At 70.4% G+C, this 55,614-nt stretch carries 58 protein-coding genes and 1 pseudogene (1 of these 59 only partly in view); 35 read left to right on the top strand and 24 right to left on the bottom strand.

The window, feature by feature from the left end; genetic code table 11:
• Both CG723_RS24515 and CG723_RS24510 read right to left on the bottom strand, forming a co-directional pair.
• A protein-coding gene (locus CG723_RS24515) for a hypothetical protein (protein WP_100595625.1) crosses the window boundary here: on the bottom strand, nt 1–297 show its 5' portion. The gene continues 597 nt to the left of window position 1, outside the view; only the first 297 of its 894 coding nucleotides appear in the window; its start codon is at nt 295–297; its stop codon lies off the left edge, out of view.
• Entirely contained in the window at nt 297–1,070 is a 774-nt protein-coding gene (locus CG723_RS24510) for a hypothetical protein (RefSeq protein ID WP_234374496.1), read from the bottom strand. Before CG723_RS24510 ends, CG723_RS24515 begins: the two co-directional genes overlap by 1 nt.
• 112 nt (nt 1,071–1,182) lie before the next feature.
• Here CG723_RS24510 and CG723_RS24505 point away from each other — a divergent pair, with 112 nt between their 5' ends.
• Nucleotides 1,183–1,545, top strand: a complete 363-nt coding sequence (locus tag CG723_RS24505; protein WP_100595624.1) for a DsrE family protein — start codon at nt 1,183–1,185, stop codon at nt 1,543–1,545.
• A 25-nt stretch (nt 1,546–1,570) separates the two neighbouring features.
• Nucleotides 1,571–1,837 carry a DUF3099 domain-containing protein gene (locus CG723_RS24500; protein WP_100595623.1) on the top strand — a complete coding sequence of 89 codons (267 nt, stop codon included), beginning with the start codon at nt 1,571–1,573 and terminating at the stop codon, nt 1,835–1,837.
• 147 nt (nt 1,838–1,984) lie between these two features.
• On the opposite strand, the gene CG723_RS24495 is transcribed toward CG723_RS24500, so the two are convergent.
• The 11 genes from CG723_RS24495 to CG723_RS24450 form a co-directional block, all read right to left on the bottom strand.
• Nucleotides 1,985–2,395 carry a hypothetical protein gene (locus tag CG723_RS24495; protein ID WP_234374495.1) on the bottom strand — a complete coding sequence of 137 codons (411 nt, stop codon included), beginning with the start codon at nt 2,393–2,395 and terminating at the stop codon, nt 1,985–1,987.
• Between the two features lie 65 nt (nt 2,396–2,460).
• Nucleotides 2,461–2,931 carry a protease inhibitor I42 family protein gene (locus CG723_RS24490; protein WP_107489209.1) on the bottom strand — a complete coding sequence of 157 codons (471 nt, stop codon included), beginning with the start codon at nt 2,929–2,931 and terminating at the stop codon, nt 2,461–2,463.
• 13 nt (nt 2,932–2,944) lie between these two features.
• Nucleotides 2,945–4,516, bottom strand: a complete 1,572-nt coding sequence (locus CG723_RS24485) for a peptidoglycan-binding protein (protein WP_199841881.1) — start codon at nt 4,514–4,516, stop codon at nt 2,945–2,947.
• A gap of 15 nt (nt 4,517–4,531) precedes the next feature.
• Nucleotides 4,532–4,915: a hypothetical protein gene (locus tag CG723_RS24480; RefSeq protein WP_100595621.1), complete on the bottom strand. Its 384-nt coding sequence runs from the start codon at nt 4,913–4,915 to the stop codon at nt 4,532–4,534.
• Between the two features lie 230 nt (nt 4,916–5,145).
• Nucleotides 5,146–5,433 (bottom strand): DUF1416 domain-containing protein, encoded by a 288-nt coding sequence (locus tag CG723_RS24475; RefSeq protein ID WP_100595620.1) that lies wholly within the window; start codon nt 5,431–5,433, stop codon nt 5,146–5,148.
• A 49-nt stretch (nt 5,434–5,482) separates the two neighbouring features.
• Entirely contained in the window at nt 5,483–6,322 is an 840-nt protein-coding gene (locus CG723_RS24470; protein ID WP_100595619.1) for a sulfurtransferase, read from the bottom strand.
• A 146-nt stretch (nt 6,323–6,468) separates the two neighbouring features.
• Nucleotides 6,469–6,549: a putative leader peptide gene (locus CG723_RS49295; RefSeq protein ID WP_351257108.1), complete on the bottom strand. Its 81-nt coding sequence runs from the start codon at nt 6,547–6,549 to the stop codon at nt 6,469–6,471.
• A gap of 191 nt (nt 6,550–6,740) precedes the next feature.
• Entirely contained in the window at nt 6,741–7,469 is a 729-nt protein-coding gene (locus CG723_RS24465; RefSeq protein WP_100595618.1) for an LmeA family phospholipid-binding protein, read from the bottom strand.
• Between the two features lie 126 nt (nt 7,470–7,595).
• The gene (locus CG723_RS24460) at nt 7,596–8,888 is read right to left on the bottom strand and encodes a hypothetical protein (RefSeq protein WP_100595617.1); all 1,293 of its coding nucleotides are present in this window, start codon (nt 8,886–8,888) and stop codon (nt 7,596–7,598) included.
• Nucleotides 8,889–8,893: 5 nt separating this feature from the next.
• Nucleotides 8,894–9,148 carry a MoaD/ThiS family protein gene (locus CG723_RS24455; protein WP_100595616.1) on the bottom strand — a complete coding sequence of 85 codons (255 nt, stop codon included), beginning with the start codon at nt 9,146–9,148 and terminating at the stop codon, nt 8,894–8,896.
• A 36-nt stretch (nt 9,149–9,184) separates the two neighbouring features.
• The gene (locus CG723_RS24450; RefSeq protein WP_100595615.1) at nt 9,185–10,018 is read right to left on the bottom strand and encodes an alpha/beta hydrolase; all 834 of its coding nucleotides are present in this window, start codon (nt 10,016–10,018) and stop codon (nt 9,185–9,187) included.
• A 259-nt stretch (nt 10,019–10,277) separates the two neighbouring features.
• Here CG723_RS24450 and CG723_RS24445 point away from each other — a divergent pair, with 259 nt between their 5' ends.
• Complete coding sequence (locus CG723_RS24445; protein WP_234374494.1) at nt 10,278–11,141, top strand: winged helix-turn-helix transcriptional regulator; 864 nt, start codon at nt 10,278–10,280, stop codon at nt 11,139–11,141.
• Between the two features lie 23 nt (nt 11,142–11,164).
• Nucleotides 11,165–12,187, top strand: a complete 1,023-nt coding sequence (locus CG723_RS24440; RefSeq protein ID WP_100595614.1) for a LacI family DNA-binding transcriptional regulator — start codon at nt 11,165–11,167, stop codon at nt 12,185–12,187.
• Nucleotides 12,188–12,262: 75 nt separating this feature from the next.
• On the opposite strand, the gene CG723_RS24435 is transcribed toward CG723_RS24440, so the two are convergent.
• Nucleotides 12,263–14,017, bottom strand: a complete 1,755-nt coding sequence (locus CG723_RS24435) for a trypsin-like serine protease (protein ID WP_100595613.1) — start codon at nt 14,015–14,017, stop codon at nt 12,263–12,265.
• A gap of 339 nt (nt 14,018–14,356) precedes the next feature.
• Between CG723_RS24435 and CG723_RS24430 the strand changes: the two genes are divergently transcribed.
• From CG723_RS24430 to CG723_RS24420, 3 genes are all read left to right on the top strand, one after another.
• The gene (locus tag CG723_RS24430; RefSeq protein WP_100595612.1) at nt 14,357–15,448 is read left to right on the top strand and encodes a S1C family serine protease; all 1,092 of its coding nucleotides are present in this window, start codon (nt 14,357–14,359) and stop codon (nt 15,446–15,448) included.
• A gap of 99 nt (nt 15,449–15,547) precedes the next feature.
• Nucleotides 15,548–16,282, top strand: a complete 735-nt coding sequence (locus tag CG723_RS24425) for a response regulator transcription factor (protein WP_100595611.1) — start codon at nt 15,548–15,550, stop codon at nt 16,280–16,282.
• Nucleotides 16,279–17,745, top strand: coding sequence for a HAMP domain-containing sensor histidine kinase (locus CG723_RS24420; RefSeq protein WP_100595610.1), 1,467 nt, complete (start codon nt 16,279–16,281; stop codon nt 17,743–17,745). Before CG723_RS24425 ends, CG723_RS24420 begins: the two co-directional genes overlap by 4 nt.
• A 5-nt stretch (nt 17,746–17,750) precedes the next feature.
• Here the strand turns inward: CG723_RS24420 and CG723_RS24415 are convergent, their stop codons facing one another.
• Entirely contained in the window at nt 17,751–19,034 is a 1,284-nt protein-coding gene (locus tag CG723_RS24415) for an LmeA family phospholipid-binding protein (RefSeq protein ID WP_234374493.1), read from the bottom strand.
• Between the two features lie 127 nt (nt 19,035–19,161).
• Entirely contained in the window at nt 19,162–20,973 is a 1,812-nt protein-coding gene (locus CG723_RS24410; RefSeq protein ID WP_100595608.1) for a bifunctional metallophosphatase/5'-nucleotidase, read from the bottom strand.
• A 172-nt stretch (nt 20,974–21,145) separates the two neighbouring features.
• On the opposite strand from CG723_RS24410, the gene mshD reads away from it, so the two are divergent.
• The 12 genes from mshD to pstB all read left to right on the top strand — a co-directional run bounded on the left by mshD (nt 21,146) and on the right by pstB (nt 33,795).
• Nucleotides 21,146–22,078 (top strand): mycothiol synthase, encoded by a 933-nt coding sequence (gene mshD, locus CG723_RS24405; protein WP_100595607.1) that lies wholly within the window; start codon nt 21,146–21,148, stop codon nt 22,076–22,078.
• Nucleotides 22,079–22,213: 135 nt separating this feature from the next.
• Entirely contained in the window at nt 22,214–22,603 is a 390-nt protein-coding gene (locus tag CG723_RS24400) for a GntR family transcriptional regulator (RefSeq protein ID WP_100595774.1), read from the top strand.
• Nucleotides 22,600–23,520 carry an ABC transporter ATP-binding protein gene (locus CG723_RS24395; RefSeq protein ID WP_100595606.1) on the top strand — a complete coding sequence of 307 codons (921 nt, stop codon included), beginning with the start codon at nt 22,600–22,602 and terminating at the stop codon, nt 23,518–23,520. The genes CG723_RS24400 and CG723_RS24395 overlap by 4 nt, the downstream gene beginning before the upstream one ends.
• Nucleotides 23,517–24,530 (top strand): hypothetical protein, encoded by a 1,014-nt coding sequence (locus CG723_RS24390; protein ID WP_100595605.1) that lies wholly within the window; start codon nt 23,517–23,519, stop codon nt 24,528–24,530. The genes CG723_RS24395 and CG723_RS24390 overlap by 4 nt, the downstream gene beginning before the upstream one ends.
• Nucleotides 24,527–25,474 (top strand): ABC transporter permease, encoded by a 948-nt coding sequence (locus CG723_RS24385; RefSeq protein WP_100595604.1) that lies wholly within the window; start codon nt 24,527–24,529, stop codon nt 25,472–25,474. The genes CG723_RS24390 and CG723_RS24385 overlap by 4 nt, the downstream gene beginning before the upstream one ends.
• A 112-nt stretch (nt 25,475–25,586) precedes the next feature.
• Entirely contained in the window at nt 25,587–27,959 is a 2,373-nt protein-coding gene (locus CG723_RS24380; protein ID WP_199841880.1) for an RNA degradosome polyphosphate kinase, read from the top strand.
• Nucleotides 27,940–29,001: a CHAD domain-containing protein gene (locus CG723_RS24375; RefSeq protein WP_100595603.1), complete on the top strand. Its 1,062-nt coding sequence runs from the start codon at nt 27,940–27,942 to the stop codon at nt 28,999–29,001. The genes CG723_RS24380 and CG723_RS24375 overlap by 20 nt, the downstream gene beginning before the upstream one ends.
• On the top strand, nt 28,998–29,456 hold the full coding sequence (locus CG723_RS24370) for an NUDIX hydrolase (protein WP_100595602.1): 459 nt from the start codon (nt 28,998–29,000) through the stop codon (nt 29,454–29,456). The genes CG723_RS24375 and CG723_RS24370 overlap by 4 nt, the downstream gene beginning before the upstream one ends.
• Before the next feature lie 238 nt (nt 29,457–29,694).
• Complete coding sequence (gene pstS / locus CG723_RS24365; protein ID WP_100595601.1) at nt 29,695–30,825, top strand: phosphate ABC transporter substrate-binding protein PstS; 1,131 nt, start codon at nt 29,695–29,697, stop codon at nt 30,823–30,825.
• A 99-nt stretch (nt 30,826–30,924) separates the two neighbouring features.
• Complete coding sequence (gene pstC, locus CG723_RS24360; protein ID WP_100595600.1) at nt 30,925–31,926, top strand: phosphate ABC transporter permease subunit PstC; 1,002 nt, start codon at nt 30,925–30,927, stop codon at nt 31,924–31,926.
• Entirely contained in the window at nt 31,923–32,993 is a 1,071-nt protein-coding gene (gene pstA, locus CG723_RS24355) for a phosphate ABC transporter permease PstA (protein ID WP_100595599.1), read from the top strand. Before pstC ends, pstA begins: the two co-directional genes overlap by 4 nt.
• 25 nt (nt 32,994–33,018) lie before the next feature.
• The gene (gene pstB / locus CG723_RS24350; protein ID WP_100595598.1) at nt 33,019–33,795 is read left to right on the top strand and encodes a phosphate ABC transporter ATP-binding protein PstB; all 777 of its coding nucleotides are present in this window, start codon (nt 33,019–33,021) and stop codon (nt 33,793–33,795) included.
• 106 nt (nt 33,796–33,901) lie between these two features.
• On the opposite strand, the gene CG723_RS24345 is transcribed toward pstB, so the two are convergent.
• Nucleotides 33,902–34,900 carry an inorganic phosphate transporter gene (locus tag CG723_RS24345; RefSeq protein WP_100595597.1) on the bottom strand — a complete coding sequence of 333 codons (999 nt, stop codon included), beginning with the start codon at nt 34,898–34,900 and terminating at the stop codon, nt 33,902–33,904.
• Between the two features lie 9 nt (nt 34,901–34,909).
• Nucleotides 34,910–35,530, bottom strand: a complete 621-nt coding sequence (locus CG723_RS24340; RefSeq protein WP_100595596.1) for a DUF47 domain-containing protein — start codon at nt 35,528–35,530, stop codon at nt 34,910–34,912.
• Nucleotides 35,531–35,718: 188 nt separating this feature from the next.
• Here CG723_RS24340 and CG723_RS24335 point away from each other — a divergent pair, with 188 nt between their 5' ends.
• Nucleotides 35,719–36,069, top strand: a complete 351-nt coding sequence (locus CG723_RS24335) for a metal-sensitive transcriptional regulator (protein WP_100595595.1) — start codon at nt 35,719–35,721, stop codon at nt 36,067–36,069.
• A 93-nt stretch (nt 36,070–36,162) separates the two neighbouring features.
• Here the strand turns inward: CG723_RS24335 and CG723_RS24330 are convergent, their stop codons facing one another.
• Both CG723_RS24330 and CG723_RS24325 read right to left on the bottom strand, forming a co-directional pair.
• A complete protein-coding gene (locus CG723_RS24330; RefSeq protein WP_100595594.1) occupies nt 36,163–36,354 on the bottom strand; it encodes a hypothetical protein in 192 nt (63 codons plus the stop codon).
• A 97-nt stretch (nt 36,355–36,451) separates the two neighbouring features.
• Nucleotides 36,452–37,330, bottom strand: a complete 879-nt coding sequence (locus CG723_RS24325; protein ID WP_100595593.1) for a hypothetical protein — start codon at nt 37,328–37,330, stop codon at nt 36,452–36,454.
• A gap of 100 nt (nt 37,331–37,430) precedes the next feature.
• Here CG723_RS24325 and CG723_RS47005 point away from each other — a divergent pair, with 100 nt between their 5' ends.
• Both CG723_RS47005 and CG723_RS24320 read left to right on the top strand, forming a co-directional pair.
• On the top strand, nt 37,431–37,592 hold the full coding sequence (locus tag CG723_RS47005; RefSeq protein ID WP_199841879.1) for a hypothetical protein: 162 nt from the start codon (nt 37,431–37,433) through the stop codon (nt 37,590–37,592).
• Between the two features lie 72 nt (nt 37,593–37,664).
• Nucleotides 37,665–39,233 (top strand): FAD-binding oxidoreductase, encoded by a 1,569-nt coding sequence (locus CG723_RS24320; protein WP_100595592.1) that lies wholly within the window; start codon nt 37,665–37,667, stop codon nt 39,231–39,233.
• A 467-nt stretch (nt 39,234–39,700) separates the two neighbouring features.
• On the opposite strand, the gene CG723_RS24315 is transcribed toward CG723_RS24320, so the two are convergent.
• The 3 genes from CG723_RS24315 to CG723_RS24305 all read right to left on the bottom strand — a co-directional run bounded on the left by CG723_RS24315 (nt 39,701) and on the right by CG723_RS24305 (nt 42,176).
• On the bottom strand, nt 39,701–40,420 hold the full coding sequence (locus CG723_RS24315; protein ID WP_100595591.1) for a phosphatase PAP2 family protein: 720 nt from the start codon (nt 40,418–40,420) through the stop codon (nt 39,701–39,703).
• A 235-nt stretch (nt 40,421–40,655) separates the two neighbouring features.
• Complete coding sequence (locus CG723_RS24310) at nt 40,656–41,678, bottom strand: C40 family peptidase (RefSeq protein WP_100595772.1); 1,023 nt, start codon at nt 41,676–41,678, stop codon at nt 40,656–40,658.
• A gap of 36 nt (nt 41,679–41,714) precedes the next feature.
• Nucleotides 41,715–42,176, bottom strand: coding sequence for an ATP-binding protein (locus CG723_RS24305; RefSeq protein ID WP_100595590.1), 462 nt, complete (start codon nt 42,174–42,176; stop codon nt 41,715–41,717).
• 92 nt (nt 42,177–42,268) lie between these two features.
• Here CG723_RS24305 and CG723_RS24300 point away from each other — a divergent pair.
• The 9 genes and pseudogenes from CG723_RS24300 (at nt 42,269) to CG723_RS24260 (ending at nt 51,143) form a co-directional block, all read left to right on the top strand.
• A pseudogene (locus tag CG723_RS24300) lies at nt 42,269–43,114 on the top strand (helix-turn-helix domain-containing protein).
• 11 nt (nt 43,115–43,125) lie between these two features.
• Nucleotides 43,126–43,311, top strand: coding sequence for a DUF397 domain-containing protein (locus CG723_RS24295; RefSeq protein ID WP_100595771.1), 186 nt, complete (start codon nt 43,126–43,128; stop codon nt 43,309–43,311).
• On the top strand, nt 43,304–43,528 hold the full coding sequence (locus CG723_RS24290; protein WP_100595589.1) for a DUF397 domain-containing protein: 225 nt from the start codon (nt 43,304–43,306) through the stop codon (nt 43,526–43,528). Before CG723_RS24295 ends, CG723_RS24290 begins: the two co-directional genes overlap by 8 nt.
• A 374-nt stretch (nt 43,529–43,902) precedes the next feature.
• On the top strand, nt 43,903–44,211 hold the full coding sequence (locus tag CG723_RS24285) for a hypothetical protein (RefSeq protein WP_100595588.1): 309 nt from the start codon (nt 43,903–43,905) through the stop codon (nt 44,209–44,211).
• Nucleotides 44,212–44,354: 143 nt separating this feature from the next.
• Entirely contained in the window at nt 44,355–45,164 is an 810-nt protein-coding gene (locus CG723_RS24280) for a hypothetical protein (protein ID WP_100595587.1), read from the top strand.
• Nucleotides 45,154–46,500, top strand: a complete 1,347-nt coding sequence (locus CG723_RS24275) for a hypothetical protein (RefSeq protein ID WP_100595586.1) — start codon at nt 45,154–45,156, stop codon at nt 46,498–46,500. The genes CG723_RS24280 and CG723_RS24275 overlap by 11 nt, the downstream gene beginning before the upstream one ends.
• Entirely contained in the window at nt 46,497–48,056 is a 1,560-nt protein-coding gene (locus tag CG723_RS24270) for an SCO6880 family protein (protein ID WP_100595585.1), read from the top strand. The genes CG723_RS24275 and CG723_RS24270 overlap by 4 nt, the downstream gene beginning before the upstream one ends.
• A 15-nt stretch (nt 48,057–48,071) precedes the next feature.
• On the top strand, nt 48,072–49,502 hold the full coding sequence (locus CG723_RS24265; protein WP_100595584.1) for an ATP-binding protein: 1,431 nt from the start codon (nt 48,072–48,074) through the stop codon (nt 49,500–49,502).
• 75 nt (nt 49,503–49,577) lie between these two features.
• Nucleotides 49,578–51,143 carry a type IV secretory system conjugative DNA transfer family protein gene (locus tag CG723_RS24260; RefSeq protein ID WP_234374491.1) on the top strand — a complete coding sequence of 522 codons (1,566 nt, stop codon included), beginning with the start codon at nt 49,578–49,580 and terminating at the stop codon, nt 51,141–51,143.
• On the opposite strand, the gene CG723_RS24255 is transcribed toward CG723_RS24260, so the two are convergent.
• Complete coding sequence (locus CG723_RS24255; protein WP_100595583.1) at nt 51,140–51,712, bottom strand: GNAT family N-acetyltransferase; 573 nt, start codon at nt 51,710–51,712, stop codon at nt 51,140–51,142. The genes CG723_RS24260 and CG723_RS24255 overlap by 4 nt on opposite strands.
• A gap of 104 nt (nt 51,713–51,816) precedes the next feature.
• Between CG723_RS24255 and CG723_RS24250 the strand changes: the two genes are divergently transcribed.
• The 4 genes from CG723_RS24250 to CG723_RS24235 are packed head-to-tail and all read left to right on the top strand — an operon-like array spanning nt 51,817 to nt 55,475.
• Nucleotides 51,817–52,746: an ABC transporter ATP-binding protein gene (locus CG723_RS24250; protein WP_100595582.1), complete on the top strand. Its 930-nt coding sequence runs from the start codon at nt 51,817–51,819 to the stop codon at nt 52,744–52,746.
• Complete coding sequence (locus CG723_RS24245; protein ID WP_100595581.1) at nt 52,743–53,516, top strand: ABC transporter permease; 774 nt, start codon at nt 52,743–52,745, stop codon at nt 53,514–53,516. Before CG723_RS24250 ends, CG723_RS24245 begins: the two co-directional genes overlap by 4 nt.
• A 37-nt stretch (nt 53,517–53,553) precedes the next feature.
• Nucleotides 53,554–54,816 (top strand): sensor histidine kinase, encoded by a 1,263-nt coding sequence (locus tag CG723_RS24240; protein ID WP_234374490.1) that lies wholly within the window; start codon nt 53,554–53,556, stop codon nt 54,814–54,816.
• A complete protein-coding gene (locus CG723_RS24235) occupies nt 54,813–55,475 on the top strand; it encodes a response regulator (RefSeq protein ID WP_100595580.1) in 663 nt (220 codons plus the stop codon). Before CG723_RS24240 ends, CG723_RS24235 begins: the two co-directional genes overlap by 4 nt.
• Nucleotides 55,476–55,614 lie beyond the last annotated feature (139 nt).

The raw sequence follows: 55,614 nt of genomic DNA, 5'->3' as shown, positions 1-55,614 counted from the left end.
ATCCGGGAACTTGTAGCGGGCGGCCCCGGCGTCCCGGTCGGCGCCCTCGACCCGGACCACGGTGTAGCCGACACCACCGGCGACCACACCGAGCAGCAGCACGGGCACGGCGACGCGCGTGAGGAGGCGACGGCGCCGGTCTCCGGGTGGGCGGGTGCCGGGCGTGACGGCCTCGGGAAGGGTTGTCCCGTCGGCCGGCACGGCCCCGGGAGAGATTGCCCCGTCGGCCGGCACGGCCCCGGGAGAGATTGCCCCGTCGGCCGGCGCGGCCCCGGGCGTGGTGTCAGCGTCGCTCATCACAGGCGCTCCCACTGCTGTCGGGCCACCTGCATGGCCCGCTTCTTGCTGATCGGGCGGGGGCCCACCAACGAGACCTCCATGAGGATGTCGCCCCGGGACGCGTACGCCTCGGCGGTGTACAGCGGCATGTAGCCGGCTTCCCGCTCGGGCTGCGCGTGGACATAGACCTGGCCCGTGCCCGAACCGGGAATGGCGCGGCCGACCGTGGACGGGTGACGACCCTCGGCCCAGCCCTGCTCGTTCAGGGCGTCCTCGGCGGACGCCACGGTCGCTTCGTCGCGGTACTGCCTCAGGCGGACGCTGACCATCGTTCCGTCCTCCCGCCACCTGTCCAGCGCCGCACGCCGGAAATCCGCCTCAACCAGGTGGGTGAAGACGGTGTCGGGCTTCGTGTACATCTCCGCCATCTCCAGGACGCTCTGCCAGCGGTCCGACGTGGGCGCATTTGGCAGGTCCGTGGCCCCCTTGGGCCTCTTGACCAGCAGTTTGCGCAGATCGCCGTCCGTGCGGACCTTGCGGTCCCGCGCGGCGGACAGCGGCTCGGGGGCCTTGCCCTTCGACTGCGGCACGACCGGCTGGGACAGCGGCGGCAGCGGGTCCGGGGCACGCCCGGCCTGTACGACATAGCCGACGCACGTGCCCGCGACGACGCCCAGCGCCGCGGCGCAGGCGATCAGCAGGGCGGTGCGGCCGCGGCGGCGCGGCCTGCGGGCCGGGCTCTCGCCGACGTCGTCGCGCTCGTCCCTTTCGCTTACTTCTATGTCTTCCAACGGTCCCCCCACAGAACTCGAATGGAACGTGAAGCGCAGATTCCGTATCCGCGCGCACAAGAGACCCACAGGCCACGCCCGTGGTTGTGCCGGCCCTGATTACGATTCAGCCATGGCGAACAAGCTCGTGATCAAGGTGACCGCGGGGGCCGATGCCCCCGAACGCTGCTCGCAGGCCTTCACGGTGGCGGCGGTGGCCGTGGCCAGCGGGGTGGAGGTCTCGCTCTGGCTGACCGGCGAGTCGTCGTGGTTCGCGCTGCCGGGCCGCGCCGCCGAGTTCGAGCTGCCGCACGCCGCACCGCTGCCCGACCTGATCGAGTCGATCCTGGCGGCCGGGCGGATCACGCTGTGCACGCAGTGCGCGGCCCGCCGCGAGATCACGGAGAAGGACGTCATCGAGGGCGTCCGGATCGCCGGCGCGCAGGTCTTCGTGCAGGAGGCGATGACGGACGGGACGCAGGCGCTCGTCTATTGACGCGGCGCGGACCTACGCTTGAAGCATGTACTCGCGGCGTCGTCATCTGTACTTCGCCATGATGGGCTTCTGCATCGGCCTGTTCGTCCTGGCCTGGGCCGTCGTGCGCCTCTGGTCCGTGCCCGCCGCCGTGGCGATGTGCATCGTGGCGATGGTGATTCCGCCCGTCGCCGCGATCGTCGCCAACCGCCGCGGCCCCGACGACCGCTGGTGGGACGACCCCTCCGGGGACGCGAAGTCCGACGAGTGGTGGGACGAGCTGGACGGCAAGAAGCGGCCCGAAGACCGCTAGGGCCTCTCGTTCGGGCCACGCCGGGCTCGCGGGGTCCGGTGCCGCACCGAGCGGCGTTGTCGTCAGTCGCCGACTCCCTCCTCCGCCTTGCGACGCACGCTCCCCCAAGCTCTCGGCTGCGCTCGAGCAGGGGAGACCCTCAGGCCCCTAGGAACCCCGAGACACCTCGCCCCGGCCGGCGCGGCGCATCGCGACGATCTCCGCGACCGTCTCCAGCCACCGCGCCGCCCGCGTCTCGTCACCCGGCGCCTCTGCCGCCTGCGCCGCCGTCCCCAACCAGTCCCGCAGGCACGCGGACGCCTCACGTGACGGCAGCGGCTCGGGCAGCGCGGCCGCGTACGCGAGGCCGCCGGCCCGGACGATCTCCGCCACGTACGTCACCGAGCGCGGCAGCACGCCGAGCCGGTCGAGGGTGACGGCGGCGGCGATCGCGCCGTCGCCGAAGAGCGCGGTGCGGAAGGTGTCACGGGCCAGGCCGTGGCGCAGCAGCGTCGGGACGTCGGTGGCGGCGAGCACCTCGTCGTCGGTGCGCGGTGCGCCGTCGTGGACCATGGTCATTCCGTTCCGTCGTTCCGTTCGTCGTTCCGTTCGTCGTTCCGTTCGTCGTTCCGTTCCCGTGCAGGTCAGCGGACCGTGATCGTGTAGACGTAGTAGGCGACCTCGTCGTCCGACTTCGTCGGGCCCTCCGTGGTCGTGGCCGTCGGGACCGGGCTCGCGCTGACCTCCGCGGCGCTCCCGCACAGGCCGTGCGGGCAGAACAGCAGTTTCACCGTCGTCGTCCCGGCCGCGCGTGCCTTGAAGTCGAAGAACTGCGCGCCGTCGCCACTGCCGATGAGGTCTTCGTCGCCCCCGTCCTCCTCCTCGCGCCTGCCCTGGTACGTGACGACGCCCTGGTCGGGGCGCGGGCTCGCCAGGTACCAGTTCTGGCCGAGGGCGGGGCTGGCCGGGACCTCGAGCGTGAACGTGTCGCCCTTGTCGACGGAGACGCTCCGCTCGCCCGGCCCGATCGCGGCGGGTCCGGCGGAGCCGCCGCAGCCGGAAAGGGTGACGAGGGCGGCGGCCGAAGCGGCCGCGGTACGCACAAAGTTTCGCATTCGCACGATGAGTTCAGTCCTGCTGGATGTAGACGCGGTTGACGTCGCCCTGGTGGGCCTTGGAGTAACGGTCGTCGGCGACGGCCTGGAGATCACCGTTGATGAAATCGTCCTCGCTGATCCAGGACGTGGTGCCCCACGGGTTGTAGACCTGCAGCTTGCCGTCCTCCTGCCCGATGATCATCAGGCTGTGGCCGTGGCGGTCGCCGTGCTCGTCGACTCGTGTGATGTTGATGGGCACGGGCTTGCCGTCGGCGACGGATTTCTCGATGTCGGGCAGGACGCCGCGCCGGTCGTCGGCGCCGTCCATCTCCTTCTGGTCGTACTTGTCGCCGGTGTGCGGGCCGAGCTCCTTGTTGGAGATCTCCTCCTGCCCGTCGCCGTCCATGCCGGCCGGGTGCCGGTCCCACCACCAGCCGTCCATCTCGCCGTCGCCCTCCTCGTTCATCCGGAACTGCTCGTCGTGCAGGCGCTTGCGGAAGTGGTCGGGGTCGTCGTCGGTACCGTCGGGGCCGCCGGTGAGTTCGAGCGCGTACACCGGGTCGACGAGGGCGCGGGCCGTGACCGTCGAGGACGGGACGCAGGTCTCGTCGTCCTGGTCCCAGAGCTCGCCACGGAAATCCTGCTGTTCCTTGCCGGAGGCGACGGAATTCGTGGTGACCGGCGTCAGGTGCTCCGAGAGCCACGCCGCGTCCTTGCCGTGGATCTTCCCGCCGAACTTCTCGACCTCGCCGACGTCGTGGCCCGAGGCGAGGGCCTTCATGAGGTACGCCTTCTCCTGCGGGCTCGACGCGTTCGCCAACAGCCTTTCCATACGGGCCCGTTCGGCGGGCGACATGTTCTCCATGGCGCGGCCGGAGCGTTCGAGGTCGTTGGCGCTGAGGATCTCGTTCAGCTCGGGGTCGCCGCCCGGGTTGGCGGTGTCGGCGAGGGCGAGCCGGTCGGCGGCGGTCAGTTCGTCGGTGCCCATCTGGCCGGCGCGGGCCTCGGCGGCGAACTTGTTGAGGTCGCGGGCCGCGACGCGGGCGGCGTCATCGGCGTCGGCGGCCGCCTTGTGCAGGTCGTCGACGCCGTGCGAGGCCAGGGAGCGGGCCTTCAGACGGAGGGCTTCCTCGTCGTCGTCCTCGTGCCAGTCGTCGAACCAGCCGTCCTTGCCGCCGAGCATGCCGCGGGCGTCGCGCAGCTTGCCGCGGCCGGTGCCGTCCAGGGTCTGCGCCGTCTCCAGCGCGTCGGACAGCGCGATCAGGGCCTTGCCGCCGCCCTGGAACGCCTCGATCATCTGCTGGGCGTCGCGGGAGGCGGCGCCCACCACGTCGGAGGCGAGGACGCTCGTGTCGCCGACCCAGACCTGCGGCAGGCCCTTGCGGGCGATCTTGTCGATCCGGTCGCTCACGGCGTCGGCCTCGTCGGTCTGGCCGGTGTAGCGCTTGCCCAGCGCTTCGATCACCTTCGGCTCGCCCACCGGCCCCGAGACGCCGAGGGCGTCGTCGATCGCGTCGATCAGGTCGTTCTTGCTGCCGGCCGAAGAGATCCTGTCGCGCAGGCCGTTGAGCTTCTGCCTGCGGTCGTTCGTGGATTCCGTCACGGTCGCAGGCCCCCGTCAGTAGCCGGACAGCGCGGACGGGCGCTCGGCGTACGTCGGCATCGTGCTGACGCGCTCCCCTGCCGCGGAGCCCACGGACACGGACTTCGCTCCGTTGCGTACGCCGATGTCGGAGCCGGAGTAGGCGCGGCTGGACAGGCGGACCTTGTCGGCGAGTTCGTGCAGGGCCGCTTCGAGGACCTTGGTCTCGGCCTCCCAGGCGGCCGCGAACGTGTTGAACGCGGGAGCGGTGTCGGAGCCGCCGAGCGCGTCCTGCGAGTAGCACATCGTGCCGGCGATCGCCTTGCCGATCTTGCCGACGTCGCGGGCCGCGCCGTCGAGTTCGCCGGCCTGGCCCGACATGCCCTTGTGCCCGACCTGGTAGCCCTCCGGAGAGGCCATGGCTCTTCCCCCGATTTCTTGAGTCCACGACCTCGACTCGCCTTCCGGATCAGGGAAGTTGAGTCAGGTCACAGCCTGTCAAGAAAATTAGCAGAACAGCGCCATGTACACGCCCGTCAGCACGGGCTCCGCACAAAGCCGAGGGACCGCACCCCGATTCCGTAGGCGTCCAACCCCCGGAGGTGCGGCCCCTCGGCCGTATCTGCGCCGCCGTCACACGGCGAGCCGCGTCAGACGGCGATGGCGACCTCGGAGAGACCACCGGTCTGGGCGACGACCGTACGGTCCGCCGAGCCGCCGGGGACCAGGGCGCGCAGCGTCCAGGTGCCCTCGGCCGCGTAGAAACGGAACTGTCCCGTCGCCGAGGTGGGGACCTCGGCCGTGAACTCGCCGGTCGAGTCCAGCAGACGCACGTAACCGGTGACGGGCTCGCCGTCGCGGGTCACCTGGCCCTGGATGGTGGTCTCACCGGGCTTGATCGTCGAGGCGTCGGGGCCGCCGGCCTTCGCTCCACACATGTGCTTCTCCAAAAAGGTCGGTCAGGTCTGTCAGGGGGGTCGCGCGGGGTTACTTGTTGGCGCCGAGTTCGATCGGCACGCCGACGAGCGAGCCGTACTCGGTCCACGAGCCGTCGTAGTTCTTGACGTTGGCCTGGCCGAGCAGCTCGTGCAGGACGAACCACGTCAGGGCCGAGCGCTCACCGATGCGGCAGTACGCGATGGTGTCCTTGGCCAGGTCGACCTGCTCGTCCTCGTAGAGGGCCTTGAGCTCGTCGTCCGACTTGAACGTGCCGTCGTCGTTGGCGTTCTTCGACCACGGGATGTTGCGCGCGGACGGGACGTGGCCCGGACGCTGCGACTGCTCCTGCGGGAGGTGCGCCGGGGCGAGGAGCTTGCCGGAGAACTCGTCGGGCGAGCGCACGTCGACGAGGTTCAGGCTGCCGATCGCGGCGACGACGTCGTCACGGAAGGCGCGGATCGAGGTGTCCTGGGCCTTGGCCTTGTACTCCGTGGCGGGGCGCTGGACGATCTCGGCGACGAGGTCGCGCGAGTCGAGCTCCCACTTCTTGCGGCCGCCGTCGAGCAGCTTGACGCTGTCGTGGCCGTAGAGCTTGAAGTACCAGTAGGCGTAGGACGCGAACCAGTTGTTGTTGCCGCCGTAGAGGACGACCGTGTCGTCGTTGGCGACGCCGCGCGCGGACAGAAGCTTCTCGAAGCCGGCCTGGTCGATGAAGTCGCGGCGGACCGGGTCCTGGAGGTCCTGCTGCCAGTCGACCTTGATGGCGTTCTTGATGTGGTTCTTGTCGTACGCCGAAGCGTCCTCGTCGACCTCGACGATGACGACCTTCGGGTTGTCGAGGTTCGCCTCGACCCAGTCGGCGTCTACCAGGACGTCGCTGCGGCTCATGTTTTTCTCCTCCGGGGCAGTTGCGGCGGGGTGCGGGAGTGCGGGTGCGGCGCGGGCACGGTCCCTGCATGCGGACAGGGACGGCATTCGGCGCGCGCGAGGGGAGGCCTCAAAGGGGCCTGGGGAAGCGGGAGTTGCCGTCCCGCTCAGGCGGTGCGACAGAGCATGGCGGCGACGCGGCACAGGTCTACTGCCCGCCGCTTCGTGAGATCCGCCTGTCGCTTCATGCCACCGATCGTAGGTACGCACGGGCGGCCGTGTCACCGGCGTGTCGCATCCTGAGACGCGATCGTCCACGATACGAGATAAGTGCGGCCCCGGAGCCGCTCACCTCGGTCCCCGGCGGCGCTGCGGCTCCGCCGATCACTGCTGTGCGGACGGCGTCGTCTCGCAGTGCGGACGCGCCGTTTCCGGGTGACTACCCGACGAGGTCGAGTTTCGAACCCTTCACCGAGATCTCGACGCCGTCCTTGACCGCCTCGACCCGGTCCAGCTCGATCCCGGCCGGCAGGTCGTCGATCGCCTGCTGGAAGTCGGTGACGGCGCGGATCCGGCCCTCGGCCAGGTCGAGCGCGCCGGCCTTGGGCAGGCTGTCGGCACGCGCCGAGACCTTGCCGTCGGTGACCTTGACCGAGCTGAGGACGGTGGGGTGCAGGGTGCCCACCGGCGTGTGCACGGTGACCTTGACCTTGACCTTGTCGCCGCCGCCGTAGGAGAGGCCCTCGATCCGGGCCGTCACGCCCGGGGCGACCTGGGCGGCGTCCTGCTTCTTGACGGCCTTGAGCAGCTCGGCGTAGGAGATGCGGGCGGTGCCGGTGGCCGAGTCGGCGGTGGCGGAGCTGAAGCTGCTGTTGAACCGAACGCCGTGCATCTCGGCGTTCAGATCGGCGATCCGGATCGACTCGCCGCCGCTTTTCGCGTCGTAGTCCTTGATGCCGATCTCCACGTCGTCCAGGGTGCCGCCCGCGGCCTGGGTCAGGAACGGGAAGCCGTTGATGGACACGTCGGGCGTACTGGCCAGGCCCTCGCTGGTACGCACGCGGTCGGCCGCCTCGCCCTCCGCGTAGTTCACCGCGACCCGGTCGGCGATGACGAACAGGCCGCCCAGGATCACGACGACGATCAGAAGTATCCGCAGAGCACGCATGGCCCGGTGTTTCCCCCCACCTGGACGACAGTTCCTGATCGCGAGAGTACGGGCCGGACCCCCACGAAGGGGGCCCGGCCCGATTCTTGTCGATCAGCTGTGACAGGCCGTATGCCCGCCGGACGCTCAGCCCACGACCCGCCCGAGCAGATAGACGGCCGGGGCCGCGGCGGCCAGCGGCAGGGCCACGCCCGCCGTCATGTGCACGAAGCGGGACGGATAGTCGTAACTCGCGACGCGGTGGCCGATCAGCGCGCAGACACCGGCGCCGAGGCCGAGGAGCGCGCCCTTGGATCCCATGTCCGTCAAGCCGCCGGCGGCGATGCCGGCGCCCGCGGCGGCGAGCAGCGCGACGGCCACGGAGGCGGGCGTCGGCAGCGGGAGCGCCCGCGCGAGGACGGCGACGGCGACGGCCACGGCGCCGACGGTCACGGCGTCCGGGTCGGCCGCGAGGTGTCCGGTCGCGACGATGGCGAGCGCCGCGGAGGCGACCGTCGCCATCAGGCCGTACATGCGCTCGTCCGGGGCCGCGTGGCTGCGGAGCTGGAGGACGAGGGTGAGCAGGACCCACACGCCGAGGGTGCCGAGGATCGCGGCGGGCGCGTGCTCCCGGCCGGTGACGAGCAGCGCGGCGTCGGCGGCGAGGCCGCCCGCGAAGGCGAGCGCGATGCCCTGCCGGGCGGGCCACATGCCGTTGAGCCGGAACCAGCCGGCGGCCGTGACGGCCTGGAGCAGCACGAGCGGCACGAGCAGCGCGTACTGGCCCACCGCGGCGCCGCCCGCGAGCAGCAGCCCGAGCAGCGCGGTCAGCGCGGCGGGCTGCATCCCCGGCTCTATGATCGGCGACCGCCCCTCGGCACGGGCGCGCTGCGCGTCGGTGACGCGCGCGTTGCCGGTGACGGTGGCGGGCCCGTAACCGGCGGCCTCCGGCTCGGCCACGGGCAGCGGCTGGGCCGCCGCCACCGTCCCGAAGACCTGCGTCTGCTGATCGGCGCCGGGGCCTTGGGGCGCCTGGCCGTACGCGGCATGCGCGGGCGGCGGAGTCTGGCCACCGGGCGTCTGAACCGCGGGCCCCTGCCCGTACGGCACCTGCCCGTAACCGTAGGACTGCTGGTCACCGCCGTAGGCGTGCTGCTCACCGCCGTACGCCTGCTGGTCGCCGTAAGCGCGCTGCTCACCGCCGTACGCCTGCTGGTCGCCGTAGGCGTGCTGCTCACCGCCGGTCTGGCTCACCGGACCCTGCCCGTACGCGGCCTGGCCGTACTCGGCCTGCCCGTATGCGGCCTGGCCGGGCTCGGATCCCTGGGGCGGCGGATACGTCGACTGGGCCTGGGTGTCCCAGGTCTGGCCCTGCCAGTGCTGGGTCTGCTGGGGCGGCTGCTGCTGCCCGTACTCGTCTTCGTACGGCTCGTTACTCATCGCGGTCACCCTCCTGCGAACGGCGGGAGCACCTCGACCGTGCCGCCCTCGGCAAGCCGTACCGTCTCATGCCCGCGCTTGCCGACGGGGTCACCGTCGATGAGGAACGAGGACCGTTGCAGGACGCGCACCAGGTCACCGGGGTGTCGCGTACGCACGCCCTCCAGCGCGTCGGCCAGCGTCTCGGCCTCGTACGGCTCCTCGGCGACACCGGCGGCCGCCTTGGCCGCGGCCCAGTAGCGGATGGTTCCGTTGGCCATGTGCGGCGTTCCTCCCATGCGGTCTGTCCATACGGTCTATTCGGCGGTTGCCGTCGTCCATGATGCCGTGGCCCAGCCGCCGATCCGCGCGAGGAGCCCGTCGTCCGCCGCGTGCTCGGCATGGCCCATGCCGGGTTCCAGCCACAGCTCGGCCCCGCCGGGCGCGGCCGAGGCCAGCATGCGCGGGTGGTCGAGGGGGAAGTACGGATCCAGGTCGCCGTGCACGATCAGGAGCGGCGTCGGCGCGATCAGCGGCACGGACTCGACCGGCGAGAGCGGTACCGGGTCCCACTCGTGTGGGTGAATGCGGGTGCGGAGCCCGATGCGGCCCACGATCCGGCCGGCGGGCCGCGTCACCAGCCAGTGCAGGCGCCGCATCGGTGCGGTCCCGCGGTAGTACCAGCGGGCCGGGGCACTGACCGCGACGACGGCGTCGGACCGCGCCTCCGTGCGCCCCCTGTGCAACGCGGCGTGCCGCAGGACGACGGACCCGCCCATCGAGAATCCGACCGTCACCACCTGTTCATGACCGAGTGACCTCGCCCACTCCACGGCGGCCACCAGGTCGAGTACCTCCCGGTCGCCGACGGTGGACCGCCCGCCCGACCGCCCGTGCCCCCGGAACGAGAACGTGACCACGGCGGCACGCTGCGCGAACACCCCCGCCGCACGCCGGACATGCGGCCGTTCCAGATCGCCCGTGAACCCGTGCGCGACCACGATCACCGGGCCCCCGGCGGGCCCTGGCCCGGGGTCGTAGGCGGCCTCGATCGGCACACCGTCCCGCGTGCGCAGCATCACGCGCCGTGAGCGCGCAGTGATCGGCTGCACAGAAGAACCTGCGTCTTGACCTGCCCGACCGGAACTCATGTGGGCTATTCTCCTTGGCAGAGGATCCGGGCAGCGAAGCCCCCGGGTCCTTTTGTGCTTTCGGACCGCGTTGTATACGAACGCGGACCGCACGGCGCGCAGGGCCCCAGGGCGCGGGGCCCGAAGCAGTGCAAAGCAGTACGAACAACGCAGTACGAAGCAGTGCCGTAAACGTCCTCGCAGGGACCGAGGAGGAACCAGACGTTATGGGCGAGCGAAACGTGCACGACCGCAGGACGACCCAGGCAGGTGGGGCGCGATGAGTTCTTTGCTGCTCCTGACCAATGCCCTTCAGCCGTCGACGGAGGTGCTCCCCGCTCTCGGCCTGCTGCTGCACAACGTGCGGGTCGCCCCCGCCGAGGGCCCCGCTCTCGTCGACACCCCCGGTGCCGACGTCATCCTCATCGACGGGCGCCGCGACCTCCCACAGGTACGCAGCCTGTGCCAGCTTCTCCGCTCCACCGGGCCCGGCTGTCCGCTGGTCCTCGTCGTGACGGAGGGCGGCCTCGCGGCGGTCACCGCCGACTGGGGCATCGACGACGTACTTCTCGACACGGCGGGACCCGCCGAGGTCGAGGCGCGGCTGCGGCTCGCGATGGGCCGCCAGCAGATCGTCGCCGACGACTCCCCGATGGAGATCCGCAACGGCGATCTGTCGGTCGACGAGGCCACCTACAGCGCGAAGCTGAAGGGGCGGGTCCTCGACCTGACCTTCAAGGAGTTCGAGCTCCTCAAGTACCTCGCGCAGCACCCGGGCCGCGTTTTCACCCGCGCCCAGCTGCTCCAGGAGGTGTGGGGTTACGACTACTTCGGCGGGACCCGCACCGTCGACGTCCATGTGCGGCGCCTGCGCGCGAAGCTCGGGCCCGAGCACGAGTCGCTGATCGGCACCGTGCGCAACGTCGGCTACCGCTTCGTGACGCCGGAGAAGGTCGAGCGGGCGGCGGACGCGGCGAAGGCCAAGGCGGCCGCCCCGAAGCCGGACTCCGCAGAGCAGGCAGCACACGCGGAAAAGGCCGACAGCACGGACTCCGGGGCCGATTCCCGTGCCGTGCGGGAGCCGGTCGACCAGCCCCGGCCGGGCGCTCACCAGGCCGCCGCCGGACGCCCTGCCCAGCGGTAGGTCCATCCGCGTAGACTCCGCGCGTGGCCAAGGTGACTCGGGATGATGTGGCGCGACTGGCGGGTACTTCGACCGCGGTCGTGAGCTACGTCATCAACAACGGACCTAGGCCGGTTGCCCCGGCCACGCGCGAGCGTGTACTCGCCGCGATCAAGGAACTGGGGTACCGGCCCGACCGGGTCGCCCAGGCCATGGCGTCGCGGCGGACCGACCTCATAGGCATGATCGTGCCGGACGCGCGCCAGCCGTTCTTCGCGGAGATGGCGCACGCCGTCGAACAGGCGGCGTCCGAGCGCGGAAAGATGGTCCTCGTCGGCAACTCCGACTACGTCGAGGAGCGCGAGGTCCACTATCTGCGGGCCTTCCTCGGCATGCGGGTGTCCGGCCTCATCCTCGTCAGCCACGGCCTGAACGACTCGGCCGCGGCCGAGATCGAGGCCTGGGACGCGCGCGTGGTCCTGCTGCACGAGCGGCCCGAGGCGATCGACGACGTCGCGGTCGTGATCGACGACATCGGCGGCGCCCAGCTCGCCACCCGCCATCTCCTCGAGCACGGCCACCCGTACGTCGCCTGTCTCGGCGGCACCGCCGAGACGCCGTCCGTCGGCGACCCGGTCTCCGACCACGTCGAGGGCTGGCGCCGGGCCATGCACGAGGCGGGACTCCCCACCGAGGGCCGGCTGTTCGAGGCGCCGTACAACCGCTACGACGCGTACAAGATCGGGCTCGAGCTGCTCGCCGGGCCCCAGCGGCCGCCGGCGATCTTCTGCTCCACGGACGACCAGGCCTTCGGCATCCTGCGGGCCGCGCGCGAGCTGCGGATAGATGTGCCGGGCGAGCTGGCCGTAGCCGGGTTCGACGACGTGAAGGAGGCGGGCCTGACGGATCCGCCGCTGACGACGGTCGCATCGGACCGCTCGGCGATGGCGCGGTCCGCCGTCGACCTCGTCCTCGACGACTCGCTGCGCGTCGCCGGGTCCCGGCGTGAGCGCCTGAAGGTGTTCCCCTCGCGGCTGGTCGTCCGCCAGTCCTGCGGCTGCCCCTGACCGCACAGAAACGCGCGCCGGCCCCCGAACCGCGGGACCGACGCGCGCGTGCTGCGTGTCACTCGGAACACGTGCTCAGAACATCAGGTTGTACTGGTTGAACCCGGTGCCGAGGCTCTTGCGCGCGCCGAAGACGTCCGCGGACGCCTTGTTGGTGCCCGGGTAGAGCCAGAGCGTGCCGCCCGAGTCGCGGGCCATGACGTCGGCGATACCGTCGCCGGTCACGTCGCCGTTCGTCACGTACGAGGTGAAGTTCCAGCCCGTACGCGCCTGGATGCGCGCGGCGAACGGGGTCTTCTCGACCTGCGTGCCCCGGTAGAGGTACAGGACGCCGGAGCTGTTGCGGACCAGGAGGTCCGCCTTGCCGTCGCCGGTCAGGTCTCCGTGGCCGAAGATCTTGACGCCCTTCCAGGCCTTGTCGACGACCTTGACCTTGCCGTAGAACTCGCCGTTGCCCTTGCCCGGGTAGAGGTACGTCGAGCCGTCGGCGTCCACCGCGACCAGGTCGGGGCGGGAGTCACCGGTCATGTCGCCGGGGATGGCGTACGACTTGTAGCCGCCCCACACCGAGGTGATCTGCATCCACTCGAAGGCGTCCGACGCGTGGTTGTAGTAGCTGCGGTACAGCTTGCCGTCGGTGCTGTCGCGGATGATCAGGTCCTGGAAGAAGTCCCGGTCCAGATCGGCCTGGAGGGCCCAGCTCGCGGTCTGCCAGCCGGCGCTCTGGTAGGCGCGCGTGGTGAGCGAGGTGCCCTTGCTGTCCTGCTCGAACAGGCCCCCGGAGGGGGTGCGCGCCAGCAGGTCGGCCCGGCCGTCGAAGCTCAGGTCCGTGTCGTCGATGCGCGGCTGGGCCGCCCAGACGTACGAGGAGACCTTGGTGAAGACGGGGTAGGCGCCCTTCGCGGTGCAGCCGGAGACGCCCCACGAGACGATGCCGACGACGCGGCCGCCGACGACCACCGGGCCGCCGGAGTCACCGCTGCAGGGGCTCTTGGTGCCCTCGTCGGCGCCCGTCGCCGGGGTGCCCGCGCAGAACATCGAGCCCTCGATGAAGTCGTCCTCGCCGAGGACCGACTGCATCGCGGTGTTGCAGGTGGAGTCGGAGACCATCGGCAGGGTCGCCTTGCGCAGGGTCGCCGACAGGTCGGCGTCCTCGGCGCCGGAGGTCAGGCCCCAGCCGTAGACGGTGGCGGAGGTGCCCGCCTTGTAGGAGGCGGTGTCGTTGCTCTGGACCACCTTCGCCCACTGGTCCTCCAGCGGACGGTCCAGGGTGAGCACCGCGATGTCGTTCTGGATGGTGTCGGCGTTGTAGCGCGGGTGGTTCCACTGGCGCCAGACGCCCGCGACGGTGCCCTGGGCGCTGTCGAGCAGGCCGGCGGTGCCGGCCACGACCGCGCCGTTGTTCACCCAGTCCAGACCGGCGACGCAGTGCGCCGCGGTGAGGACCTTGTTCGGGGCGACGAGGGTGCCGCCGCAGAAGTAGCCGTCGCCGGACGCGGCGTCGTAGTACGAGAGCTGGACCATCCACGGCGCCGAGGAGATCGCCGTCTCGGTGCCGCCGATGATGAACGGCGTCCTCTTGGGCTTCGTCTCCGGGGTCGCCTGGGTCTTCGCGGCCTCGACGACCCGCTTGCGCAGTTCGGCGTCGGAGGCGGAAGGGGCCGGATTCGCGGTACGGGCGACGCTCGCGTCGGGCAGTACGGGCGGTTCGTCGGCCGCGGTGGCAGGGTGCGCCACGAGGGCGCCGGCGCAGCTCAGCGCCAGCGCGAGAGCGGCCGTGGACAACGCCGTGGCGGGGCGTCTCCAGCGGTCGCGCAGGGCAGGTATCACTCAGGGCTCCTGGTGTGAAGAGTGGCTTCAGGGCCCGAGAAGGGGCGTTACGACGCACACCACGGCCGGTACCGGACACAGAGCACACGAAGAATCGGGCTCAGCCCCCAGGCACCGCCGCAGACCCCCCTCCGGCGCACGGATCGTAGATCCCACGGGCCCCTGAACACACGACCTCCACAGCAGGCAGGTGAGAGTTGTTCCGGCGCCCTCCCGTATCTCACCCCCCGTCAACCCGCCGTTTCCCGGGGGTGCCTTTATTTCGGGCAAACAGGGTTCTCGCGGGACTCTCAGGGCACGCTCAGGTGGCTCTCATGAACACGGCACAGGCTTACTGCCATGACCGAGAGCTTCCGCCGAAGCGGCGAGTACCCCCAGGGCCAGCAGCAGCACTCGCAGTCCTCGTATCCGGGGACCCCCGAGGCGGGCGGCGCGTTTCCGCCCCCGCCCGCGTACGACCCGCCGCAGCCGGTGAACGCCGCCCCGGGTTCGGCGATGTGGCCCGCTCCGGTACCGGAGGGCTCCCCCGCGCCGCCCGCACGCCGGCGGCGGGTCAAGGGACCGCTCGGGCTTCTCGCCGCGGTCGCCATCGCCGCCGCGGCCGTGGGCGGCGGCACCGCGTACGCCTTCCAGGAGCTGACCGGCAAGGACTCCACGTCCACCAGCGCCGGCGCGAGCGTCGTGCCGACCAGCAAGAAGGGCACCGTCGCCGGTGTCGCCGAGGCCGTCAGCCCCGCCATCGTGGAGATCAGCGCGACCTCGAACGCGGGCAGCTCGACCGGCTCCGGCGTCGTCATCACGAGCGACGGCGAGATCGTCACCAACAACCACGTCGTCTCGGGCGCCTCGACGGTCAAGGTGCGCACGAACGACGGCAAGACCTACACCGCCGACGTCGTCGGCACCGACGCCAAGAAGGACCTCGCCCTCATCAAGCTGAAGAACGCGTCCGGCCTCAAGACCGCGTCCCTCGGCGACTCCGACAACGTGAAGGTCGGCGACGAGGTCGTCGCCATCGGCTCCCCCGAGGGCCTGACCGGCACCGTCACCAGCGGCATCGTCTCCGCGCTCGACCGCGACGTCACCGTCTCCACGGACGAGGAACAGCAGCAGCAACAGGGCGGCGGCAGCGACGGCCAGTGGCCGTTCGAGTTCGGCGGGCAGCAGTTCAACGGCGACACCGGCTCGTCCAAGACGACGTACAAGGCCCTCCAGACCGACGCCTCCCTCAACCCCGGCAACTCCGGCGGCGCCCTCATCGACATGAACGGCAACATCATCGGCATCAACTCCGCGATGTACTCGGCCAGTTCGGACAGCGGGTCCGGATCGTCCGGCGCGGGTAGCGTCGGTCTCGGCTTCGCCATCCCCGTCAACACCGTCAAGGCCGACCTCGACTCGCTGCGCAGCGGGGGCACCTCCGGCAGCTGACCCCGGCCGCGCGCCGCCGCGCCGCGCCCACCCGCAGCGCCACCGTGCGAGGCTGATACCGGCCCCCACCACCGTCCCCACCCCCGAGGAAGCCCGCCCATGAGCCCCGCCGAAGGCGACCGCGAACCCCAGCGCATTCTCATCGTCGACGACGAACCCGCCGTCCGCGAGGCGCTCCAGCGCAGCCTCGCCTTCGAGGGCTACGGCACGGAGGTCGCCGTCGACGGCGCGGACGCGCTCGGCAAGGCGGCCGCGTACCAGCCCGACCTGGTCGTCCTCGACATCCAGATGCCGCGCATGGACGGCCTCACGGCCGCCCGGCGGCTGCGGGCCGGCGGGTCCAGGACGCCGATCCTGATGCTCACGGCCCGCGACACCGTCGGCGATCGCGTGACCGGGCTCGACGCGGGCGCCGACGACTACCTGGTCAAGCCGTTCGAACTGGACGAGCTGTTCGCGCGGGTACGGGCGCTGCTGCGACGCAGCGCCTACGCCTCGGCGGCGGGCCCGGCGGACGACGCGGGTGACGTCCTGTCCTTCGCCGACCTGCGCATGGATCTCGCGACCCGCGAGGTCACGCGCGGCGCGCGCACCGTCGAGCTGACGCGCACGGAGTTCACGCTCCTGGAGATGTTCCTCGCCCACCCGCGCCAGGTCCTCACCCGCGAACAGATCCTCAAGGCGGTCTGGGGCTTCGACTTCGAGCCGAGCTCCAACTCCCTGGACGTGTACGTGATGTATCTGCGCCGGAAGACGGAGGCGGGCGGGGAGCCGAGGCTCGTTCATACCGTGCGGGGTGTGGGGTATGTGCTGCGCTCGGGCGGGAGCGAATGAACCGGGTCGTCCGCTACTTCCGGGGGCTGCCCCTCAGGTCCCGGCTCTCGGTGCTGTCCGCCGTCGCCGTGGCGTTCGCCGTGGCCGCGGTGTCGGTGACCTGCTGGTTCATCGTGCACGACCAGCTGTACAGCAAGCTCGACGACGACCTGCGCGACGCCCTCCCGGGCGTGCCCGCCGCCCAGTACGCCCAGCTGGTGGCCAACTGCACGACGACGACCGCCGAGGACAACGGCTTCGGCCGTCCGCAGGTGTACTACGTGCAGATCGTCGACAGCCACGGCACGGTGTGCGTGGCCCCGAACTCGCTCGGCACCGTCGAGGCCACCCCCGAAGACCGGGCCATCGCGAAGCGGGGCGACGCCGATCACGTCTACTTCCGCAACGGCGTCGACAGCGACGGCAAGCCCCTGCGCGTCATGACCCGCGCCGCGGTCACCGACGGCCCCGCGCGCGCCGTGGTACAGGACCTGGCTCTCACGGTCGCCGTGCCCCTGACGGACACCGACAAGACCCTCAACAACCTCGCGCTGGTTCTCCTGGTCATCGGCGGGATCGGCGTCGTCGGCGCGGGCGCCGCCGGACTGTGGGTGGCCCGCACAGGGCTGCGCCCCATCGACGAACTCACCAACACCGTCGAGCACGTGGCCCGCACGGAAGACCTCACAGTCCGCATCCCCGTGGAGGGCGACGACGAGATCGCACGCCTCTCCGCGTCCTTCAACTCCATGACCGCCTCGCTCGCCTCGTCGCGGGACCTCCAGCAGCAGCTCATCGCCGACGCCGGGCACGAGCTGCGCACGCCCCTCACCTCGATGCGCACCAACATCGAGCTGCTCACCCGCAGCGACGAGACGGGCCGCGCGATCCCGCCGGACGACCGCAAGGCGCTGATGGCCTCGCTCAAGGCGCAGATGACCGAACTGGCCGCACTCATCGGGGACTTGCAGGAGCTGTCCCGTACGGGCCTGACGGCCGGCGACGCGCCCCTCAAGGTCGTCGGCCTGCACGACACGGTCCGCACCGCGCTGGAGCGCGCCGCGCTGCGCGGGCCCGAGCTGACGATCACCTCCGAGCTGGCGCCCTGGTACGTACGGGCCGAGCCCGCGTCCCTGGAGCGCGCGATCGTGAACCTCCTCGACAACGCGGTCAAGTTCAGCCCGCCCGAGGGCACGATCGAGGTCCACCTCATGCGCGGCCGGCTGACCGTGCGCGATCACGGTCCCGGCATCCCGGCCGATGAACTCCCTTACGTCTTCGACCGGTTCTGGCGCTCGCAGAGCGCGCGGGCGCTGCCGGGTTCGGGTCTGGGCCTGTCGATCGTGGCGCGCACGGTGGAGAGCTGCGGCGGCACCGTCGCGCTCGGGGCCGCGGAGGGCGGCGGCACGGTCGCTACGGTGCAGCTGCCGGGCGCCCCGACGCCTCCGCCGGAGGTCCCCGAAGGCGCGCTGGACACGCCCTAGGGCCCCTAGCGCTCGAAGCCCAGCCCCTCCCCCGTGAGCCCGACCCGGATCCCGTCCTTCTCGACCTTCACGTCGCTCAGCCGGACGTCGCCCATCCCGTCGCCCGGCAGTTTCGGCAGGCGGAACGCCAGGGAGAGGCGGTCGGCGAGTTCGGGGCGGGTGAGCCGGGTGAGGCCCTGGAGCAGCGCCGGGTCGAGGCCGAACTTCTTCAGGAGCGCCGGGTGCGCGAGCGCGAGGTCGACCAGGTTCAGGGACATCAGCTGGTGCACGAAGCGCGGTGAGCCGGTGAGTTCGCTCAGGCGCCGGTCGCTGCGCAGCGCCGCGCGTACGGCCGAGTCGGGCACGCCGAGCCGGTGCACGAGCGACGGCACGGACAGCAGGGCCTTCGCCTTGGCGGTCTCGGTCGCGAGGCGCGTCACCGAGCGGCGGCTCAGGTGCAGGCCCTCGGACGGGCGGGTGCCGGGCCGGTACGTGGCGAGGTCGCCGATGTCGAGCCGCATGCCGCCGATGTCGGTGGCGATGCCGGTGTCACCGATGCGCCGGATCGTGGCGTCGGCGCGCACCCTCAGGTCGTGTCCGGCGACGGGCAGCGTGCCGCGCGCGAGGACCCGGTCGCGGCCCTGTCCGCTGAACGCGACCTGGGAGGCGCCGAGTTCGCGGTTCAGGTCGTCGAAGGTGAGCAGGACCTCGCCGGTCATGCCGCCGATGCGGGCGCCGCGCACATCGGTGAGTCCGTCGCCGTCGATCGTCACGTCGCGGATGGTCGCGGAGACCTTGGCGAGGGAGACGCGGCTCGCGGCGACGTCGGGGACGGTCACCTTCACCTCGTCCAGGCGCCGGTCGGCGAGCTGCGTGAGGAACGGGAAGCCCTCGATGTCGACCTCGGGCGCGGCGCTCAGGTGCAGCTGGTCCTTGAGCCGGTCGGCGGCGCGGTGCTCGGCGTAGAGGAGAGCCCAGCGGTCTGCGAGGGTGAGGAAGGCGGCGAGGACGAGGATCCCGACGACCGCCTTCGTGGCGAGCGGGAGTCCGGCGAACCGGTTGCGGCGGCGGCTGCCGCGGCGGTGGTTGGGCCTGGACCAGGGCTGGTCGTCAGGCCCTGCCTCGGGGTCCTCCTCGTGGAGGAACTCGTCGAGCGGGTTGTCCGCGAGGGCGCCCAGCTCGTCGTAGGGATTCGGCGGAGCGGTGCCGGACGGAGCGGTGCGTGATGAAACAGTGTCGGACGGAACGGATTCCTCCGTCCACGCATCTGACGGGTCGGTGGACATGGCTATGCGGTGGGGGGAACGCATCGTGAGATTTCACCATACGAACCGACCCCACCGCTAAGCTTTACTCCCAGTAAGCACCGGTTTCAGCCGTCCACCGGACCGTGCGATACGTCACTTCAGGATCGTCACAACCCTCACATAACAGCCATCACTTCACGATCGTGATCCGGTCCGCCTTCGGGGGCGCGATCGGCGACGTGGCCGACGAGTTGGCCGTCAGATAGTCGTTGAACGCCTTCAGGTCGTCGCTGCCGACCAGCGGGTTCTTGCCCTGGCCGAGCGCCGCGAAGCCGTCGCCGCCGCCCGCGAGGAACGAGTTCATCGCGACGCGGTAGGTCGCCGCCGGATCGATCGCGGCGCCGTTCAGCCTGATGGAGTCGACGACGACCCGGGCCGCGCCCGCCTTCGTCATGTCGAGCGTGTACGTCAGGCCCGCCGACGGCTGGAGGATCTTCGGCGAGGACTCGTTGGAACCGCTGACCTGCTGCTGGAGCGCGGCGATGACCTGCGCGCCGGTCAGGTCGGCCAGGTTCACGGTGTTGCTGAAGGGCTGCACGGTGAAGCCCTCGCCGTAGGTGACGACGCCGTCGCCCTCGCTGCCGCTCGCCTTGTACACGAGGTCGGAGCGCACGCCGCCGGGGTTCATCAGGGCCAGCGAGGTTTTCGGGTCGAGGGACTTGGCGTGCGCGAGCTGCGCGTCCGCGATCAGATCGCCGAGCGGCGCCTCCGGCGAGGCGGCGCCGCGGCCCGGGATGTCCGCCGAGATGTATCCGACGGGCTGGCCCGCGACGGGCGCGGCCATCTTGTTCCAGCGGCCGATGAGCGCGGTCATGTCGGCGGCCTTCGGCTGTGTGCGGCTCACCACGTGGTTGGCCGACTTCACCGACGTACGCACGATGTCCTTGGTGCGGCGGTCGTACGTCAGCGTCGTGTCCGTGTAGAGCTTCCCGTACGAGGACGCCGAAGTGACCATGCGGGGCTTGCCGGACGGGTCGGGGATCGTGCAGACGTACGCGTTGTGCGTGTGACCGGTGACCAGCGCGTCGACCTTCGGCGAGATGCCCTTGGCGATGTCGACGATCGGGCCGGAGATGCCCGCGCCGCCGCTCGGGGAGTCGCAGTCGTAGTTGTACGAGCCGGAGGCCGGCACGCCTCCCTCGTGGATGAGCGTGACGATCGACTTCACGCCCTGCTTGTCGAGGATCTTGGCGTACTTGTTGACGGTCTCGATCTCGTCGTGGAACTTCAGGCCCTTGACGCCGTCCGCGGAGACGATGTCGGGGGTGCCCTCAAGGGTCACGCCGATGAACCCGATCTTCACGCCGTTGTGCTTCCACACCCAGTAGGGGGCGAGGATCGGCTTGCCGGTCTTCTCGTTCGTCACATTGGCGGCGAGGTAGGGGTAGTCGGCGCCCTTGAACTTCTTGCCGTCCTCGAAACAGCCGTCCTTGGGGTGGCAGCCGCCGTTCTGCATGCGCGCCAGCTCCGTGGCGCCCTCGTCGAACTCGTGGTTGCCCACGCTCGTGACGTCCAGGTCGAGCTTGTTCATCGCCTCGACGGTGGGCTCGTCGTGGAAGAGCCCCGACAGCAGCGGGCTGGCCCCGATCAGGTCGCCGGCCGCGGCGGTGACGCTGTACGGGTGGCTCTTCCTGGCCGTCCGCAGGGACGTCGCGAGGTACTCGACGCCGCCCGCGTCGACCTTCCTCGTCGTGCCGTCCGGCAGGTTCTCCGTGACCTGGCCCGAGGAGCCGGCCGGCGGCTCCAGGTTGCCGTGGAAGTCGTTGAAGGAGAGCAGCTGCACGTCGACCGTGCGGCGGTGCTCGTCCCCGTGGTGCCGGTCCTGCGTGGCGTTCGCGGGCAGCGCCGCGACGAGCGCGCCGACGGTGGCGAACCCGGCCGCGGCGGCGAGTAGCCGCGATGCGGCGCGGCGCCCGGGCCTGTGCGGTGTCAGCGGAGTCATGGGTACGTCCCCCTGTGTGGGTGCTGTGAGGCGGCGGTGGTGGCGGTGTGCCGTGACCAAGTCGGCAGCCTAGGGTCAACGCGCGTAGCACAACAGGTGTTTGCCGGTTACGGGCTGGTTGCCATCACCCGCCGCAAGCCCGGCACGGGCCCGTCGCCGTACCCTCTTGTGCATGACCAGCGATGCCGTGCCCACCGCCCCCGACCGCCAGATCGAGACGCTCACCGCCCTCACTCCCGACCAGGCGGAAGCCGTCCTGGAGATCCTCGTCGACGCCGCCCGTGCCGACGGGCAGCAGGCGGTGTCGGAGCAGGGCAGGCTGCAACTGCGCGGCGGCCCCAGGGAGGGCGTGCGCCACTTCCTGCTGAAGGTCGACCGCCAGCTGATCGGGTACGGCCAGCTGGAGGACACCGACCCGATCGAGGCGCCGGCCGCCGAACTCGTCGTGCACCCCGCGCACCGTGGGCACGGGCACGGGCGGGCGCTCGGCTCGGCGCTGCTCGGCGCGTCCGGCAAGCGGCTGCGGGTCTGGGCGCACGGCGGCCACTCGGCGGCCCGGCACCTCTCGCAGGTCCTCGGCCTGACCCTGTTCCGTGAACTGCGCCAGATGCGGCGCCCATTGGCCGAGGGGCCCCCGCTCGCCGAGCCGGTGCTGCCCGAGGGCGTCGCCATCCGGACCTTCGTGCCCGGCGAGGACGACGCGGCCTGGCTCGCGGTGAACGCGGCGGCGTTCGCCCACCACCCCGAGCAGGGCTCGCTGACCCAGCGCGACCTGGACGACCGCAAGGCCGAGCCGTGGTTCGACCCGGCCGGCTTCTTCCTCGCCGTACGGGAGGGCGACGGCGAGGTCATCGGCTTCCACTGGACCAAGGTCCACGCGGAGGAGCAGCTCGGCGAGGTGTACGTCGTCGGGGTCGCACCCGGCAACCAGGGCGGCGGCCTCGGCAAGGCGCTCACGGCGGTGGGCCTGCGGCATCTGGCGGCGTCGGGCATGCCGACGGCGATGCTCTACGTGGACGCCGACAACAAGCCGGCGGTCACGGTCTACGAGCGCCTCGGCTTCGTCACGCACGAGACGGACCTGATGTACCGCACGGAGTCGTAGCCGGTCGCAGCACAACGGTCACAGAACAACAGAACACGGGCGAGCAGCACCCGAGGGGCAGTCGTCACTTGACACTGCCCCTCCCTTGCACCACCCTTTCACTACTTGATTAGTGAAAGGGTGGTGTTGAAGAACGTGGTCGAGTACCGGATCGACCGGCGCAGCGGCGTCGCCACCTATCTGCAGATCGTCCAGCAGACCCAGCAGGCCCTGCGCCTCGGCCTGCTGGCGCCCGGCGACAAGCTGCCCACGGCCCGCGAGGTCGTCGAAGCCACCGCGATCAACCCGAACACCGTGCTCAAGGCGTACCGCGAACTGGAGCGCGAGGGCCTGGTCGAGGCCCGCCGCGGTCTCGGCACGTTCGTCCGCAGGACGCTCGGCGCGGCGTCCCCGGCCGATTCCCCGCTGCGGGCCGAACTCGCGGACTGGGCCCGCCGCGCCCGCGCCGCGGGCCTCGACCGCGAGGACGCGGCCGCCCTGTTCGGCGCCGTACTGGACGAAAACTTCCCGAAGGGGGAACAGTGAGTTCCACCAGCACCACCCCGGCCGTCGCCATCGAGGCGACAGGGCTCGGCAAGCGCTACGGCCGTCACGGCCACGCCGCGCTCGACCTGTGCTCCTTCCGGCTGCCCGCCGGGCGGATCAGCGCCCTGGTCGGGCCCAACGGGGCGGGAAAGTCCACCCTCCTCGCCATCGCCGCGGGGCTCCTGCGCCCCAGCTCGGGCCACCTCACCGTCCTCGGCGCCGCCCCCGGCGTGCACCGCGACCGCGTCGCCTACCTCTCGCAGGACAAGCCGCTGTACCCGCAGCTCTCCATCGCGGACACCCTGCGCATGGGCGCCGAACTGAACCCGGGCCACTGGGACGCCGCGTACGCCGACAGGATCATCGAGCAGGGCGACCTCGACCCCGCGGCCCGGGTCCGCTCACTCTCCGGCGGACAGCGCACCCGCGTCGCGCTCGCCCTCGCGCTCGGCAAGCGCCCCCAGCTGATGCTCCTCGACGAGCCGATGGCGGACCTCGACCCGCTGGCCCGCCACGAGCTGATGGGCACGCTGATGGCGGACGCCGCCGAACACGGCACCACCATCCTGATGTCGTCGCACATCGTCGCCGAACTGGCCGACGCCTGCGACCACTTGCTGCTCCTGGGCGCCGGCCGCATCCGGCTCGGCGGCGGCATCGACGACCTGACGGCCGCGCACAGCCTGGTCACCGGGCGCGGCTCGGTCGCCGACCTCGCTCCGCACACCGTGGTCGAGTCCCGCGCCGCCGGCCGCGGACTGACCGCCCTGATCCGCCGCGACGGACCGCTCGACAGCGCGTGGGAGGCGCAGGAGCCGTCCATGGAGGAGCTGATCCTCGCCCATCTGCGCAACCCCGGCGCCCCGGCGCTGATCACCCCGGGCACGGCCGCGTCCGCCGTGGCGGTGACGGCATGACGACACTCATCGACAACGCGGGCAACACCACCGGCCGCCCCGCCGCGCGCCGCACCCTCCCCGGCCCCGACGGCCTCGTCTGGACCGTGCTGCGCCTGCACCGCACCGCGCTGTGGGTGTGGACGGCGTATGTCGTCATCACCGCGGGCCTGCTGCTGTGGCTGTGGGGACCTGGCGCGAGCGCGGCGCAGAAGGCGTTCGACGTGTTCGGCTACTCCGGGGCGCAGGACAACGCGTACCAGGGGTCGGCCCCGGTCATCCTCATCGGCGGCTCGTTCGACTCGTTCTTCTACGAGCCGTCCTCGCTGATAGGCATCGCCTCGTGCGCGATCGCCGTGTTCGCCGCGGGACCGCTCATCGCGCGCGAACTGGAGCTGGGGACCGCCCAGTTGGCGTGGACCCAGTCCGTGTCGCCCGCCCGCTGGCTGGCCGCGAAGCTGGCCGTCCCCGCGGTGTTCGTCGGCGTCGGCACGGGTCTGATCGTCGTCCTGTACCGGCTCGTGTGGAACGCGCACAACCACCTGCTGGTCGCGGGCATCGGCCCCCGCTCGTTCTACTTCTCCATCGGCCCCGCCACCGTCGCGACCGCCCTGTTCGGCCTCGCGGTCGGCGTGCTCGCCGCCCTCGTCCTGCGCCGTACGCTGCCGGCCCTGGTGGTCGCGGGTGTCGTGCAGCTCCTGGCCGGCGCGCTGCGCGGCAACAACTGGCCGTTCCAGCACTCGCCGTTCTCGCGCCTTCAGCCCGAACTGCCCGTCTACAGCAAGGCGATCACGTCCTCGGGCGCCAAGGTCTCCGACCCCGGCTGCTACCTGAGCCAGAAGTGCCTCGACCGCCACGACATCACCGGCTTCACCCGCACCTACCTCCACTCGCCCGACTACTGGCCCCGCCAGCTCGCGGAGACGGGCATCCTGATCGCCCTGACCGCGCTCGCCGTCGTCGGCGCGTTCCTCGTCCTGCGCAGGTACCAGGCGCGCACGCACCAGCCGAAGAAGGAGACCGCAGCATGAGCACCGCCACCTTCTCCCCCTCGACCGGGCTGACCTGGACCGTGCTGAAGGTGCACCGGCTCGCCCTGTGGCTGTGGGTCGCCTACGTCGCGATCACCGCCGCGATGCTGCTGTGGCTGTGGGGGCCGGGCTTTTCCGGGCTGCACATCGCCGGCAGGTGCGTCGCGGGCGTCACGAACACCTGCACCGTCACGGGCCCTGGAGCGGGCACGTACGAGTACGTGCTCATGCTCACCACGAGCCTGATCACGTTCGTGCCCGCGATCGCGGCCGCCTTCGCGGGCGGGCTGCTCTTCGGCCGCGAGCTGGAGCGCGGCACGGCCGCCCTCGCGTGGACGCAGTCCGTCTCCCCGGCCCGCTGGCTGGCGACGAAGCTCACCGTCCCGGCCGCGTTCCTCGTCGTCGGCACCGGCATCCTCGTGGCGCTGCGCCGCCTGGTGGCGTCGGGGGCGAGCGGCCTCCCCGAGAACCAGTGGTTCACGAACGGCATCTACGGCGTCCTCGGCCCGACCGCCGTCGCGCTCCCGCTGCTCGGCCTGGCACTCGGTGCCCTGGTGGCGTTCATCTCCCGGCGCGTGATCACGTCGATGTGTGTCTCGCTCGCCCTCACCGGCATCGTGATCACCGCGCTCGGCGAGATCCGGGGCCGCCTGTGGCCCTCCGCCACCGTCACCGGGAATGTCCGCGAGGGCTACCGCGGCTTCACCGGCCTCTTCCTCGACGAGGGCGCGGTCACCGCGAGCGGCGCCCACATCGCCGATCCCCTGTGCCGCGACAGCACGAACTGCCTCGCCCAGCACAATGTCACCGGCTTCTACCGCGAGTTCCAGCCGTCCTCCCACTTCTGGCCGCTCCAGCTCGTCGAAACGGGCATCCTTCTCGGCCTGACGGCACTCACGGTGACGGCGGTCTTCGCCCTCCTGCGCAGGAATCTGCGGCCGTAGGCGGCCTCGGGGCCTGCCGGGGCGTCTGTGGACGTCCCCGGGACGCCCCGCCATGCCCCGCACGTCATGTCGCCGTAACCAACCATTCAGACGGGCTTGCCACCCTCACAGAATGCAGCCCGCCGCGCCCGACCCCACCGGGGCACCGGCGGAGCGCTCCCCGAACGGGAGACTCCGCCTCACGCCCGCGCTCTCCGACGCGCCCATCGTGGTCCAGGCGCGGAAGAATGGGTCCATGAGCCAGCAGAACGCCCAGGACCAGGCCTCCGACCGGCAGGCGCAGCCGTCCGTCGGCTCGATAGCCGCGCACCGCCCGCACACCGTCGCAGGCGGTGACTTCAAACCCGATCTCCCCGAGCTCACGTCCGACATCGACGCCGACCCCGACGAGTTCGAGGACTACAGCGCCGAGCTGCCCCAGGGCCGCTTCCTGGACCGGGAGCGCAGCTGGCTCGCCTTCAACGAGCGCGTGCTCGAACTGGCCGAGGACCCGGACACCCCGCTCCTGGAGCGGGCGAACTTCCTGGCGATCTTCGCGTCGAACCTGGACGAGTTCTTCATGGTCCGCGTGGCCGGACTCAAGCGCCGTATCGCGACGGGCGTCGCCACCCGTTCGGCCTCAGGGCTCCAGCCCCGTGAGGTTCTCGAGCTGATCTGGAACCGCTCGCGCGAGCTCATGGCCCGGCACGCCGCCTGTTTCCAGGAGGACGTCGCCCCCGCGCTCGCCGACGAGGGCATCCACCTGGTGCGCTGGGAGGAGCTCACCGACAAGGAGCAGTCCCGGCTCTTCACGCTGTTCAAGCAGCAGATCTTCCCGGTGCTCACGCCGCTGGCGGTGGACCCCGCGCACCCGTTCCCCTACATCTCCGGCCTGTCCCTGAACCTCGCCGTCGTGGTGCGCAATCCGGTCTCCGGGCACCGCCACTTCGCGCGCGTCAAGGTGCCGCCGCTGCTCTCCCGCTTCCTGGAGGCCTCGCCGCAGCGCTACGTCCCCATCGAGGACGTCATCTCGGCGCCCAAGCACCTGGGCGAACTGTTCCCCGGCATGGAGGTCCTGGAGCACCACATGTTCCGGCTGACCCGGAACGAGGACCTGGAGGTCGAGGAGGACGACACCGAGAACCTCCTCAAGGCGCTGGAGAAGGAGCTCATGCGGCGCCGCTTCGGCCCGCCGGTGCGGCTCGAGGTCGAGGAGACCATCGACCGCTACGTCCTCGACCTCCTCGTGCGCGAGCTGAAGATCAGCGAGTCCGAGGTGTACCCGCTGCCGGGCCCCCTGGACCTCACGGGCCTCTTCGGCATCTCGAGCCTCGACCGGCCCGAGCTGAAGTACCCCAAGTTCATCGCGGGCACCCACCGCGACCTGGCCGAGGTCGAGTCCGCGTCCGCGCCCGACATCTTCGCCGCCCTGCGCGAGCGGGACGTGCTGCTCCACCACCCGTACGACTCGTTCTCCACGTCCGTGCAGGCGTTCCTGGAGCAGGCCGCCTCGGACCCGGACGTCCTCGCGATCAAGCAGACGCTGTACCGGACCTCGGGCGACTCGCCGATCGTCGACGCGCTGATAGACGCCGCGGAGTCCGGCAAGCAGGTCCTCGTCCTCGTCGAGATCAAGGCCCGCTTCGACGAGCAGGCCAACATCAAGTGGGCGCGCAAGCTGGAGGAGGCCGGCTGCCATGTCGTATACGGCCTCGTCGGCCTGAAGACGCACTGCAAGCTGTCGCTCGTCGTGCGCCAGGAGGGCGACACGCTGCGGCGCTACTGCCACGTCGGCACGGGCAACTACCACCCGAAGACGGCCCGCCTCTACGAGGACCTGGGCCTGCTCACCGCCGACTCGCAGGTGGGCGCCGACCTCTCCGACCTCTTCAACCGGCTGTCGGGCTACTCGCGCCGCGAGACGTACCGCCGTCTCCTCGTCGCCCCCAAGTCCCTTCGCGACGGCCTCATTTCGAGGATCAACAACGAGGTCCAGCACCACCGCGCCGGCCGCCCCGCCTACGTCCGCTTCAAGGTCAACTCGATGGTCGACGAGGCCGTCATCGACGCGATGTACCGGGCGGCGCAGGCCGGCGTACCCGTCGACGTGTGGGTCCGCGGCATCTGCGCCGTGCGGCCGGGCGTCGCGGGCCTGTCGGAGAACATCCGCGTACGGTCCGTGCTCGGCCGCTTCCTGGAGCACTCCCGGGTCTTCGCCTTCGGCAACGGCGGCGAGCCCGAGGTCTGGTTCGGCAGCGCGGACATGATGCACCGCAACCTCGACCGCCGCATCGAGGCCCTGGTCCGGGTCTCCGACCCGGCTCACCGCGGCGCCCTGAACCGGCTCCTGGAGACGGGGATGTCCGACACCACCGCCTCCTGGCATCTGGGACCGGACGGGAACTGGGTCCGGCACGCCAAGGACGCGGAGGGCCGGCCCCTGCGGAACGTACAGGAGATGCTCATAGACGCCCGGAGGCGCCGGCGTGGCACAGCAACACCTTGAGACAACGGGAGCCGAGGGTTCCGCGGGCGAGGTCGTCGCGGCCCATCTGCGCGAGCAGGCCACGGAGTTCCTGCGCTCCCTGCGGCAGCACCGCGAGAGCGGCGGCGCCGCACCCGGGGGAACCGCCGAGGAGGCGGCCGACGCGGCGCGCGCCCTGCGCCGCTCGGCCCGTCGCATCAGCGGCACGCTCCACACGTTCCGTCCCCTCCTCGATCCCGAGTGGTCCGACGCACTGCGCCCCGAACTGGCGTGGCTGTCGGGCACGCTGGCGCAGGAACACGCGTACGCGGGCCGCCTGGAGCGCCTGCTCTCCGCGCTGCACCGGCTCTCCGGCGCGCACGCGGTCCCGGCCCAGGCCCCCGCGGCTCTCGCCGGGCGGGTGAGCACGGCCCAGCTGCCGCGCAACGAGAACACGGCCTCGGGGAATCTGACCGTGGGCGCGGCGAAGGCGGGGGCCCTCCTGGAGCGCCAGCTGACCCTGGCCCGGACCCGAGCCCACTCGACGGCACTGCAAGCACTCGGCTCGTCCCGCTTCCACGCGGTCGCGGACAACGTCGCCGTACTCGCCAGCGAGGTCCCGCTGCGCGCCGCCCCGGCCGACCTCGACGCGCTGGCCGCCACCGCGGAGTCCCGCCTCGCCGAGGCCGTCGCCGCGCTCCCCCTCCACCGGGCGGGCCACCCCTACAACGCGGAGGCACTCGTCCAGGGCCTCACCGCCGACACGGCGCCCCCGTCCCAGGACGCGCCCTGGCACCACGTACGCCTCCTGCTGCGGCTGCACCGCTATGCCCAGGAGGTCGTGCCGTGCGGACCCGGCGGCGGGCCGACCGACGCGGAGACCGAGGCGGCCGCCGCGCTCGACCGGCACCGGGACGCCGCCGAGGCCGCGGCCGCCGCGGCCCACGCGGCCCGCACCCCGCGCATCGCCCCGGCGACGGCCTACGCGCTCGGCGTCCTGCACGCCGACCAGCGCCACGAGGTGGAAGCGGCCCGTTTCGCGTTCCAGCGGGCCTGGCTGAAGGAGACGGTCCACACCACATGAGCAGCGGCGACGACACGATCCACGCGGCCGGCTGCGTGCTGTGGCGCCGCTCCTCCCACGACGACGTTCCCCAAGCTCTCCACTTCGATAGAGCAGGGGATGCCCCCATCGAAATCTGCCTCGTGCACCGGCCCAAGTACGACGACTGGTCGCACCCCAAGGGCAAGCTGAAGCGCGGCGAGGAGGCCCTCGCGGCCGCGCTGCGCGAGGTGGCGGAGGAGACCGGCTTCCAGTGCGCTCCCGGCGCCCGCCTCCCCACCACCCGCTACATCGCGAAGGGCCGGCCCAAGCGGGTCGACTACTGGGCCGCCGAGGCGACGGACGGCGGGTTCACGCCGAACCGCGAGGTCGACCGCGTCACCTGGCTCGCCCCGGCCGCCGCCCGTCACCGTCTGTCCCAGCCCCGCGACAAGACGCTCGTCGACGCGCTGCTCGACGCCCTCCACCTGGCATAGTCGCAATAAGTATCCGCGCCATCACAAAACGTCACACATTACCTCACCGCACCGACCGCCGAGGTTCACCCGCCGTTCACTCATGCCCATCGGTCGCTTCACCTGTCCTGCCTAATTTCGGCCTTACACGGTGCGAGTCGCCCACAAGGGCGAACACCGCACCGCCTACCTGGAACGAACAGACTTCGCACGCCGTCCCGGATCTCCGACCGGCGGCTCCTGGAAGGAACATCCGAAAGTGAAGCTTCAGCGCAAGAACCGGCTCCGCGCCCTCTCCCTCGGCGCCATCGCCGTCTCCGGCGCCCTGGCCCTCACGGCGTGCGGCTCGGACGACACGAGTGCCAACGGCGGTTCGAGCAGCGGCCCGACGGCCAAGGCCGGCAGCATCAAGTGCGACGACGCCAAGGGCCAGCTCCTCGCGAACGGTTCCTCCGCGCAGGCCAACGCCATCCAGGCCTGGGTCAAGGCGTACACCGCCGAGTGCAAGGACGTTCAGATCAACTACAAGCCCGAGGGTTCGGGCGCCGGTGTCACGGCGTTCACCCAGGGCCAGGTCGCCTTCGCCGGCTCGGACTCCGCGCTGAAGCCCGAAGAGGTCACCGCCTCCAAGAAGGTCTGCTCCGGCGGCCAGGGCATCGACCTCCCGATGGTCGGCGGCCCGATCGCGGTCGGTTACAACGTCCCGGGTGTCGACAACCTGGTCCTGGACGCCAAGACCCTCGCCCAGATCTTCGACGGCAAGATCAGCACCTGGGACGACGCGGCCATCGCCAAGCTGAACCCCAAGGCGAAGCTGCCCAAGACCAAGATCCAGGCGTTCCACCGCTCGGACGAGTCCGGCACCACGGACAACTTCACCAAGTACCTCAAGGCCGCCTCCCCGGCGGACTGGAAGTACTCGGGCGGCAAGGCCTGGCAGGCCAAGGGCGGCCAGTCGGCGCAGGGCTCCTCCGGCCTCGCCCAGCAGGTCAAGCAGACCGCCGGCGCGATCTCCTACTTCGAGCTCTCCTACGCCAAGGACGGCATCAAGACGGTCGACCTCGACACGGGCGCCTCCGCGCCGGTCAAGGCCACCGTCGAGAACGCCACCAAGGCGATCTCCGAGGCCAAGACCGTGGGCACCGGCAAGGACCTCGCCCTCGAGCTGAACTACGCGACGAAGGCCGACGGCGCCTACCCGATCACCCTCGTCACCTACGAGATCGTCTGCGACAAGGGCAACAAGGCCGACACCTTCAAGGCCACCAAGTCCTTCCTCACCTACATCGCGAGCCAGGACGGCCAGGACTCCCTGGCGGCCCTCGGCTACGCGCCCATCCCCGCCGAGATCAACGCCAAGGTCCGCGAGACCGTCGCGAGCCTGAGCTGACCCAGTGTGCGGCCCGTCCCCGATCGGGGGCGGGCCGCACCGTCCGGTGCATCGCCGCCTGGAGCCGCCCGACCGCGGCTCCGCAGACCGGAGAACCCCATGGATATATCCACGAAGACGACTGCTCCACCCACCCCCGCCGACCCGCCCACGCTGCAAAAGCGCGCGGCCCGCGGCGCCACCCGCCCCGGTGACCGGATCTTCCTCGGTCTCTCGCGCGGCTCCGGCATCCTGCTTCTGGTGATCATGGCCGCCATCGCGGCCTTCCTCACCTACCGCGCCTCGTTGGTGCTGTCCAAGAACGACGGCAACTTCCTCACGACCTTCGAGTGGAACGCCAACGCCACCCCGCCGGTCTTCGGCATCGCGGTCCTCGCCTTCGGCACGGTCGTGTCCTCGGTCATCGCCATGGCGATCGCCGTCCCGATCGCTGTCGGCATCGCGCTGTTCATCACGCACTACGCGCCGAAGAAGATCGGCGGCGTGATCGCGTACGTCGTCGACCTGCTCGCCGCCGTACCGTCCATCGTGTACGGCCTGTGGGGCGCCCTCTTCCTGGTGCCGCACCTCACCGGCTTCTACAGCTGGCTCAACGACTACTTCGGCTGGACCGGCATCCTCGAGTGGCAGGGCGGCGCCCCGCGCACCCTCCTCGCCGTCGGCATCCTGCTCGCGATCATGATCCTCCCGATCATCACGAACGTCAGCCGTGAAGTCTTCCGGCAGGCGCCCCTGATGCACCAGGAGGCCGCACTCGCGCTCGGCGCCACCCGCTGGGAAGTCATCCGCATGTCGGTGATCCCCTTCGGCCGCTCCGGCGTCATCTCCGCCTCGATGCTCGGCCTCGGCCGCGCGCTCGGCGAGACCATGGCCGTCGCCACGGTCCTCTCCCCCAGCTTCGAGATCAACGCCAGCCTGCTCGACCCGGGCGGCGGCACCTTCGCGCAGAACATCGCCGCGAAGTTCAGCGAGGCCACCGAGCAGGGCCGTGACGCGCTCATCGCCTCCGGTCTGGTCCTGTTCGTCATCACGCTGGTCGTGAACGGTGCGGCCCGCGCGATCATCGCCCGCCGCAAGGAGTACTCGGGGGCCAACGCATGAGCAACGCAACCGTCACCCCGCCGGCCCCCGGCACCAACTCCCTCAGCGCCGCGCGCCTGCCGCGCTGGGCCCCGTACGCCATCGCCGTCGGCGCCGTCGCGGTCGGCTGCGCGATCGGCCTGGGCGCCGGACTCGACAGCCAGATCCAGTGGGGTCTGATCGCCGCGGTCCTGTTCGTGCTCGGCACGTACGGCATCGCCACCGCCGTCGAGGGCAAGCGCCAGGCCAAGGACCGCGTCGCGACCAGCGTCGTCTGGGTCGCCTTCATCCTCGCCGTGATCCCGCTGGTCTCCCTGATCTGGGAGACCGTCTCGCGCGGCGTGAAGGTCCTGGACGTCTTCTTCCTGACGCACTCGATGGGCGTCGTCACCGACTACGAGCCGGGCGGCGGCATCTACCACGCCATCATCGGCACCCTGGAGCAGGTCGGCCTCGCCACCCTGATCTCCATGCCGATCGGCCTGCTCACCGCGATCTACCTGGTCGAGTACGGCCGGGGCAAGCTCGCCAAGGCGGTCACCTTCTTCGTCGACGTCATGACGGGCATCCCGTCGATCGTCGCGGGCCTGTTCATCCTCAGCTTCTGGATCCTGATCCTCGGCTTCAGCTACTCCGGCTTCGCCGGATCGATGGCGCTGTCCATCCTGATGATCCCGGTCGTCGTCCGCTCCACCGAGGAAATGCTCAAGCTCGTCCCGAACGAGCTGCGCGAGGCCTCCCTCGCGCTCGGCGTACCGAAGTGGCGCACGATCCTCAAGGTCGTCCTGCCGACGTCGATCGGCGGCATCACGACCGGTGTGATGCTGGCCATCGCCCGTATCGCCGGCGAGACCGCGCCCGTACTGCTGCTGGTCTGGGGCAACCCGCTCATCAACACGGACCCGTTCCAGGGACCCCAGTCCTCGCTGCCGCTGTACATCTACCAGCAGTACCAGAACAGCGGCGGCAGCCCGGCGGCGTACGACCGTGCATGGGCGGCGGCTCTCGTCCTCATCGCCTTCATCATGATCCTCAATCTGGTGGCCCGCGGCATCGCCCGCTGGAAGGCCCCCAAGACCGGCCGCTGACGCGGCATCTGGAAGTGAATTAGTTATGGCCAAGCGAATCGACGTCAGCGGCCTCACCGCGTACTACGGCTCCCACAAGGCGATCGAGGACATCTCGATGACCGTGGAGCCCCGCTCCGTGACGGCCTTCATCGGCCCGTCCGGCTGCGGCAAGTCCACCTTCCTGCGCACCCTGAACCGCATGCACGAGGTCACCCCCGGTGGCCGCGTCGAGGGCAAGGTGCTCCTGGACGACGAAGACCTCTACGGCACCCACGTCGACCCGGTCGCCGTGCGCCGCACGGTCGGCATGGTGTTCCAGCGCCCGAACCCGTTCCCCACCATGTCGATCTTCGACAACGTGGCGGCGGGCCTGCGCCTGAACGGCTCGTACAAGAAGAGCGAGCTCGGCGACGTCGTCGAGAAGTCCCTCAAGGGCGCCAACCTCTGGAACGAGGTCAAGGACCGCCTGAACAAGCCCGGCTCCGGCCTCTCCGGCGGCCAGCAGCAGCGTCTGTGCATCGCCCGCGCCATCGCGGTCGAGCCCCAGGTGCTCCTCATGGACGAGCCCTGCTCGGCCCTCGACCCGATCTCGACCCTCGCCATCGAGGACCTGATCGGCGAGCTCAAGGAGCGCTTCACGATCGTCATCGTGACGCACAACATGCAGCAGGCGGCCCGCGTCTCGGACCGCACGGCGTTCTTCAACCTGTCCGCGGTCGGCCAGCCCGGCAAGCTCGTCGAGATCGACGAGACCGAGCGGATCTTCTCCAACCCGTCGGTCCAGGCCACCGAGGACTACATCTCGGGCCGCTTCGGCTAGACACCACCAGCTCCTTGCGGTGCTGCATGGCGGTGCCACCGCAAGGCAAAGGGCCCGCCCCCTGGCTCCCGGGGGGCGGGCCCTCTTTTCGTACGAAGACTGCGTACTAGCCGAAGGCCAGATTCACGATCCAGAAGCTCCCCGCCGCGACCAGCGCCGCGGCCGGCATCGTGATGAACCAGCCCAGGACGATGTTCTTGGCGACGCCCCAGCGGACCGCCTTCACGCGCTTGGTGGCGCCGACGCCCATGATCGCCGAGGTGATGACGTGCGTCGTCGAGATCGGCGCGTGGAACAAAAACGCCGAACCGAACATGATCGACGCACCGGTCGTCTCCGCCGCGAATCCCTGCGGCGGGTCCAGCTCGATGATCTTGCGCCCGAGGGTCCGCATGATGCGCCAGCCACCCGCGTACGTACCGAGGGACAGCATCAGCGCGCAGACGAGCTTGACCCAGACCGGGATCGGGTCGCTGTAGGTCTCGTGCCCGGAGATGACGAGGGCCATCACCACGATGCCCATCGTCTTCTGCGCGTCCTGGAGACCGTGGCCGAGCGCCATGCCGGCCGCCGACACGGTCTGCGCGATACGGAAGCCGCGCTTGGCCTTGTGCGGGTTGGACCGCCGGAACAGCCACAGGATCGCGCACATGACGAGATAGCCGACGATCAGACCGATCACCGGCGAGGTGAGCATCGGGATGACGATCTTGTCGAGCACGCCGGACCAGTAGACGGCCGTCCCGCCGGCGAGCGCCGCGCCGACCATGCCGCCGAACAGCGCGTGCGACGACGAGGACGGCAGGCCGAAGTACCAGGTGACCAGGTTCCAGATGATCGCGCCGACGAGCGCGGCGAAGAGGATGCCCATCCCCTTGCCGCCCTCGGGAGTGGCGATGATCCCCTCACTCACCGTCTTGGCGACGCCGCTTCCCATGAAGGCACCGGCGAGGTTCATCACCGCGGCCATCGCGAGCGCCGCCCGAGGCGTCAGCGCACGCGTGGAGACCGACGTGGCGATGGCGTTCGCCGAGTCGTGAAAGCCGTTCGTATACGTGAATCCGAGCGCGACGCCGATCGTCACGATCAGTGCGAAGGTGTCCATGAGAAGGCCTCAGGACTCCTTGACGGCGATGGTCTCCACCGTGTTCGCCACGTGCTCGAAGGCATCCGCCGCCTCTTCGAGCACATCCACGATCTGCTTGAGCTTCAGGACCTCCATGGCGTCGTACTTGCCATTGAAGAGTTGCGCGAGCAGCTTGCGGTGGATCTGGTCGGCCTGGTTCTCGAGCCGGTTGACCTCGATCCAGTACTCGGTGAGGTTGTCCATGGTCCGCAGGTTCGGCATGGCCTCGGCGGTCAGCACGGCCGCGCGCGCCAGAACCTCGATCTGCTGCTCCACACCCTTGGGAAGCTCTTCGACCTGGTAGAGGACGACGAGGTCGACGGCCTCCTCCATGAAGTCCATGATGTCGTCGAGGGACGACGCGAGCTTGTAGATGTCCTCTCGGTCGAAGGGCGTGATGAACGAGGAGTTCAGCTGGTGGAAAATCGCGTGGGTGGCGTCGTCACCGGCGTGTTCCGCTGCCCGCATCCGCTCCGCGATCTCGGCCCGGGCGGAGGAATCCGCCCCGAGCAGTTCCATCAGGAGTTTCGAGCCCGTGACGATGTTGTCCGCGGATGCGGCAAACATGTCGTAGAAGCTCGTCTCCCTGGGGGTCAGACGAAAGCGCACGTGGGGTCCTCGGGGTGCTTTGGATTCGGTCAGGCTGATGCTAGGCGCATCATCCGGCCACGGCTAACCGGCAATACCCCAGTGTCGCCCATCGGGCACTGTGATGAGCACGGGGTCCCGCGAACCCGTCGGACCCCCTCGAAATTCGGTACCATATACCCACTAGGGGTATACAACGGGAGGACGCGATGACCACGGAAGCGACCGAGATCGTGACCGACCACGACGGCGGGACAGTGACGGACCACGACCGTGGAATCCACGGGTACCACCACCAGAAGGCCGAGCACCTCAAGCGCCTGCGCCGCATCGAGGGCCAGATCCGGGGCCTGCAGCGCATGGTCGACGAGGACGTCTACTGCATCGACATACTCACGCAGGTCTCCGCTTCCACGAAGGCTCTCCAGTCCTTCGCGCTCCAGCTCCTCGAGGAGCACCTGCGCCACTGCGTCGCCGACGCGGCGGTCAAGGGCGGTGAGGAGATCGACGCGAAGGTCGAGGAGGCGACGAAGGCGATCGCCAGGATGCTGCGCACCTGAGACGCCCGGGACGCGCACCGCGCGCCCTGCCCCTGTGACATACGCGACCCGGAGCCGGGGCGCGCCGGACGACCGGCCGCGCCCCTCACGGGTTCAGGACTCCCGGAACCCCTCGCCCCGGGGCCACCGTTCCTCGGCGACCCTCAGCACCTCGTCGATACGGTCCGCACTGAGCCGGTCCTCATCCGCGGCCGAAGCCGCGATGATCAATTCACCGCACAGCTCGATCTCGGCGAGGGCGACGTGGTCATGAACCGCCGTGCCGCCCACCGGAGCCACGTTCATCACCTCTTCCAGCCGTAAGCCGTAGCCGTAACCGACTTCCTAGAGTAGGGAGCGGCCTACGCACTGCGCATGGCACGGACGGACCATTTCCGGACGGCTAATTCTCGGCGATCTTCCCGGCGAAGATGTCCTTTGTGTCGGGAAGTTCGATATTCGCCGTAACCCCGAAGCCGTAGAGCAGAGTGGTGGACGCCACATCGACGACGTCCCTCTTGCCGCCCTGCCCCTTCCCCTTCCCGTTCCCCTTCACCGCAGTCGTCACCTTCGTCGTATTCACGAAGCTGAACCGGTGCCGCACTTTCCTGATCCGGCCCTCGTCGTCGAGGTACACGTCGAACGGCACCTGGTCCTTGGCGAACCCTTTCGCCGCGGCCGTCAGGGACTGCCGGCTGGCCGGGGAGGCGGCGTGGGCGGCGGCCGCCATGTCGACGGTCCCCCGGTAGTGCCGCACGACCGTCCCGGCGAGCTCGCTCTCCCCCACATACGTCACCTTGCGCGCGCCCCGCAGCAGTTCGGCGGCGGCCAGCGGATCCGTGGCCCCGCCCGTGACCAGGTTCCCGTCCGCCATGGACGCCGTCTCGACCCGCACCCACTTGTCGGCGGGCACCCCCGCGCCCCGGTTCTTCATGTACAGCGCGCCGGGCGCGAGGAGCTCGGTGATGGGGCGGTGCTCCTCGGCGCCGGAAGGATCCTGCGGAAGCACCACCTTCAATTGCCCGACGCGCGCCCGGTAGTCGTAGACGCCCTCGCCCCTGATGGTGACGCGGGTGCCGCCGCTCGCCATCTCCATGGACGTACGGGCCTTGGAACTACCCTCCCTGACCAGGCGGTCGGCCGCGTCGTGGACGGCGGCGGCGGAGTCGGCCGGGCTCTCGTTGTCCGCCTCGGCGGCGGCCGAACAGCCGGTGGTGAGGCCCATCACTCCGACCGCCGCGGCCGCTGCGACCGCCCGTGCTGCGCGTCCGTGCTGCACCATCGCCTGTCTGCCCCCAAGCTCTGTCAGTCCGAGCGTCCGCGGCCCCTCTGTCGACCGGATAACGACAGTTGCCTGCACCCGTCACGCGTACCGTTGAGGTGTGGCACAAGAGCAGTCCGAACTCCCCGAAACTCACCAGACGACCACGGCCGAACAAGGCCGTTTCTGCCTGGCCCGCTGCACCTGCGGCTGGCGCGGCCCCTCCCGCAGAGCCCGCTCGAAGGCGAGAAGCGACGCCGAGGAGCACACGGCCCGCCCCTGACCCGACCGCCCGGCGTGGAACCCCGCGCTCCCCAAAGACGTCTCGTACCCCGGGAAACAACGGGAGGCGTCCATGGATCGGCGTACGTTCATCGCAGTCGGCGCGGCCACCGTCACGGCAGGCGCGGCCACGGCATGCAGCACCGGCGCGGCGGGGGCCGGCGGGCGGACCACGCCCAGCGCGACGACCAGCGCGCCCATCCGCGCCACCAGCGCGAGCGCCTCCGCCGCGGCGAACCTCAAGGCACTCGCCAAGGACCTCGACGGTACCCTCGTCACCCCCGGCCAGGCCAAGTGGGCGGCCGCGCGCCAGCTCTACAACACCCGCTTCGACAGCCTGAAGCCGACCGCCGTCGCCTACGTCGCCCACCCCGACGACATCCGCACCACGCTCGCCTACGCGCGGGCGCACCACGTCCCCGTCTCGATCCGCAACGGCGGCCACTCGTACGCGGGCTGGTCGTCCGGCGACGGCCGCCTGATCCTCGACGTGTCCAAGCTCTCCGCGATCAGGGCCTCCGGGAGCGAGGCCGTGGTGGGCGCGGGCGCCAAGCTCATCGACGTGTACCGCGCGCTCGCCGCGAAGGGCGTCACCATCCCGGCCGGCTCCTGCCCCACCGTCGGCGTCTCCGGCCTCGCCCTCGGCGGCGGCCACGGCGTCGTCTCCCGCGCCTACGGCCTGACCTGTGACAGCCTCACCCAGGCCACGCTGATCACGGCGGACGGCAAGCAGGTCGTCGCGAACAAGAGCGAGAACAAGGACCTGTTCTGGGCCCTGCGCGGCGCGGGCAACGGCAACTTCGGCGTGGTCACCGAGCTCCGCTTCCGCACGCACCCCGCCCCGCAGGCCGTCTCCGCGTACATGACCTGGCCCTGGTCGAAGGCCACGGCCGTCCTGAAGGCCTGGCAGGAGTGGGGCCCCTCACAGCCCGACGAGATCTGGTCGTCCTGCCACATAGCCAACGCGGTGGGCGGCCGGCCGACCATCTCGGTCGCCGCGTTCTCCCTCGGCACGTACCGCGAGCTCCAGAACGCCGTCGACCGCCTCGCCGACGGCCCCGGCGGCCCCGGCCCCGCGTCGAACGTCTCGCTCAAGCGGCGCTCCTACGAGGAGTCGATGGAGGTGTACGCGGGCTGCTCGGCGTTCGCCGAGGACACGATGTGCCATCTGCCGGGCACGACCCCGGGGCGCAGCACGCAGGGGGCGCTGGGGCGCGAGACGTACGCGGCCCACTCCGACTTCTTCGACCGCTCCATCTCCTCGGCCGGCATCCGCGCCCTGTTCGCCAAGATGGAGAACGTCACCTCGGGCGCCGGCAGCATCGCGCTGACCGCGCTCGGCGGGGCGATCAACCGCGTCGACCCGACCGCCACCGCGTTCGTGCACCGGCGCTCCCGGATGCTCGCGCAGTACATCGTGTCCTGGCGGGCCGGAACGTCCGGCTCCACGGCCCGCGGCTGGCTCGATTCCACCCACGCGGCGATGCGCCCGTACGCGTCGGGGGCGGCGTACCAGAACTACACGGACCCGACACTGACGAACTGGCGCAAGGCGTACTACGGCGACGCGGCCACACGCCTGGCGACGGTCAAGAAGCAGTACGACCCGAACCGGTTCTTCACGTTCCCGCAAGCACTCTGAGCGCGCCCGATGTGAGCGCGTCCTGATCTGAGCGCGCCCCTGATCCGCGCCTCTGAGGGGCGCGGGGCTGTGACATTCTGCGGCTCCGCCGCGTGGGCACGACAAGCCCCCACCGGACCCGCAGCCGAAAGACCCTCAAGGGGCGCGGGGAACTGCGCAAACGCACGCCCGTTCCAGCGGTAAGCCCACACATACGGCTCAGCCAACACGCCCTCGACTGGCCCAAAGCGCAGCGCAGCGTTCCGCTGGGACCATGAACATGCCCCGAATAGTCCGAATACCCCGCATAGCCGCCGTCTTCGCGATCGCCGCCGCCGCGTTCGCCCTGGGCGTCACGACCGCCGCCGTCACCGACGACGACTCGGACCACCCCGCTTCGGGCCCCCTCGCGGTCACGTCCGGCGCCGTGGCACTGGCCGGCGCGGCCGGCGGCACCGTCCTCCTGTGCCGACGTGCGGCAGAAGAGGCTAAGCGGCCAGATCCCGCTCTTCAGACTCCCGCGGCTCAGGAATCTCCACCGTCTCCCGAGCCGACGAGGCAGGGCTAGGCGACCACACCAGCCACCGCAGCCGCGTCGTCCGCCCCACGGAGCGCGCCAGCGGGGTGAGCAGCGCGGACGCGAGCGGCGACAGGAGCAGTGCCACCGCCGTGCCGAGGGCGAAGCCGCCGACGACGTCGGTCGGGTAGTGCACGCCCATGAAGACCCGGCAGAACCCTTCGAGCACCGCGAGCCCAAGACCGATGAGCCCGAACTTGCGGTGGGCGACGAAGAGGCCGGCGCCGATGGCCATGGCGAGCGTCGCGTGGTCACTGACGAAGGAGAAGTCCGACTTGCCGTCGACGAGGACGTCGAGGCCCTCGTGGTCGGTGAAGGGCCTGGGCCGTTCCACGAAACTGCGGATCGGCACGTTCACCAGCACGGCGATTCCGGCCGCGAGCGGGGCCCATACGACGGAGGCGACGGACGAGGCGGCGTCGTCGAGCGAGTCCCGCTTCCGCACGCCCCACCAGCACCACAGGGTGAGCAGCACGAGCGCGAGCAGCAGACCGTACTCACCGACGAACGCCATGGCGCTGTCGACCCAGCCGGGGGCGTCCTTCGCCAGGCCGTTGATGTCGTAGAGCAGACCGACGTCGGGGTTGGACCCGGAGGCCCCGAGTGCCGAGAGTCCAGCCAGTCCAGCCATCTCGCCGCGGCCCCTTCGTCTTGCTGCTCAGTGGGCGCACACAGTCGTGCGCCGCTCGTCCACCCCCGTGGTCATAGATCCGCGGTCTTCGTCGATCCGCGATCGGCTCAGGAAAAGGAACGCACGGTCCCCTGTCCTTCGTTCCGCACTCCACCGAATGATCACGCAGACGTTATCGAAGAGAGACACGAAGCCGCAGCTCAGGGCAGGGCCCTAACGGAGAGTTCCGGCCATGTCACACTTCGGAGTTCCCGGTCGGCCTCTCGCTCGGCACCGCCTTCGCACCATCCTCGGTCACCCGCGTCGCCCCGAAATAGTCGGGTGTGTCGACCGGGTCGAACCGGATCACGGCACCCGGCCGCGGCGCGTCGATCATGTAGCCGCCGCCCACATAGATCCCGACGTGCCGGATCGCGCGGCTGTCGGTGAGGTCGTCCGAGAAGAAGACGAGGTCCCCCGGCAGCAGCTCGTCCCGCTTGGGATGCGGCCCGGCGTTGTACTGGTCGTTCGCGACCCGCGGCAGCTCGATCCCGACCTCCCGGTACGCGGCGAGCGTCAGCCCCGAGCAGTCGAACCGGCCGCCCTGATCGGCGGTCCCGTTCCCGCCCCACAGGTACTCGGTCCCGAGCTTCTTCTGCGCGTAGTAGATGGCGCCCGCCGCCTGCTGCGACGGCTGCACACGCCCGACCGGCCGCGCGAAGCTCTTCTCCAGGTTCGTGATCGTCTTCACGTAGTTCTGCGTCTCTCGGTACGGCGGTACGCCTCCGTACTTGATGACGGCGTACGCGCCCGCGTTGTAAGCGGCGAGCATGTTCTCGGTCTGATTGCCCGGCGCGTCCTTCACGTACTTCGCGAGCGAGCAGTCGTACGAGGCCGCGGACGGAATGGCGTCCTTCGGATCCCAGATGTCCCGGTCCCCGTCCCCGTCACCGTCGACCCCGTGCGCGGCCCACGTCCCCGGGATGAACTGCGCTATGCCGAGCGCCTTCGCGGGACTCTTCGCGTTCGGGTTGAACCCGCTCTCCTGATACAGCTGAGCGGCGAGCAGCGCCGGATTGATCGCGGGGCAGAGGTTCCCCCACTCCTGCACGATCGACTGGTACGCGGAGGGCACGGCGCCCTTGGCGAGCCCCACGGCCCCCTTGCCGACCCCGCTCGCGAGAGAGCCGGCGGCCATGAACGTACCGATGACGAGCAGCGTCACGAACCCGGTCCCCCCGGCGGCGAGCGCACCCCCGACGACCCACGCCTTACGCACCGTCAACCGCCCCTCGCCGCCCCGAAGTCCACCGCGTCAGTTTAGATGCGGGTGTGGCGATACGAGGCGAGTCGATGCGGTTGGCTCGTTTCGGCACTCGGCCCACAACAGCTTGCCTCGACGGGCCGTACCGAGGGAGTACGCGCCCCAGGCGTCGGCGCAGGCCCGCACGAGGTGCAACCCGCGGCCGGATTGCGCCGCGTCGGCCGAGATCCCTCCCGCGTGGAACCCGGGAGGGATCTCGGGGCTGGAGTCCCACACGGACACGCGGACCCCGCCGGGCGAACGGGGCGCGAGGCGCAGACCGTACGCGCCGGTGGTGTGGAGGTGGGCGTTGGTGAGGAGTTCCGAGGCGAGCAGCTCGGCGTCGTCACGGAGGTCGGCGAGCCCGTGCGCGTCGAGGATGACGCGCAGGGCGGCGCGAGCGATGCCGGGGGCACGGGGGTCGTGGGGCAGATGGAGGGCGTAGGTCCAGGGGGGCGGGGTTACCGTGGCCATGGAAGTCTCCGGTTGGCGTGGGGAGTTGGGTGCCCAGTGACGATGAATGACCACTCCTGTGAGTGACTCTGCAGGACAGAGGAGCTAGGACCGTGAGGACCAACCCGACGGGCCGTCAACTCCGGCTCGGCACCGAGCTGCGCAAGCTCCGCGAGCGAGCAGGCCTGAGCTCGACGGCGGCGGCCCAGCAGCTCGGCATGAAGCAGGCACAGGTCAGCAACATGGAGACGGGCCGGGTCGGGGTGAGCGCGGAACGCGTACGCACGCTGGCGGCCCAGTACGACTGCTCCGACACGGCCCTCGTCGACGCCATCGCGGGAATGACCGGCGACCGGAAGCGCGGCTGGTGGGAGGAGTAGCGCGACATCCTGCCCGGCACTCTTCTGGATCTCGCCGAACTCGAATGCAACTCGATGCGCCTGCGCTCGGCCGTGACGGTACACATCCCCGGCCTGTTCCAGACGATCGAGTACGCCCGCGAGGTCTTCCGCCAGAGCGTCCCTCAGCTCCCACCACCCGACGTCGAGCACCGGGTCTCGTTCCGGATCAAGCGGCAGGCCGTCCTCTTCCAGGAGTCCCCGGTCCCACAGCAGGTCTTCATCCATGAGGCGGCCCTGCGGATGAAGCTCGGGGGTCGTGACGTGACCCGCGCACAGCTCAAGCACCTGCTGGACATGAACGAGCGCGAGCACATCGCGATCGGTGTCATCCCGTTCGACACCGGGGTCCTGGCCGGTTCCGGACAGTCGATCTACTACTCCGAGGGCTCCGTGCCCCACCTCGACACCGTGAACCTTGACCAGTCGCACGGCCCGGTCTTCCTCGACGCCGAGGCACAGCTGCACAAGTACCGCGTACTGCTCGACCGGATGGAGGCGGCCTCGCTCCCACCCGCGAAGTCGCAGGACTTCATCCACTCCGTCGTCCACGACCTGTGAAGGAGCCCAAGGTGACAGATCTGAACTGGCAGAAGTCGTCTTACTGCGCAGAGGGCAACTCCTGCGTGCACGTCGCCAAGGACACCGGCGCAGTGCACGTCACCGAGAGCGCCGACCCCAGCAGAGCGATACTCAGCACCGCCCCCAGCGCCTTCGCCGCCCTCCTCCAGGCGCTCAAGGCGAAGCCTCATGTCTGACCTGCGCTGGGAGCGGGCCGCCCCCGAAGGGGCCGACGGGCCTGGCCCCTGGATCGAGATCGCTTTCGGCCCGGACGACCTCGTGCATCTGCGCGAGACCTCCGCCCCCGAGACCGTCGTCACGACTACGCAGAGGAAGTGGGACGCCTTCGTACTCGGCGTCCAGGCAGGCGAGTTCGACCACTTCGTCGAGGACGCCGACCAGCAGAGCCCGTAGCCACGGGATTGGCGGATTCGGGCACCGGGAGCGTTCGGTGACCGCAGGTCAGAGGCGGGCGGCCCCGCCGAGCCCGGCCCGAATCTGCCAGTCACCCCACAATCCGCAGGCGCCGCGCAGCGGAAAAGTGGCCAACGAATCGTCACTCGACAGGTCACGGCGCAGGCCGGACGTTCATTGCCCCAGGTGACTCTCCGTGATACACAGAGTGACCATACGTCGGTTCGTATACGCAAACACGTTCCGCCGTACGAACTCAGCCAAGGAATGGCGCCAAGTCGGCAGGCATCCGCGGCGATCTGGGCAAGAATGGGCCTGACCTCTGCGCTGCGGCGGGGGCGACAGAACTACCCACATGGGGCGGTGAGTTACACATGCTGCTGGCAGCCGGCAAGGGCAACATCGACACCATCATCGGCGGGATCGCCCCCGACTGGGGCCCATTCCAGAACCTCGGCAAGGAAGCCCAGGTCATGGTCGAGGTCGTCATGGCGGTGGCGATCCTGCTGTGCCTGGGCATCGCGATCTGGGGTGCGGCCAAGCAACGGATCGGCGCGACGGCCCTGCGCGACACATTCAGCGCCGAGCAGGGCAAGGGCCTCATCGTCGCGGGCCTGACCGGCGTATTCATCATCGGCTCACTCGGCACGCTCTTCACCATCGTGTACGGCATGGCGATCTAGCCCCTGTTCCGCCCGCTCCGGTCTCATCTGCACTGAGGTTGCAACTCCCTGATGTCGAGTCACCACACCGCGCCCGCGCGGAAAGCAGCGCGGCTACCGTCGTACGTGGCGGTTCAGCACGAGCCTGAGGGGGCGTACGCGGGATGAGTCCGGGCGACGGCAACGACGACGACGGCCTCTACGGCGGCACGGGCCAGACCCGCACGCGCCTGCCGGAGGGCGGGCCGGGCGACGGATACGGCGACGGGCGCAGACCTGCCAGGTCGTCATCGCGCAGCCTCATCACGGTGGTCGGGGTGGTGGTGCTCCTCATCGCGGCTATCGCCTTCGCGAATCGTGGCGGGGACGAGTCCTCTTCGGGAGACGGCGACGCCAAGAAGCCGGGCGCGTCCGCGACGGCGGCAACCGGAACGAAGCCGGTTGCTTCGGGGTTCGCGCATGACGAGCAGGGCGTTCAGTCGGCCGCTGCCAATTACGCGGTGTCTCTGGGTTCTGACGGGATGTTCAACGAGTCTCGGCGACACGAGATCGTGCAGAACATCACCGACTCCAGCGCTCTCGAGCGGCTTCAGTCGGGCTTCGATGCCGACTACTCGCAGGCCTTCCTGAAGAAGATCGGCCTCAACTCGGACGGCAGTGCTCCGTCCGGCAGCACCTTCGTGAACCGAACCCTGCCCGCAGGCGCCAAGGTCAGCAGCTACAGCGACAGCAACGCGACCGTCGAAGTCTGGTGCAACGGCCTGTTCGGTCGCACCGGCGAGAGCTCCACCAACCCTGTGACGAGCAGCTGGTTCACGGTGACCATGAAGCTCAAGTGGGACGGGGACTGGAAGGTCCTGGACACCCAGCAGAAGACGGGCCCCACCCCGGTCAACGGCGACAACCCTGTCTCCGGAGCCGACGAGATCGGCGGCGCGGTCAAGGACTTCGGAGGGTTCACTTATGCCCGATAATCCGCGCCGCCTGCTGAAGCTCACCGCCCTTGTGGCAACGGCCCAAACCACGGGCATTCTGTTGGCCACGCGTGCCTTCGCGGCCCCAGACCCCAAGAAGGACGACCCTTGCGGACTGATCGCTGGTCCCGCCAGGAAATACTGCGAACGCAGCGACGGAGGATCCGGCGGCGGCACCCCCGCCACACCCCCCGGCACCACCAACCCCCTCGACCCCCTGTCCAGCCTCGCAAGAGGCTGTGCCGACGCCGCGTCCTGGACCGTGGACATGCTCAGCAAGTCCATCAAGCAGACCGCCGACGTCGACTTCACCAACCCGAAGTTCCTCCAGCAGTACGCCATCGTGTTCGCGGCGTCGGCGATTCTCACGTTGCTGCTGTGGCTGCTCGCCGTGGCCAAGAGGGCCGTCCGGGGAGTCCCCCTCGGTACCGCCCTCTCCGAGGCCATCGGGTTCCTCTGGCTCACGGTCATCGCGTCCGCGTTCACGCCGCTGATCCTCTACACCGTCGTATCGGCGACGGACGGAGTGTCGGACGTACTGGCGAAAGCCACTGGTGACCAGACGGACGCGTTCTTCGGGACGTTCTCCGGTGCGCTGAAGAAGGGCGACGACATAGGGGGCGGGCCGATCATGCTGATCGTCGTCTCGCTGGTGTCGATCCTCGCCGCGGGCGTGCTGTACCTGGAGCTGTATCTGCGGGCCGTGCTGCTGTACGTGGGCGCTCTGCTCGGGGTCGTCGTCTACGCAGGGCTCGTCGACAAGAACCTGTGGGGACACGTGCGCCGCTGGGCCGGCGTGATGATCGCCGTGATCCTGGTGAAACCGGTGATTGTCATCGTGCTCGGGCTGGCCGGCGCGTTGTCCGGGTCGGAAGGGCCGGACTCCCTCGCCGCCGTCGTCTCCGGTCTCGCCATCGTGCTGCTCGCGATCTTCGCCAGCGGCATGATCTACCGCTTCGTACCCGGCTTCGGCGACGAGATCGCCAACGGCCGTAACAACCGCATCATGCGCGGCGCCGAGAACAAGGCCGCCGCAGTCATCAGTTCACCCGCCGCACTCGTCTCGCAGGGCATCAAGACGCACAGCGCCCGTGCGGACGGTGGCGGCGGCAGCGGTGGCGGCCAGTCCCGGGCCCGCCCCGCGAACCCCGTGTCGGGAGGCGTGGCCGCACACAGCACACGCCCCTCCTCCGGGGGCAGTGGCGGTGGCGGCGGATCTGTCCCCTCCGCCGCACCTCCGCCCCGTACGAGTCCCACGAACACGCCGCACGCGCGCAATACGCGTAACGGCGGGAACACCGGCAACAGCAATCGGCAAGGAGGTGCAGGGCGTTGACGACCCAGTCCCATGTGTCCCCATCGGTCACGCCCCGCCGTACGTATCTGATCGGCCGTGCCCGGCCGAACGCCATCGTCGGCAGGAACCGCGAGACCGGCGAGATCGCCCTCATCATCGGGGGCGCTTTCCTGGGCATGATGTGCGGGCTTCTCGTCCCCGCCCTGTCCCTGCGCATCATGCTGCTCCTGGGCTTCCCGCTGATCGCGCTCGCGGCCGTCTACATCCCGTACAAGCACCGCACCTTCTACAAGTGGTTCGAGATCAACCGCAGTTACAGGCGGCAGCTGAAGCGCGGCACGACGTACCGGTCGCGGGCCATGGACGCGGGGGTGCGGCTCGACGGGCGCGAGGTGGAGATCGGGCCGCCACCGGGCATCGGCCGGCTGACCTGGCTGGCCGCGCCGTTCGGGCCGGACGAGATCGCCGTGCTGCTGCACGCCGACCGGCGGACCGTCACCGCCGCCATCGAGATCGAGGGCCCGGGTGTCGGGCTGCGGGACAGCGAGGACCAGGAGGCGCTGGTCGACCGGTTCGGGACGCTCCTGAAGCACGTCGCGAACGGGGACGGGTTCGTCACGCGGCTGCAGATGCTCGCCCGCACGCTCCCCGCCGACCCCGACGCGCACGCCAAGGACGTCGCCGTGCGCGGTGACGACCGCACGCCGGGCTGGCTGCAGCAGTCGTACAACCAGCTCCAGTCGATGGTGTCGACGAGCAGCGAACAGCACCGCGCCTACCTCGTGGCCTGCATGCACTTCACGCGCGAGCTGGCCGCCGAGGCGCACGCCATGGCGCGCGCGGCCCGTCCGCACAGCGGCCGCAAGGTCGACCGGGACGCCGGGCTCGCGGTCGTCATGGCGCGCGAGCTGACCGACATCTGCTCGCGCCTCCAGGAGGCCGACATCCGGGTGCGGCAGCCGCTCGGGCAGGGGCGGCTCGCCTCGCTCGTGCACTCCATGTACGACCCGGACCATCCGATCGACCACATTCAGGCCATGACCAAGCGCAACGCCTGGCCGGCCGAGCTGGACGCGATGGAGCCGACCTATCTCCAGGCCAAGACGCGTGAGTCGTCCACGCGCGCGCCCTGGTGCCACGCCACCGCCTGGGTGAAGGAGTGGCCGATGACGCCGGTCGGCGTGAACTTCCTGGCGCCGCTCCTCGTCCACACCCCCGACGTCATCCGCACCGTGGCCGTCACGATGGACCTGGAACCCACCGAGGTCGCCATCGAGCGGATGCTCACCGAGAAGACGAACGACGAGGCGGACGCCAGCCGCGCCGCCAAGATGAACCGGACCGTCGACCCGCGCGACGTCGCCGCCAACACCCGTCTCGACCAGCGCGGCGAGGACCTCGCGAGCGGCGCGGCCGGGGTCAACCTCGTCGGCTACATCACCGTCTCCTCCCGCTCCCCGGAGAGCCTCGCGCGCGACAAGCGCACGATCCGCGCCTCCGCCGGCAAGTCCTATCTGAAGCTGGAGTGGTGCGACCGCGAGCACCACCGGGCCTTCGTCAACACATTGCCGTTCGCGACCGGCATCCGACGGTAGAGGCAGGGCTCTGAGATGCGGGATCCGCTGTCCATGGCCACGGACGCCTTCACCTCCTTCCTGTTCGGGAAGGTGGAGACGACCCGGCTCCCTGTGCGTACGTCGACGGGCCAGGCCCAGGCGGTCTATCTGCCGACGGCCGCCCCCGGCCTCGGCGACTCGGGCGTCATCATCGGCCGCGAGGTCTACTCCGGCAAGGGCTACATCTACGACCCCTTCCAGCTGTACGGGCAGCAGCTGCCCGCCCCGCACTGGCTGGTCCTCGGAGAATCCGGCAACGGCAAGTCCGCGCTGGAGAAGACGTACGTCCTGCGGCAGCTGAGGTTCAAGGACCGCCAGGTCGTCGTCCTCGACGCGCAGGGTGAGGACGGGGTCGGCGAATGGAACCTCATCGCCCAGGAGCTGGGTATAACTCCCATCCGGCTCGACCCCACGGCCGCTCTGGACATGGGGATCCGGCTCAACCCGCTCGACCCGGCGATCACGACGACCGGCCAGCTCGCCCTGCTCCGGACGATCATCGAGGTCGCCATGGGGCACGGCCTCGACGAGCGCTCCGGCTTCGCCCTCAAGGTCGCGCACGCCTACGTCAACGAGACCATCGTCGACCGCCAGCCCGTCCTGACCGACATCGTCGAGCAGCTCCGCCACCCGGAACCCGAGTCGGCGGAAGCGATGAACGTGGCCATAGACGACGTACGGGCGTGGGGACTTGATGTCGCCCTCGTCATCGACCGGCTCGTGGACGGTGACCTGCGCGGCATGTTCGACGGTCCGACGACGGTCGGCATCGACCTCGACGCGCCGCTGATCGTCTTCGACCTCTCCCACATCGACCGCAACTCCATCGCCATGCCGATCCTCATGGCGATCGTGGGCGTGTGGCTGGAGCACACCTGGATCCGGCCGGACCGCAAGAAGCGCATCTTCCTGGTGGAGGAGGCGTGGCACATCATCAACTCGCCCTTCGTGGCGCAGCTGTTCCAGCGGCTCCTGAAGTTCGGGCGGCGGCTCGGTCTGTCGTTCGTGGCGGTCGTCCACCACCTCAGTGACGTGGTGGACGGGGCCGCGGCCAAGGAGGCGGCCGCGATCCTGAAGATGGCGTCGACCAGGACCATCTACGCCCAGAAGGCCGACGAGGCACGGGCCACCGGTCTCGTACTCGGCCTGCCACGCTGGGCCGTGGAGATCATCCCCTCGCTGACGCCGGGCATCGCGGTCTGGGACGTGAACGGGAACGTCCAGGTCGTGAAGCACCTCATCACCGAGACGGAACGGCCCCTGGTCTTCACCGACCGCGCCATGACGGAGTCCTCCGCCGAGACGCTCGGTGACGACGACGCGATGCGCGCCGCCGACCTGGAGGCGGAGGAACGGGCGGCCGCGTTCGTGGAACAGCACATGGGCGACCGGTACAAAGACTCGTCGGAGTCGACGGTGGCCTGAGACCTGAGGTCTGAGGCCTGAGCCTGAGGTCTGTGGCCTCAGTTACTGGTGGGGCTCGGCGAGAGCGAGAGCGGGATGCGGCGGGACGACGCCTACGAGCGGGACGACAGGTACGGGGAGCGGGGCCGTGGTGGCCCCGCCCCGCGGGAACGGGAACGCGGCGTTCCCGACGGGCTGCTCCTCGGCGTGCTCGCGTTCCTGCTCGGCATGACCGTCATGGTGTGGACGGCGACGGGCCTGTCGGGTCTGTTCTCCAAGGGCGCCTGGCCGGACGGCGTGACGATCCGCCATACGCCGGTGGCGATGCGCTCCCTCATCGGCCGCCCGCACGACCTGCCGGGCGCGTGGCCGGACACCCCCGACGGGCAGCTCTCCGGGTACGGGCTGTTCTGGGGCCTGTTCATCGGCCAGGTGCTCGTGCTGATCGTGCTCGCGGTGTTCGTCGCGGGGACGGTGGCGCGGTGGCGGGCCGTACGGCGGAGGGGCCGGGCGGAGACCGCTGCCGCTCCGCCGGCCGAACCGGCGCCTGCGGTCACGCCCGCTCCCCGGGCCACAGTCTCGGAGGTCGTCCCGGCAGCTGGGGCGGAACCCCCTGACCGTCACGCGCACGTCCAGCACGACCAGCGCCCCGTACACGACCAGCACCGCGAGCACCTCGAGCACCTCGCGAGTCCCGTCACCCCGGCCGCCGCCCCCATGGCCGTCCCCGCGCCCCGCGGCCCCGTCGTCCTCGGCCCCGCCGAGACCCGGGCTCCCCGGGCCATTCAGGCCATCCGGGACGCCGAGGGTCCCGTCCTCGTCGTCACGTCGTCGGCGAGTGTCTGGGCCGAGACCAAGGACGCCCGGTCGAAGCTCGGCCCCGTCCTCGTCTACGACCCCACCCACCTGTGCGACACCCCGGCCCGCCTCCACTGGAACCCGGCGCAGGGCTGCGAGGACAAGCCCACGGCCGCGTCCCGGGCAGCCGCGCTCCTGGCCCCGATCCGGCCTGCCGCCAAACTCGACATGGCCACCGCCGACACGGCGGAGACGCTGCTGCGGAGCTTTCTGCACGCCGCCGCCGTGGACGCGAAGCCCTTCCGGCACGTGCACCGCTGGGCGCAGGGCAGTCAGGTCCAGGAGGCCGTACGCATTCTGCGTACCAGCCCGAAGGCCGCGGCCGGCGCCGCGGGCGAGCTGGAGGCCGCGCTCACCTCCCATCTCGAACGCCGGGACATAGCACAGGAGTTGACGGCGCGCGCTCTGTCCTCGCTGTTCTCGGTCCACATCCGCGAGGCCTGCACCCCAAACCGAACTGATGCGCTCACCCTGGATTCCTTCGTGAATGAAGGGGGCACGCTTTATGTGGTGGGTGAAGCCATCGAGGATCCCAAGGCGGACCCGGGCGCGATGCCCCTCCTCACGGCCCTCGCCTCAAGCGTGGTCGAGCACGGCCGGCGCATGGCCGAACGGTCATCTGCCGGTCGGCTCGACCCACCAATGGCGCTCGTCCTCGACGATGTCGCCGCGGTGGCTCCGCTTCCCCAGCTGCCGGAGCTGCTGTCCACCGGAGCGGACCGGGGTCTGCCGACCCTGGCCCTCCTCCGCTCCCGGGAACAGGGCCGGGCCCGCTGGCCACACGCCGACCTCCCGGCTCCCTAGGCCTTGTTGCCCCCGGATCCCTCCAGCACCATCTCGTACTCGCACTTCGACGGGTCCGACGGCACCGCCACGCGCGCACCACTGGGGACGAAGCCGAACCGCCGGTAGAACGCCCGCGCCCGCGCGTTGTCCTCGTGCACGTACAGCCGCACCCGCTCCAGGCCCTCCAGCGAGCGCGCCCACTCCACGGCCGCCAGGAACAGCGCCTCGGTCACGCCGCTCCCCCGGTGCTCGGGCCGCACGTACACGCCGACGAGATGCGCCTGCCGCACGTCGCTCGTCTCGCCGAACGCGAGCGGCGCCCCGGCCTCCTCCACCCGCACGGTCACGGACCCCCACCACCGGCCGTCCGCTCCCTCGGCGACGAACTGGTGTCCGGAACCGTCGAGTTCGAACCGCCCGGCCCGGTCCCGCCAGAACTCCTCGGGCCGCGCGAGCGCGGTCTCGTACGTCTCCAGGAAGGCGATCGGCGCCGCCGGATCGCGCAGGGACGCGAGCCGTATCTCCCGCACCGCCTCCCACTCCTGTGACCGGACAGGCCGTACGACGTACTCCTCGGCAGGCTCCATGGGGCGGACCCTACGGGACCGTCGTACCGGGGTACTACGCGTTTTCCGCAGCTCCGGACCGCGGTCGGACGCCCCGTCCCCGCCCCTTTTTCTACCTTCGAAGCATGACGATCAGGGCACACGGACTCACCAAACGCTACGGCGACAAGACCGTCGTCCAGGACCTCACCTTCACGGTCAACCCGGGCACCGTCACCGGCTTCCTCGGCCCGAACGGCGCCGGCAAGTCCACCACCATGCGCATGCTCCTCGGCCTCGACGCCCCCACCTCGGGCCGCGCCACCGTCGGCGGCCGCGCCTACGCCGCACACGCCGCGCCACTGCACGAGGTCGGCGCCCTCCTGGAGGCCCGCTCGATCCACCCGGGCCGCACCGCGTTCCACCACCTGATGGCGCTCGCCCACACGCACGGCGTGCCGCGCTCCCGCGTCGACCACGTCCTCGCGCTCACCGGCCTCACCGAGGTGGCGGGAAAGCGCGTGAAGGGCTTCTCCCTCGGCATGGGCCAGCGCCTGGGCATCGCGGCCGCGCTCATCGCCGACCCGGCCACCGTCATCCTGGACGAACCGGTCAACGGCCTCGACCCGGAGGGCGTCCTGTGGGTCCGCAACCTCCTCAAGTCCCTTGCCGCGGAGGGCCGTACGGTCCTCGTCTCCTCGCACCTGATGAGCGAGACGGCCCTGACCGCGGACCACCTCATCATCATCGGCCGCGGCCGCCTCCTCGCCGACACCACCGTCTCCGAACTCGTACGCGAGTCAGGCGCGGCCTACGTCAAGGTCGTCACGCCCGAAGCCGTACGCCTGCGCGAGCTCCTGTCCGGCGCCCCCGGCGTCGACGTCACCGGGGAGTCCCCCGACACCCTGCACGTCCGCGGCACCGACGCCCCGGACATCGGCCGCACCGCCGCCACGCACGGCATCCCCCTCTTCGAACTCACCCCGCAGACCGCCTCGCTGGAGCAGGCCTTCATGGACCTCACCCACGACTCGGTCGAGTACCAGGCCACCGCCCTGACAGGAGCAGCAGCATGACCACCGCAGTCCCCTACCGCGTCACCGCACCCCGTGTGCTGCGCTCCGAGTGGCACAAGTTCTGGACCCTGCGCTCCACGTGGATCACCTTCGCCGTCGCGAGCGCCCTCGTCCTCGCTGTCGGCGTCACCATGGGCTCGACGTACGACGGCGACGACTCCGAGATCGACACCGTCGTCTTCGTCCTCCTCGGCACCCAGCTCTCGCAGATCTGCGTCGCCGTCCTCGGCATCCTGGTCACGGCGAGCGAGTACTCGACGGGGATGATCCGCGCCTCGCTGACGGCGGTCCCGCGCCGGCTGCCCGTGCTGTGGTCCAAGGCCGGCGTGTTCGCGGCCGTCGCGTTCGCCCTGAGCTTCGTGACGAACGTGGTCACGTTCCTCGTCGCACAGATCTGGCTCTCCGACGGCGACAAGGCGACCTCGCTCACCGACGCGGGCGTCCTCGGCGCCCTCGCGGGCAACGCCGCCGGCATCACCCTGATGAGCCTGATCGCCCTCGGTCTCGGCGGCCTGCTCCGCTCGGTCCCGGCCGCGATCGGCGCCTTCGTCGGCGGCGTGATGATCCTCCCCGAGATCCTCGGCATGCTCCCGTACGACGCCGTGGACAGGGCCGTCAACTACTTCCCGACCCAGTCCGCCGAATCCCTCGGCTCCGCCACCCGACTCACCGACGCGGTCTCGCCCGCCATGGGGCTCCTCTCCCTGACCCTGTGGGCCGCCGCGGTCCTCACGGCCGCGGCCCTGCTTCTCAGGCGCCGCGACGTATGACGCCCCGCGGAACCCTCTCCCGTACGAGGATGAAGCGGTGACGGACGAGGTGACGGACGACAGGACCCAGGGGCCCGAGCGGGCCCCCTTCCCCCTCACCGCATACGTCCAGCGGCTCACCGAGCGGGTGCGCGCCTTCGACCGGCGCCGCCCGCTCGTCTGGGATCTGCACCTGACGGGCTTCTTCGTCACCGCCGCCGTCATCGACTACGCGGGCGGCGGCTGGCGCAACATCGCCCACAACACCGACGTACCGGGCCCGCTGATCCTGTGCCTGAGCCTCGCTCTGACCGTGCCCCTGCTGTGGCGCCGCACGCGCCCGATGACGGCCCTCGCGGTGATGGTGGCGGCAGGTGTCGTGAACAGCTGGACGGGCGCCCTGCTCCAGGCGGCGCTGGTCCAGCTCATCGTCGTGTTCAACGTCTCGCTGCGCCGCCCCCTCAAGCTCCTTGCCGCCGCCTGCGCGCTGACGATCGCACCGGTCGTCGTGGGCGTCGCCCGCTATCCGAAGGGCAGTTGGGACCAGCAGATCGTCCCGCAGGTGTGGGCCATCACCCTGGTGGCACTGCTCGGCATCGCGGTCCGCAGCCGCCAGGAGTACACGTCGTCCCTCGTCGAGCGCGCCCGCCGCCTGGAGATCGAGCGCGACCAGCAGGCCCAGCTCGCCGCGGCTGCGGAACGCACCCGCATCGCACGCGAGATGCACGACATCATCGGCCACAACCTCTCCGTCATCACGGGCCTCGCCGACGGCGGTTCCTACGCGGCGGTCAAGAGCCCCGAGCGCGCCGGGCAGGCCCTGGAGGCCATCGCGACGACGAGCCGCCAGGCCCTCGCGGAACTGCGCCGTCTGCTCGACGTCCTGCGCGAAGAGAGCGTGCCCACAGCCGAGTTGGCCCCCCAGCCGGCACTCACGGACCTGGACCAGCTGGTCGACGGAGTGCGCGCGGCCGGCCTGCCCGTACGCCTCGCGCTGCGCGGCAGCCCAGGCTCCCTCGCCCCTGGAAAGGAACTGACGGTGTACCGCGTCGTGCAGGAGGCGCTCACCAATACGCTCAAGCACGCCGGTCCCGGCGCCTCCGCGGCCGTCGACGTCACGTACGGGGACGACGGGGTGCGCGTCAGCATCACGGACACGGGCCGCGGAGGCCGCTCACCGGAGCCGGGCGCGGGACGCGGCCTGACCGGCATGCGCGAGCGAACTGCCCTCTACGACGGCACACTTGAGGCAGGCCCGCTGCCCACGCCCCCGGGCGGCTGGCGCGTCCATCTCCACCTCCCGAAGGAACCCTCCCCGTGACCAGCGTGCTCATCGTCGACGACCAGCCCATGCAGCGCTTCGGCTTCCGCATGCTGCTGGAGAGCCAGGACGACCTGACCATCGCCGGCGAGGCGGGCGACGGCGCCGAGGCGGTCCGCCTCACGGCACGCCTCCACCCGGACGTCGTCCTGATGGACATCCGCATGCCGGGCCTCGACGGCATCGAGGCCACGCGCCGCATCGTCGCGTCCGGCGCCCGCACCCGGGTCCTGATCCTCACGACGTTCGACCTCGACGAGTACGCGTACGACGGCCTGCGCGCGGGAGCGTCCGGCTTCCTCGTCAAGGACGCGCTGCCGGAGGAACTCCTCTCCGGGATCCGGGCGGTCGCGACGGGCGACGCGGTGGTCGCCCCGAGCCTGACGCGCCGTCTCCTGGACGCGTACGTCCAGCACTTGCCGGCCACGAACGCACCCCAGGGCCCCGACCCGCGCATCGCCGCCCTCACGGAGCGGGAACGCGAGATCCTCACGGTCATCGCCCAGGGCTGGACCAATTCGGAGATCGCCGCACGCCTGCACCTGGCCGAGTCGACGGTGAAGACCCATGTGAGTCGCATCCTGGCAAAGACGGGCGCCAGAGACCGGGTGCAGGCGGTGATCGTGGCGTACGACGCGAAGCTGGTGGAGCCGGCCTGAATCTGTGGCTCGCTTTATGGCCGGGAACGCAAAAAAGCCTCATTCCCCGAGTTTTCACTCGGGGAATGAGGTTTTTTATCAAAATTAGTTCGGCGGCGTCCTACTCTCCCACAGGGTCCCCCCTGCAGTACCATCGGCG

Origin of the sequence: Streptomyces sp. CB01635 (assembly GCF_002803065.1) — a bacterium.
Taxonomy (GTDB): Bacteria; Actinomycetota; Actinomycetes; order Streptomycetales; family Streptomycetaceae; genus Streptomyces.
Note: the sequence above shows the minus strand (reverse complement) of the source record. Positions and strands in the feature narration are given on the sequence as shown.

Excerpts from the sequence above, each read along its gene's own strand:
- CG723_RS24505 (WP_100595624.1), top strand. The coding sequence starts at position 1,183 with ATGGCGAACAAGCTCGTGATCAAGGTGACCGCGGGGGCCGATGCCCCC.
- CG723_RS24500 (WP_100595623.1), top strand. The coding sequence starts at position 1,571 with ATGTACTCGCGGCGTCGTCATCTGTACTTCGCCATGATGGGCTTCTGC.
- CG723_RS24495 (WP_234374495.1), bottom strand. The coding sequence starts at position 2,395 with ATGACCATGGTCCACGACGGCGCACCGCGCACCGACGACGAGGTGCTC.
- CG723_RS24490 (WP_107489209.1), bottom strand. The coding sequence starts at position 2,931 with ATGCGAAACTTTGTGCGTACCGCGGCCGCTTCGGCCGCCGCCCTCGTC.
- CG723_RS24480 (WP_100595621.1), bottom strand. The coding sequence starts at position 4,915 with ATGGCCTCTCCGGAGGGCTACCAGGTCGGGCACAAGGGCATGTCGGGC.
- CG723_RS24475 (WP_100595620.1), bottom strand. The coding sequence starts at position 5,433 with ATGTGTGGAGCGAAGGCCGGCGGCCCCGACGCCTCGACGATCAAGCCC.
- CG723_RS24470 (WP_100595619.1), bottom strand. The coding sequence starts at position 6,322 with ATGAGCCGCAGCGACGTCCTGGTAGACGCCGACTGGGTCGAGGCGAAC.
- CG723_RS49295 (WP_351257108.1), bottom strand. The coding sequence starts at position 6,549 with ATGAAGCGACAGGCGGATCTCACGAAGCGGCGGGCAGTAGACCTGTGC.
- CG723_RS24465 (WP_100595618.1), bottom strand. The coding sequence starts at position 7,469 with ATGCGTGCTCTGCGGATACTTCTGATCGTCGTCGTGATCCTGGGCGGC.
- CG723_RS24460 (WP_100595617.1), bottom strand. The coding sequence starts at position 8,888 with ATGAGTAACGAGCCGTACGAAGACGAGTACGGGCAGCAGCAGCCGCCC.
- CG723_RS24455 (WP_100595616.1), bottom strand. The coding sequence starts at position 9,148 with ATGGCCAACGGAACCATCCGCTACTGGGCCGCGGCCAAGGCGGCCGCC.
- CG723_RS24450 (WP_100595615.1), bottom strand. The coding sequence starts at position 10,018 with ATGAGTTCCGGTCGGGCAGGTCAAGACGCAGGTTCTTCTGTGCAGCCG.
- CG723_RS24445 (WP_234374494.1), top strand. The coding sequence starts at position 10,278 with ATGAGTTCTTTGCTGCTCCTGACCAATGCCCTTCAGCCGTCGACGGAG.
- CG723_RS24430 (WP_100595612.1), top strand. The coding sequence starts at position 14,357 with ATGACCGAGAGCTTCCGCCGAAGCGGCGAGTACCCCCAGGGCCAGCAG.
- CG723_RS24425 (WP_100595611.1), top strand. The coding sequence starts at position 15,548 with ATGAGCCCCGCCGAAGGCGACCGCGAACCCCAGCGCATTCTCATCGTC.
- CG723_RS24420 (WP_100595610.1), top strand. The coding sequence starts at position 16,279 with ATGAACCGGGTCGTCCGCTACTTCCGGGGGCTGCCCCTCAGGTCCCGG.
- CG723_RS24415 (WP_234374493.1), bottom strand. The coding sequence starts at position 19,034 with ATGCGTTCCCCCCACCGCATAGCCATGTCCACCGACCCGTCAGATGCG.
- CG723_RS24410 (WP_100595608.1), bottom strand. The coding sequence starts at position 20,973 with ATGACTCCGCTGACACCGCACAGGCCCGGGCGCCGCGCCGCATCGCGG.
- mshD (WP_100595607.1), top strand. The coding sequence starts at position 21,146 with ATGACCAGCGATGCCGTGCCCACCGCCCCCGACCGCCAGATCGAGACG.
- CG723_RS24390 (WP_100595605.1), top strand. The coding sequence starts at position 23,517 with ATGACGACACTCATCGACAACGCGGGCAACACCACCGGCCGCCCCGCC.
- CG723_RS24385 (WP_100595604.1), top strand. The coding sequence starts at position 24,527 with ATGAGCACCGCCACCTTCTCCCCCTCGACCGGGCTGACCTGGACCGTG.
- CG723_RS24380 (WP_199841880.1), top strand. The coding sequence starts at position 25,587 with ATGCAGCCCGCCGCGCCCGACCCCACCGGGGCACCGGCGGAGCGCTCC.
- CG723_RS24370 (WP_100595602.1), top strand. The coding sequence starts at position 28,998 with ATGAGCAGCGGCGACGACACGATCCACGCGGCCGGCTGCGTGCTGTGG.
- pstC (WP_100595600.1), top strand. The coding sequence starts at position 30,925 with ATGGATATATCCACGAAGACGACTGCTCCACCCACCCCCGCCGACCCG.
- pstA (WP_100595599.1), top strand. The coding sequence starts at position 31,923 with ATGAGCAACGCAACCGTCACCCCGCCGGCCCCCGGCACCAACTCCCTC.
- pstB (WP_100595598.1), top strand. The coding sequence starts at position 33,019 with ATGGCCAAGCGAATCGACGTCAGCGGCCTCACCGCGTACTACGGCTCC.
- CG723_RS24345 (WP_100595597.1), bottom strand. The coding sequence starts at position 34,900 with ATGGACACCTTCGCACTGATCGTGACGATCGGCGTCGCGCTCGGATTC.
- CG723_RS24335 (WP_100595595.1), top strand. The coding sequence starts at position 35,719 with ATGACCACGGAAGCGACCGAGATCGTGACCGACCACGACGGCGGGACA.
- CG723_RS24330 (WP_100595594.1), bottom strand. The coding sequence starts at position 36,354 with ATGAACGTGGCTCCGGTGGGCGGCACGGCGGTTCATGACCACGTCGCC.
- CG723_RS24325 (WP_100595593.1), bottom strand. The coding sequence starts at position 37,330 with ATGGTGCAGCACGGACGCGCAGCACGGGCGGTCGCAGCGGCCGCGGCG.
- CG723_RS24320 (WP_100595592.1), top strand. The coding sequence starts at position 37,665 with ATGGATCGGCGTACGTTCATCGCAGTCGGCGCGGCCACCGTCACGGCA.
- CG723_RS24315 (WP_100595591.1), bottom strand. The coding sequence starts at position 40,420 with ATGGCTGGACTGGCTGGACTCTCGGCACTCGGGGCCTCCGGGTCCAAC.
- CG723_RS24305 (WP_100595590.1), bottom strand. The coding sequence starts at position 42,176 with ATGGCCACGGTAACCCCGCCCCCCTGGACCTACGCCCTCCATCTGCCC.
- CG723_RS24290 (WP_100595589.1), top strand. The coding sequence starts at position 43,304 with ATGTCTGACCTGCGCTGGGAGCGGGCCGCCCCCGAAGGGGCCGACGGG.
- CG723_RS24285 (WP_100595588.1), top strand. The coding sequence starts at position 43,903 with ATGCTGCTGGCAGCCGGCAAGGGCAACATCGACACCATCATCGGCGGG.
- CG723_RS24280 (WP_100595587.1), top strand. The coding sequence starts at position 44,355 with ATGAGTCCGGGCGACGGCAACGACGACGACGGCCTCTACGGCGGCACG.
- CG723_RS24275 (WP_100595586.1), top strand. The coding sequence starts at position 45,154 with ATGCCCGATAATCCGCGCCGCCTGCTGAAGCTCACCGCCCTTGTGGCA.
- CG723_RS24265 (WP_100595584.1), top strand. The coding sequence starts at position 48,072 with ATGCGGGATCCGCTGTCCATGGCCACGGACGCCTTCACCTCCTTCCTG.
- CG723_RS24260 (WP_234374491.1), top strand. The coding sequence starts at position 49,578 with ATGCGGCGGGACGACGCCTACGAGCGGGACGACAGGTACGGGGAGCGG.
- CG723_RS24255 (WP_100595583.1), bottom strand. The coding sequence starts at position 51,712 with ATGGAGCCTGCCGAGGAGTACGTCGTACGGCCTGTCCGGTCACAGGAG.
- CG723_RS24250 (WP_100595582.1), top strand. The coding sequence starts at position 51,817 with ATGACGATCAGGGCACACGGACTCACCAAACGCTACGGCGACAAGACC.
- CG723_RS24245 (WP_100595581.1), top strand. The coding sequence starts at position 52,743 with ATGACCACCGCAGTCCCCTACCGCGTCACCGCACCCCGTGTGCTGCGC.